This is a genomic window from Limnohabitans sp. (assembly GCF_046052765.1).
Taxonomy (GTDB): Bacteria; Pseudomonadota; Gammaproteobacteria; order Burkholderiales; family Burkholderiaceae_C; genus Limnohabitans.
Window position 1 is genome coordinate 1 of record NZ_JAVLFQ010000022.1, and the last position, 44,473, is coordinate 44,473.

The following is a 44,473-nucleotide window of genomic DNA, read 5'->3' on the forward strand; positions in this document are numbered from 1 at the left end:
CCATAGCGACGTGGTACCACTCCTTCCCATCCCGAACAGGACAGTGAAACGCGTCAGCGCCGATGATAGTGCGGATCCCCGTGTGAAAGTAGGACATTGTCAGGCTATTACAGCCTCAGAAAGCCCGATTCGAAAGAATCGGGCTTTTTGTTTTTTGGGAAACTTACTTCGCTAGGAATTAAAAATAATATGGTTGTTCTTGACCAAAGCTTTTTTAAATAAAAGTTGATCAATAACTTCTATTACCCAATGGACAAACTCTGCATCAAAATATTTTTCATGAATAGAGGTTAGCAAATGAGAATCAGAACACCAGTTTAAAAGGTAACTGTACTCACATTGTTGCAATTCCATCATTTTGAATTTAATCAGGACTTTTGCAGCGTAAAGCGCATGTAGTTTCGGAGTTTTATGAAATTGTTCCAAACGTTTTCTGGAAAAATCTAGCGCCTTTTGGGTGTCGACAAACAAAGGGCCGTGGCCAGGTAAAACCATGGCAGGATTGAGAGACTCAATCAAATCATAAGTAGCAGCTACGTTATCAAAACCAATGCCGCCCACAAACTCTGGAAAGATAACTGATGTTCCTTCTTCCCAAAGTGCATCTGCTGAAATCAATATTCGATTGTCTGGCTGAAAAAAAATCAAAGAATCATTGTCGTGGCCAGGCGATGAATATACCAACCATTCCAAACCGCATATGGTCAAAGAATCCCCAGATTGGATTCCATGTGTAGGACTAAATTGGTTGCAAGTTTGACCTGTGATAGAAAAAGTCAGTTCTGATTCATCCCAAGTGTTGGCGATATAAAACTGTGATTCTGGAACATGTACCTGAAGATCGGGAAAATGAGATTGCAAAAGCGCATTGCCTCCACAATGGTCGCTGTGCAAATGCGTATTGATTAAAACATCCAGGCATTGACCATTAAGGTGTTGATTAAGAATCAATAAAAGCTGATTTGCATGTGTAACATAGCCTGAGTCGAACAAAAATGCAGAATTCTGATCAGATATGAGTAAACTGTTGGAAGACAACCAGTCACGTTGAACAAAAATAAAACCAGATGGCAACATGATTGAATTTAAAAACAAAGCTATTAATAGCATAGTGTAAATAAAATCTAATTGTGAACCACAAACAAAAATCTATCTATGAAAAATTTATCCAGAGTAGTTGGATGAGGTTAATCGTCGAAAAATTCTTAAGCCCAGTCAACAGCAGGGATCAATTGATAGAAATTATTAAATTGGCTGGCAAAAAAGGCTTGGTAGGACATGAAAGTCAAATCATGTTTGAGGGGGTGATGAAAATCAGTCAAATGCATGTGGCAGAAATTATGATTGCAGCACCCAAGATGGATTTGATCAATATTGAAATGCCCATTGACGAAATGATGGACAAAATCATAGATATTGGCCATTCAAGATACCCTGTTTATGAAAATGATAAAGAAAATATCATTGGTATTTTGATGAGCAAAGATTTGCTGAAATGGCAGAGAGCACCAGAAATCAATTTAAAAGTATTTTTAAGAACAGCGGTCTTTGTGCCAGAAACTAAAAATTTAGTAGATTTATTGAAAGACTTTAAAAAAAATAGAAACCATATGGCGATGGTGGTGGATGAATTTGGAAGAATCTCTGGATTGGTCACATTTGAAGATGTACTGGAAGAAATTGTCGGTGAAATTGAAGATGAATTTGACACTGAAGAGGACGGCGGCGACATATTCAGTTTGGTTGACAAAACATACCGCATAGCAGGGCACACCACATTAGAAAAATTCAATCAATATTTTCAAATTGAATTATTGAGCGATGATGAAGAACAATTTGAAACTATCGGAGGACTGATTGCGCATCTGATGGGACATGTTCCAACCAAGGGAGAACATTTCGATATCAAAGGATGGCGTTTTGAAGTCATGCATTCTAAAAGCGGGGTTGTTAAGTGGTACCGTGTTAAAAAAATAGGAAATTGAGTACCGCTTCAAAACTACTGTTCGCAGACAACAGACTGAGCATTCTGTTTGGGGCCTTGCTCATGGCCACTGCAGCCAATCGTTTGTGGTCTTCTTATGCAAATGGATTCATTCAGATCCTTGGGCTGACCATACTCTATGCGGTGATCACTGACAACAAAGTAAAAAATAAATTTTTTTTAACTTGGGTATTTACGACACTCTGGTTAGTTGGATCGGTTTGGTGGTTATACATAGCTATGCATCAATTCGGCGGACTGCATCCTGTGTTAACTGTTGTGGCATTGCTTCTTTTATGTGGCGGACTGGCAAGTTACTACACAGCGACGGTATATGTATTGATTAGCACCTACAGGTATATTCCAAAAATCGGGAGAGCTTGGGTTTTTGCAGCCTGCTGGACCTTCGCAGAATTAGCCAGAGCACAGTGGTGGACAGGTTTTCCTTGGGCTGCCATTGGCTATGCGCAAGTAGATACCTCGCTCTCTTTAGCTGCACCTTGGTTGGGTGTATATGGTGTGGGATTTTTGTCGGCGGTAATCAGTGCCTTGCTATGGGAGTATCAAGGAAAAATCAAAATAATATTGATTTTTTCCTTGGCAATGGCGCTTTACCCCATTATCAATTCGACATTGACAGCAGAAGTCAAAGACACAGACATCTCCGTTACGCTTTTACAGGGAAACATTAAGCAAGACGAAAAATTCAATATTGCTAGACAGGACGCAGTAAAGTGGTATTTGACTGAATTAAAAGCCAATGAAACAAATCTTGTTGTCATGCCAGAAACAGCTATTCCCTATATAAAAGAAGAATTGCCTAAAGAATTTTGGACTGTCTTGAGAGAATCAACTGAATTAGAAAACAAAGTAGCCATCATAGGAATACCCACCAAAGATGAACTCAAAGGCTATGGAAACTCAGCCATAGGCATTGGATTTAACCAAGAATTACAGTATGACAAGTACCATTTGGTACCGTTTGGAGAATTCACGCCAAACATATTGAGATGGTTTACAAGATTAATGAACGTAGACTTTGGCGATTTCAACAAAGGGGATATCAACCAAGCCTTGTTTCATTGGAATGGACAGAGAATGGCCATGACTATTTGTTACGAAGATTTGTTTGGTGAAGATTTAGCTGTCAGGTTTAAAGAAGAAGAAAACGCACCGACACTTTTTGTCAATATAAGCAATATTGGATGGTTTGGGGATACAAGTGTGGTGGGGCAACATGTAGATATTGCACGCATGAGAAGTTTAGAATTTAAACGACCCACCCTACGTGCCACCAATTCAGGTGGCACCGCCATCATTGCGGCCAATGGAGAAATAGTCAGTCAACTCTCGCCCTATGTTCGAGGTAAATTAACAGGGCATATTCCAGCAACTCAAAAAGAAATTACCTTTTTTGCACGCTGGGCAGGTAAGTGGGGGTTGATGCCTTTATGGATACTTACATCCTGTGTGATGTTGTCGGCCCTATTGATCAAGAGATTTAATTTATTCAGTGAATCGGTAAAATGAAAACATGCTGACATTTCAACAAATGATTCTCCAATTGCAAAACTACTGGGATGCTCAAGGATGCGCCTTGTTACAGCCCTATGACATGGAGGTTGGTGCTGGTACATCACATACGGCGACATTCTTAAGAGCAATTGGTCCAGAACCTTGGAAAGCAGCATATGTTCAACCTTCTAGAAGACCCAAGGATGGCAGATATGGAGAAAATCCTAACCGATTGCAACACTATTACCAATATCAAGTAGTGCTCAAACCAGCACCAGCCAATATTCTGGATTTATATTTAGGATCATTGAAAGCGCTTGGTTTTGATTTAAATAAAAATGACATCAGGTTCGTCGAGGATGATTGGGAAAATCCAACATTGGGCGCTTGGGGATTAGGCTGGGAAGTATGGCTCAACGGTATGGAGGTCACGCAATTCACCTATTTCCAGCAAGTAGGGGGTATCAATTGCAAACCCATCACAGGCGAAATCACATATGGTTTAGAACGTCTGGCAATGTATTTACAAGGTGTTGACAATGTATATGATTTGAAGTGGACACAAGATCTCAGTTACGGCGATGTGTATTTGCAAAATGAAAAAGAACAATCCGCTTATAACTTTGAACACAGCGACGCTGAATTTCTTTTCACCGCATTTGCCTCGCATGAAAAGCAAGCACAATATTTAATGACACAAGCGCTTGCATTGCCCGCCTATGAACAGATTCTCAAAACGGCACATTCATTTAATTTATTAGATGCCCGTGGCGCTATCAGTGTGACTGAGCGGGCTGCCTATATAGGGCGCATCAGAAATTTAGCCCGCAGCGTAGCGCAAAGTTACTTTGAAAGCAGAGAACGACTTGGTTTTCCAATGGCGCCCAACGCATGGGTTCAAGATGCACTGAAAGAGAAAACTGCATCATGAACACACAAAATTTATTGGTGGAACTGTTGGTCGAAGAATTACCGCCTAAATCCTTAGATTTGCTGAGTCACAATTTTGCGGCAAAACTATGGTTGAGTTTGACGGAACAAGACCTGGTTGATGGGCAATTAAAAATAGAGGAATGTGTTCAAACATACGCGACTCCTCGAAGAATGGCGGTCTGGATTAAAGATGTTCGTGCAAACGCAAATGACAAAGTACTGCAACAAAAATTGATGCCCGCCAGTGTGGGATTGGATGCGAATGCAAATGCAACACCTGCTCTGATAAAAAAATTGCAGGCATTGGGCGTAGACACATCTGATTCCTCAAAATTGGTGGCTGGTCTCAAGCGTACGTCTGATGGAATATTGCAATACGAATACACAGCCAAAGGGGTGAGTTTGCAACACGGTTTGCAAAAAGCAGTTGAACAAGCTTTGGCTAAATTACCCATACCTAAACTCATGCAGTACCAACTTCATGAACATTGTGAAATGCCAGGTTGGAGCACAGTCAGTTTTGTACGACCAGCGCATGGTCTGGTGGCTATGCATGGTGACCAGATTATTCACATCACAGCGCTAGGATTGAACGCAACTGCTACTACCTTAGGCCATCGATTTGAAGCACTAACCACACCGGTTCACATACATACTGCCGACAGTTATGAAGAAGACCTCTTAAAAAATGGTGCTGTGGTCGCTTCTTATGAAAAAAGAAGAGCCAATATAGTCCTTCAGTTGAAGTCCGTCACGGCAAGCTTAGGCCATGATTTTCATTGCGAGATAGATCCTAGTTTGTTGGATGAAGTCACCGCCTTGGTAGAACGTCCCAATGTCATTTCTTGCCATTTTGAAGAGCAGTTCTTGAAGGTACCTCAGGAATGCTTGATTTTGACAATGAAAACCAATCAAAAATACTTTCCTGTACTGAACAGCAATGGCACATTGACCAACCACTTTATGGTGGTGAGCAATATTTCCGCCAAAGACATGTCTGCAGTCAAAACAGGTAATGAACGTGTGGTTCGACCGCGACTGGCGGATGCGAAATTCTTTTATGAGCAAGACTGCAAGAAAACGCTTGAATCTCGCATCAATGGATTAGAAAAAGTGGTCTACCATCACAAATTAGGTAACCAGTTACAAAGAATGCAGCGTGTAACCACGGTAGCACATCAACTGGCATCTATAGTGGGTGATGCGCAATTGGCTTTGAAAGCATCGACTGCAGCACGATTGTCAAAAGCAGATTTGTTGACAGACATGGTGGGTGAGTTCCCGGAATTGCAAGGCATCATGGGTGCTTACTATGCTAGAAATGATGGCGTTGCACCCGACGTCGCGCAAGCCATTGAAGACCATTACAAACCGAGGTTTGCTGGTGACCAACTGCCGATGAGCATGGTGGGTCTTGTCGTGGCAATGGCTGACAAAATGGAAACCCTCGTGGGAATGTTCGGCATTGGAAATTTGCCTACAGGCGACAAAGACCCGTTTGCATTGCGCAGACATGCATTAGGCGTGATCAGAATGCTGATAGATAAAAAAATACCCATCAGTATTCAACAACTGATAGATATTTGCGCAAGCAGTTTTGAAAAGCAAACGATTGCGGAGTTTGACAAAAGTAAGTTAGAACAATTTTTTCTTGAGCGTGTGGCGAATTTACTAGAGTCTGAAGACGTGATCCCTAGCCATGTCTCGGCAGTCATGGAATCAGTGAAGTTGAATACCTGGAGTCATGTCAGAGAACGTTTAGAAGCTGTTGCACAATTCTCTCTTTTGCCCGCCAGCGAAGCCTTGGCTGCTGCCAATAAACGCATATCCAATATTTTGAAAAAGAGTTCAGACTTTATAAATGCTGAAGTCAATCAATCTTTGTTGATTGAAAAAGCAGAACAAGATTTGTATACCCAATTAATCAACATAGCTGAAAAGGCAGATACATGTTTTAACGCCGGCGATTACAAAGCCAACTTGACTGTGCTGGCCGGTTTGCGAGATTCGGTAGATGCATTCTTCAATGAAGTCATGGTGAATGCAGAAGATCAAGCCATCAGACAAAACCGATTGAGCTTGTTGAATAAGCTGCACGCACAGATGAATCAGGTTGCGGATTTGTCAAGGCTTGCTTCTTAGGCGTTTGATGAACTCAAAATTAATTATTCTTGACAGAGATGGCACCATCAACAGAGACAGTGATGAATACATCAAGTCGCCAGACGAATGGCTGCCGCTACCCGGCGCTATTGAAGCCATGGCAAGAATGTATCAAGCCGGTTGGCATATTGTGATCGCCAGCAACCAATCTGGTCTGGGACGGGGATTGTTCGATTTGGCCACTTTAAATTTAATGCACGACAAAATGAACAAACTGCTTGCAACAGCAGGTGGGCGGGTAGATGCCATTTTTTATTGCCCGCATATTCCGCAAGACATGTGTCATTGCAGAAAGCCTCACGCTGGCTTGTTTGAACAAATCGGGGAGCGATTTGCTGTTCAGTTAGAACAGGTGCATGCAGTTGGAGATTCATTACGGGATGCTCAAGCCGCTGCCGCTGTCGGTTGTATGACACACTTGGTGTGCACTGGTAAAAGTGAACATTGGATAGAAAGTTATCCGCCTGAGTCATACCCGCCAGCCACCAAAGTGCATGTCAACTTGTCAGCCTTCGCAGATTGGTTGCTTACTCAAAATACGCATGAACATACGTTAGGTTCTAAAAGCAATTAATGTCTGCGATCAAATCAATACTTCATATGCTTTGGATGCTGGTCACTGTGGTGCCAGTTGCTGTGGTGTTATTGAGTGCAGCTGCTTTCCAATTCAATGGCCGAGTCTTGTACAAAATAGCTGTGTTTTGGTTGTCTTTGGCGATCCTAGGTGCGCGCCACATCCTGGGAATTCGGTATGTAGTGCAAGGCCGCGAACACTTGCCTACACTGGATCAGCCATGCATTTTGTTGGTCAAGCACCAATCAACCTATGAGACATTTCTCATGCCCGTCATCATGCCCAAAGACTTGGCGTATGTATTCAAGCGAGAGTTGTTATTTGTGCCTTTTTTTGGATGGGCGATTGGTCAGCTTGACATGATCCATATCGATCGGAAAATGAAATCTCAAGCTTTTCAAAAAGTCGTACAACAAGGTAAGGATTTATTAAACAAAGGCATCTGGGTCATTATGTTTCCAGAAGGTACGCGTATCCCACGTGGCCAAAAGGGAAATTACAAATCAGGTGGGGCACGCTTGGCCATTGAAACAGGCGTACCGGTCATACCTATTGCAGTGAACTCCGCTACATGCTGGCCACGAAAAGCATTTGTCAAAAAATCTGGGTTGGTGACTGTATCCATAGGACCTGCCATCTCAAGCCACGGCAGACAAGCAGATGAATTAATGGCAGAAGTTGAGCAATGGATTGAAGATGAGATGCACCAACTTGACCCCGCCGCTTATGACAAAGTCTCTCAACAGCCATGAGGTCATTCGTACAACTGGCGCTCAACTGGTTTGAACAACCGCAAGAAAGTACGTCAACTGCTGATTCAATGCATGCGCCTGTGTCAATGTCCAACGTGATGGACACGACGACGCAATTTCAACACCCTCGCGCTAACCGCCACATTCGTTTAGCCATAGGCAGCATTGGTTACAGATTGACACGCAGCAGACGTCAAACCATAGGAATGTCTGTAGGACCTGATGGACTGGATGTGCGTGCGCCGCGTTGGGTCAGTATTGCTGCGATTGACACTGCATTACTAGAAAAAGCCGACTGGATATTGCGTAAATTACAGGAAATGCAAGAGCGACACAAGGATATGCAGTCGACCATCATTGAATGGCGTGATGGATCTCGCTTACCTTTTTTGGGTGAGTCGGTGGTGTTGAAACTGGATGCAAGCCATTTGTTCAAGGATGTCGGTGCAAGGCTGGAAAAAAACGACATTTTGGAAAATGGAGAACGAGCGCATGTATTGAAAATTGCTGTTGCACAAAACGCAAACACATCGCAAATTCGCGATGCAGTTCAAGCTTGGTTAATGCAACAAGCCAAGCAGTTGTTCATAGAGAGACTAGACCATTTTGCGCCTGTATTGGGTGTGCAGTGGCGCAAGCTTTCACTCAGTAACGCAAGCACCAGATGGGGGAGTGCAGCATCGGACGGAAGTATTCGTCTGAACTGGCGCTTGGTCCATTTCAAAATGGAAACCATTGATTATGTGGTGGTACATGAACTCAGTCATTTGCGAGTGATGGATCACAGCCCCATGTTTTGGGAAACTGTGCGCAATGTGGTACCTGACTATGCCCACAGAAGAGCCGAACTCAAGGATGAAGCTATACCGAAATGGGTTTGAAAGAAATCCATCCGTTTGCATCTCGCGTTTTTTGTAGCTCGCCCTTGTACCAAAGGTAGTGCAAATGCGCCAATGCTTCTCCAAGCGCAAATGTGGTTTGATGAGGATCAAGTTCTCGTTTAAATAAAATACCCATAGCTTCAAAGGCATTCATACCTTCATCTGTGTAACGTTCGCGCAAATCATTCAGCCTGTCTTCGTGGTGTTGTAGCAATTGCTTAATGCGCTGGTGAACGCCTATGAATGGTTTACCGTGGGAGGGAAGTATCAAGCAATCATCCTGTAAGTGACTGTATTTATGCAAAGACTGCATGAATAAACCCAAAGGGTTGGCCAAAGGCTCTGTATCAAACACGCTGATATTGCTGGAGATGCGAGGTAACACCATGTCTCCGCTGATCATCACATTTAGCTCGGGGCAATGCAATGCAATATGTTCTGGGGCATGACCGTAACCGCTGATGCAATGCCATTGGTGATCGCCAATAAATAAAACTTGGCGGTCAATCAAGCGTACAAATTGAGACGGCAAAGCAGGCACCATATGATTGAATTGCAAAGTGCGTTCAGTCAATGCATTCAACACCAGTTCATCCTCAAGGCCGTGGGCTCGAAAAAAATGATGCGGTTGTTGATTTTCATGCTTTGCAGCTGTATGGATCAAGGTAAGCGCTGTGTGATAGTCCGTCGCGCTGATATACAGAGGCACTTTCCAAAGTTCACACAACCAATGCGCCAAACCCAAATGGTCAGGATGTAAATGCGTGGCAATGACACGCAACACAGGCAAGCCCATCAGTGATGTAGTGAAAACTTGTTCCCATTGCGCCCTGGCAGTCGGGTTGTCTAAGCAACAATCCACAATGCACCAACCGTCTAGGCCATCGACTTTGTCACGAATAAGCCATAAATTGATATGGTTGAGTGCAAAAGGCAATGTCATCCTCACCCAACGTATGCCTGGTGCGACAGACAAATGAAAACCTGGGTCTGGCAAGGCGTCGCCAAGCGGGTATAGCAATTCTTTTTCTTGAGGATTCATAGGCGGCCATTTTGCTTGATAATTGACGTTTACGTAAACGTTAACTAAAACAAACTGTCCACATGGCGACCCAATTCAGCATCCGTGATCTGGCCAAGGAATTTGATTTGACCACCCGTGCCATTCGTTTTTATGAAGACATGGGGCTATTGCGCCCGGAGAGATTGGGTCCGGGCGGAAGAAGTCGCGTCTACAGTGCCAGAGAGCGAGCCCGTTTGCGTTTGACTTTGCGTGCCAAGCGTCTGGGTTTGTCATTGATGGAAGCCAAAGACATTATCGACATGTACGACAGTCCCAGGGATACCGTACCCCAGTTGGAAAAATTCATCAATGTGCTGGCTGAGCATAAAAAGCAACTTGAAAATCAGATGCGCGAAATTCAGGCCAACCTGGATGAAGTCAAGCAACATGAAAAAGAAGCCAAACAATTGATGTCTAAACACAGCAAGAAAGCCAAGGTCTGAGCAATGCCAATCATTCTTGATGAATTGTTTCAAAATAACCGCGCTTGGGCCGATCGCATGAGCCGTGAGCGACCCGGGTTTTTTGAAAAGCTTGCCAAGCAACAATCCCCCAAGTATTTATGGATTGGTTGTTCTGACAGTCGGGTGCCTGCCAATGAAATCATCGGCTTGGATCCAGGTGAAGTTTTTGTCCACCGCAACGTAGCCAATTTGGTGGTCCATTCAGATTTAAATGCCTTGTCAGTGATTCAATTTGCCGTAGAGCACCTGAAGGTAGAACACATCATGGTGGTGGGGCACTATGGTTGTGGCGGTGTAGTGGCCGCAGCACGTGGCTTGCGAATCGGATTGGCTGACAACTGGCTGCGTCATGTGCAGGATGTGCATTTGCGACATCGCCAGCGTTTGAACCATTTGCCGCCCAAAGAAATGGAAGACGTATTGTGTGAGATGAATGTGATCGAACAAGTAGGAAATGTCGCGTTATCCAATGTCTTACAAGATGCCTGGTCACACGGACAAAAACTCAGTGTTCATGGTTGGGTTTATGGACTGAAAGACGGGCTTGTCAAAGACTTACAAGTGACCATGAGTAATTCGCAAGAAGTGGTCGAAGTGTTTCGCAATGGCTTTAAGCGTTATCCGCGCGCAAGCGCTTAATGTGGGTTCGGTATGTTTCCACAACGACTTGACTCAACGGTAGCCTACGGCATAGCGCAGGCCATGATGGACGGCTTTAACCGCCATTACCAGTTGTTCCGACAAGAATCTGCCAAAGCCAAACAGCGTTTTGAAAATCAGGATTGGCACGGGCAACAGCGTGCGCAAAGAGAGCGTATTGAGTTTTATGACCTGCGGGTGAAAGAATGCTCAGCCAGACTCGAGTCCGAATTTGAAGCCGCTCAACAACCACCAGACATTTGGCAGCAAGTCAAGTTGCATTACATAGGTTTACTGGTCGACCATTTCCAGCCCGAGCTTGCTGAAACTTTCTTCAATTCCGTGACCACGAAAATACTGGATCGCAGCTATTTTCAAAATGAATTTATTTTTGTGCGCCCAGCCGTCAGTACAGAGTACATCGAAAGCGATGAGCTTGATGCTTTGCCCACCTACCAAGCTTGGTATCCGAATGCAGATAACCTAGCTGACACCATTGTGCTGGTGATTAAACACTTTAATCTGACGTGTCCGTTTGCAGATATGCAAAGAGATGCAGGCGATATTTTGCGCAATGTTCGCAAGCGTCTGGCCCATTCGAAGTTGCGTGCTAATTTTCAAATTCAAGTTTTAAACAGCTTGTTTTACCGTAACAAAGCGGCATACATCGTAGGAAAGGTGATCAATGGCTTTAATGAGATTCCGTTTGCTTTGCCTATCTTGCACAACAGCAAAGGCGAATTGGTGATCGATGCAGCCTTGTTCGGTGAAGATGATTTCTTGATGCTGTTTAGTTTTGCGCGTGCGTATTTTCTGGTTGACATGGATATTCCTTCGGCTTATGTGCAGTTTTTGCGTAGCCTGATGCCACGCAAACCGCGTGCCGAGATTTACAACGCACTGGGATTGGCCAAGCAAGGCAAAACGCTGTTTTACCGTGACTTGCTTTATCACCAGCGTCACAGCACCGATAAATTCCGGATTGCTCCCGGTATCAAAGGCATGGTCATGCTGGTGTTTGATCAGCCCTCATTTCCTTTTGTCTTCAAAGTCATCAAAGATTTTTATCCGCCGCAAAAAGACACCACTCGTGAACAAATACAGGGCAAATACTTGCTCGTGAAACAACACGACCGCGTCGGTCGCATGGCAGACACACTGGAGTACAGCAATGTGGCGTTTCCGCGTGAACGGTTTGAAGATGAATTGATTGAAGAAATACAAAAATTTGCACCAAGTCAAATCGAAATCAATACCCGGCCAGATAACGGCAGACAAGAAGTGGTGATCAAGCATGCATATATTGAGCGACGCATGATTCCATTGAATATTTACCTGCAAGAGTCATTTGACGTGGGCTTACAAGATCCGCGCGCTAAGGCGCAGATGGAGCGTGCAGTGATCGAATACGGCAATGCAATCAAAGATCTGGTGGCTGCCAATATATTTCCTGGCGATATGTTGTGGAAAAACTTTGGCATCACACGCCATGGCAAAGTGGTGTTTTATGACTATGACGAAATTGAATACATTACAGATTGCAATTTCCGCAAGGTACCTCAACCGCGCAATGAAGAAGATGAAATGTCTGGTGAAATCTGGTATCACGTCGGACCGCACGATGTGTTCCCTGAAACTTTCGGCCCCTTTTTGCTCGGCAATCCAGCAGTGCGTGAAGTGTTCATGAAGCACCATGCGGATTTATTGGATGCCGGATTTTGGCAAGGTCATAAAGAAAAAATCCATCAGGGGCATGTGCACGATGTGTTCCCTTATGAAGCAGACAAACGATTTGTGGTGCAAAGAGCCGCCATGCAGTCATCCACTTGAATTTTTTTGAAGGAGTTGTCAATGTCAGATCCCGTTGTGATAGTGAGTGCCGCACGTACGCCCATGGGCAGTTTTCAGGGTGATTTTTCTTCTTTGTCAGCCCATGACTTGGGCGGTGTCGCTATCGCTGCAGCAGTCGCACGCGCGGGCATTGCACCAGATGCAGTCACCGAGGTGTTGTTCGGAAACTGTTTGATGGCTGGTCAAGGACAAGCACCGGCACGTCAGGCGGCATTCAAAGGGGGCTTGCCTAAAAGTGCGGGTGCTGTCACTTTGTCCAAGATGTGCGGCTCAGGTATGCGTGCTGCGATGTTTGCGCACGATATTTTGAGTGCAGGTTCTCAGGATGTGATGGTGGCAGGAGGTATGGAGAGCATGACAAATGCACCTTATCTGATGTTGAAAGGGCGAGGTGGCTACCGCATGGGCCATGACAAAATTTACGATCACATGATGCTGGATGGACTGGAAGATGCCTATGAAGCGGGTCGCTCGATGGGTACATTCGGTGAAGACTGTGCAGCCAAATACACATTCACTCGCGAAGCGCAAGACCATTTCGCCATGACCAGTGTGCAGCGTGCCAAGGATGCCACGGCGAACGGCTCATTCAGCAAAGAAATTGCAAGTGTCACCGTGAAAGACCGCAGCGGTGAACGCGTGGTGAGCGTGGATGAAGGCCCGGGCAAGGTCAAGCTCGACAAAGTCACCAGCCTCAAGCCTGCTTTCAAAAAAGACGGCACTATCACTGCAGCCTCTAGCTCATCCATCAATGACGGTGCTGCTGCACTGGTCATGATGCGCGAGAGCACAGCGAAAAAGCTCGGTTGCACGCCATTGGCGCGTGTGGTCAGCCATGCCACGTTTGCACAAGAACCCGAATGGTTCACCACAGCGCCGGTAGGTGCCACGCAACATGCATTGGCCAAGGCCGGATGGAAAGTCAGCGATGTTCAGTTATGGGAAGTCAACGAAGCATTTGCGGTGGTACCCATGGCGCTGATGCATGAATTGAAAGTGCCCCATGAAATAGTCAACGTCAATGGCGGTGCCTGCGCCTTAGGCCACCCCATCGGCGCCTCAGGCGCACGCATCATCGTGACTTTGTTGCATGCCTTACAAGCGCATGGTTTGAAAAAAGGCTTGGCAACCTTGTGTATTGGTGGTGGCGAAGGCACGGCCATGGCGCTTGAATTGGTCTGAGCCATGAGCGTTCTCACCTCCAACTTGTCAACCCGTTCGGCCGCATTCATCGCCAATGCCCAAGCCATGCAAGCCGCGGTGGATGATTTGCGGGTGCAGATGTCGCTGAGCGCTCAAGGGGGAGGCGAGGTCGCGCGCGCCAAACATGTGGCGCGCGGCAAATTTCCGCCGCGCGAGCGGGTAGCCATGCTGCTCGATCCCGGTTCGCCGTTTCTGGAATTCAGTCCGCTGGCAGCACACGGCATGTACAACGGGGACGCACCCGGCGCTGGCGTGATCGCAGGTATCGGCCGCATCAGTGGCGTAGATTGCGTCATCGTGTGCAACGATGCCACCGTCAAAGGAGGCACGTATTACCCCATGACGGTGAAAAAACATTTGCGTGCACAGGAAATTGCACAGCAAAACCAGTTGCCGTGTATTTATTTGGTGGATTCGGGCGGTGCCAATCTGCCTAACCAAGACGATGTATTTCCTGACCGTGACCACTTTGGGCGTATTTTTTATAACCAAGCCAATATGAGTGCGCAAGGCATTGCGCAAATCGCGGTTGTCATGGGCAGTTGCACCGCTGGCGGCGCGTATGTGCCTGCCATGAGTGACGAAACCATCATTGTTAAAAACCAGGGAACGATTTTTTTGGGCGGCCCGCCATTGGTCAAAGCTGCGATTGGTGAGATTGTCAGCGCGGAAGATTTAGGCGGTGGTGATGTTCATACACGCTTGTCCGGTGTGGCAGACCATCTCGCAGACAATGATGCGCATGCACTGGCTTTGGCGCGTCAAGCGGTGTCACGCTTGAACCGCCGCAAAACATTTGACACTGAAGTGGTTGCCGCAAGACCACCTTTGTATGACCCGCAAGAAATTTACGGCGTGATTCCAGTGGATACCCGCAAACCCTACGACGTGCGAGACATCATTGCGCGGGTGGTGGACGGCTCCGAGTTCCACGAGTTCAAAGCCCGCTTTGGCAGCACGTTGGTGTGTGGTTTTGCGCACATCGAAGGCATGCCGGTAGGTATTGTGGCCAACAACGGTGTGCTGTTTTCCGAGTCTGCACAAAAGGGTGCGCATTTCATTGAATTGTGTTGTCAGCGAAAAATTCCATTGGTGTTTTTGCAAAACATCACCGGTTTCATGGTCGGGCGCAAATACGAAAACGAGGGCATTGCCCGACACGGCGCCAAGATGGTCACCGCAGTAGCCACAGCGCAGGTACCTAAATTCACCCTCATCATTGGTGGCAGTTACGGTGCTGGTAACTACGGCATGTGCGGGCGCGCTTTCAACCCCCGCTTTTTATGGATGTGGCCGAATGCGCGTATTTGCGTCATGGGCGGTGAGCAGGCCGCCAGCGTGCTCGCTACGGTCAAGCGTGACGGCATTGAAGCCAAGGGCGGCAGTTGGAGCGCCGATGAAGAGGCCACATTCAAACAACCATTGCTGGATCAATTTGCTCACCAGTCGCATCCTTATTACGCCAGTGCGCGTTTATGGGACGACGGCGTGATTGATCCAGCCGATACCCGGCAAGTGCTGGCGCTGGCTTTGTCCGCGTCTTTGAACGCACCCATTCCCGACACCCGCTTCGGTGTCTTTCGCATGTGACTTTTTGAGATAACAGCCATGAACCATATTTACCACTTACCCGAACACCAAACCTTGCGCGACCAAATGGCGCGTTTTCTGGAGCGTGAAGTTGAACCCCATGGATTGGAGTGGGAAAAAACAGGCAAGGTGCCGCGTGAGGTGTTGCGCAAAATGGGCGAAGCTGGTTTTTTGGGATTGATGTACGACAGCGAGTATGGCGGCGCAGAGGCTGACGCATTGACCAACTTGGTGTTTGCAGAAGCGCTATCTCAATCGACCTTTGCCGGATTCATTGTCAGTGTGCTGGTGCATACCGACATGGCCAGCCCGCATCTACACCATGCAGGTACGGCGGCACAAAAAGCCAAGTACATGCCGCGCATCATCACAGGTGAAACCATCAGCGCTGTTGCCATGACCGAACCTGGCGCCGGTTCTGATTTGTCAGGCATGCGCAGCACCGCAAAGCGCGACGGAGATGCTTGGGTGCTTAACGGCACCAAGCTGTACATCACCAACGGTGTCCATGCCGATGTGTATTTTGTGGCGGCAAAGACAGGAACAGGCAAGCACCAAATGTCGATGTTCATTTTGGAAAAGGGTACACCCGGCTTCAGCGTCGGTCGTTCCTTAGATAAAACCGGGTGGTTGTGTTCTGACACCGCAGAGTTGGTGTTGGACAACGTCAGATTGGGCCCTGAAGCTTTGTTGGGCGAGCAGGACAAAGGCTTTTACGCCTTGATGAAAAACTTACAAACCGAACGCATTGCATTGGCTGCGATGGCCGTTGGGCATTGTCAACGCGCCATTGAACTCACGCTGGACTACGTGCGTCAACGTCAGGCGTTCGGCAAAAGCCTGTGGGAGATGCAGCACATTCGTCAACGCATTGCCATGTTGGATGCCAAAACCCGCTCGGCACGTCAGTTCATGTACCACTGTGCATGGTCGGTCACACAAGATCACGACATTGTTCAAGAGGTGTCCATGCTCAAAGCCTTGACTGGAGATTTGGTCAACGAAGTGGTCGGCGGTTGTTTGCAATTCTGGGGCGGAATGGGTTATATGCGCGAAGCGCCTATTGAGCGTTTGTGGCGCGATGCGCGGGTGCTGGCCATCGGTGGCGGCGCCACCGAGGTGATGCTAGAAGAAGTCGCCAAACGCTATTGATGCCATGTTCCGAAAAATACTGATTGCCAACCGTGGCGAAATCGCATGCCGAGTCGCTGCCACGGCGACCCGCATGGGGGTACGCACTGTCGCTGTTTACTCTGATGCGGATGCACTGGCGGCACATGTGCAAGCTTGTGACGAAGCTGTGCATATCGGTGGGCCTGCTGTTGCTGACAGTTATTTACAGTGGCAGCGCATTCTGGATGCGGCTGTTCAGACCGGTGCGCAAGCGGTGCATCCCGGGTATGGTTTTCTCAGTGAAAACGCCGATTTCGCCAACGCCTGTGCAAGCGCAGGTCTGGTGTTCATCGGTCCGAGTGTGGCTGCGATTGAAGCCATGGGGCTCAAGGCTGCTTCTAAACAGTTGATGGAAAAAGCAGGTGTTCCCCTGGTCCCCGGCTACCACGGGGCAGACCAAACACCTGCATTGCTTGTAGAAGAAGCCAAACGCATTGGCTATCCCGTGTTGATCAAAGCCAGTGCAGGCGGTGGCGGCAAAGGCATGCGCATCGTTCATCAAGCCGCAGACTTTCTTGAAGCTTTAGCGTCTTGTCAACGCGAAGCCAACCACAGTTTCGGCAATGAAGCGGTGTTGATTGAAAAGTATGTGCAACGACCACGCCACATAGAAATACAGGTGTTTGGTGACAGCCAAGGCAACCTGATTCATTTGCATGAACGCGATTGTTCGGTACAACGCAGGCACCAAAAGGTATTGGAGGAATCACCTGCACCTGGCTTGACCGCAGACTTGCGCGCGCGCATGGGCGCCGCCGCCGTCGCTGCAGCCAAAGCTGTCAACTATGTCGGTGCCGGTACCGTGGAATTCATCGTCGAGCAGTCTGAGCGTGACATGGATTTTTTCTTCATGGAGATGAATACCCGCTTGCAGGTTGAGCATCCTGTGACAGAGGCGGTGACAGGTTTGGATTTGGTGGAGTGGCAATTGCGGATTGCATACGGTGAGCCCTTGCCTTTGACGCAAGCGCAAGTTTCTGTGCATGGCCATGCAATTGAGGCACGCATTTGCGCAGAAACCCCTGACAACGATTTTTTACCGGCCATTGGTAGCTTGCAAGTGATGCGCAAACCGTTGTCCAGCCATTTCACCGTCGCACCGGTTCGGTTCGACAGCGGTGTACGCGCAGGCGACAGCATCAGTCCTTATTACGACTCGATGATTGCCAAACTCATCGTTCATGCGGATACACGTGAGCAGGCACTGGCCAGGCTGGATCAGGCCTTGGCTCAATTACACATCGTTGGGGTGCAAAACAATGTGGCTTTTATCCGGCGTGTGATTCGCACTGATTCATTTGCCAACGCGCAGCTGGACACCGCACTGATTGAACGTGAAAAGGCCGTACTTTTTCATCAGCAAGCTGTGCCTATCGACATTGGCATAGCGTCTGTGGTGGCGGCCATGTTGCGAGCCCAGTCACATGAGGCTGTGGCTTGGACAGACCCTTGGGCCGTGTGTAATCACTGGTTGATGCAAGGAAGCGCTGTCCGGTCATACATTTTTGAAGTGAATGAAAACAAGCATGCCATTGCGCTGACATTCCAGGTGCGGGGCAACATGCGTTTGAACATCGCAAACCATGAGGCAGATTTCAGCTGGCATGATGAAGACGGGCAATTGCAAGTGAAATGGGGCAAGCATGCGTGGCGGTGCCATGTGTACGCGCATGGTGAGGACTGGCATGTGTTTTCTGATGCCGGCGCTTGCAATGTGACACTGGTCAATCCTTTGGCCTACCAGTCGCAAGATTTGGCAGCAGGTGGCAATCTGGCCGCGCCTATGCCTGGCAAATTGTTATCGTTTGCAGTCGCTGTGGGAGATAAGGTGGTCGCTGGTCAAGCGCTGGCTGTGATGGAGGCCATGAAGATGGAACACACAGTCGCTGCGCCGTTTACAGGTACTGTTGCAGAGTTGTTGTACGCGCCCGGCGATCAAGTCTCAGAAGGCGCGCCTTTATTGTCTTTAAGCGTGGACTGAGATGTCTGAACCGCTCACCCCGTGGAGAAACTTGCAATTGCGCTGGCAGCAAGTGCAGCAAACCCCTGCCGGTCAGTCATTGGTATCGCCATGTATGTCTGTATGCATCATGAAAGACCATGCGGATGAATGCCATGGCTGTTTACGTGGCATTGATGAAATTGCCCGCTGGGGTATGAGTACACCGCAGCAGCAACTGGTTGTTTGGCAACGTCTGGGTCTGGCGATAGACAAGCATTTCAAAGAGGGCTGACATGCACCAACTCACTTTTTATTTCGACGTCATCAGTCCTTATGCCTATCTCGCATTTGACCAATTGCCACGCACCCTCTTGGGCTTGAGTTATCAAGTCAATTACCAACCGGTTGTATTTGGCGCCGTGTTGCAACACCACGGGCAACTGGGGCCGGCTGAAATCATGGGTAAGCGCGAATGGACCTACAGACAGGCCTTGTGGTTAGCCAGACAGCAAGGCTTGGCGCTGCGAATTCCGCAAACACATCCGTTCAATTCGCTAGGTTTATTAAGACTTGCCACCGCGTGTGATGCGGCGGGACAACCCAACCGTTATGTGTGTGAGACGTTGTTTAAACATGTATGGAGTAGCGGAGGGGAAGCTTCTGATAAAGACCGCCTCAACGGGTTGACCGCGTTGCTCCAACCGACCCGCTCGCCCGAGACCCAAGAAGTGAAAGATCAGTTACGTGCGGCCACTGCCCAAGCCATTGCCAAAGGTGTGTTCGGTGTACCTACGATTGGAGTGCAAGATGAATTGTTTTGGGGCCAAGATGCACTGCCAATGTTGCGACAATTTTTAGACGGTGAGGTTTGGTTTCAAAGCAATGACTGGCAGGATGCGGCCAAGCACCCTTCTGGTATTCAGCGCAAACGCTGATTAATTCATATAGTGAAACAAGAGCAAAGGGTTTGCCCTAGGGTTGTCAGCCCATGTTCAGTTTAGTGTCAGTCGCTGGCAAGTCGTGGCAACCAAAATACAGACAGACCCCGATTCAGCGGGCAACCCTTAAGGAGACACCATGTCCATCGTGCATGAAGACCGACCCATGTCGTCGGAAGAAAAGAAAGTTATTTTTGCCTCTTCCCTCGGTACAGTGTTCGAGTGGTATGACTTTTACTTGTACGGGTCATTGGCAGCCATCATTGCCAAGCAGTTTTTCAGTGGATTAGACCAAGGCTCAGCCTTTATCTTTGCGCTGTTAGCGTTTGCTGCAGGCTTTATTGTTCGACCTTTTGGTGCGATTTTCTTTGGCCGCTTGGGTGACATGATCGGTCGCAAATACACCTTCTTGGTCACCATCTTGATCATGGGCTTGTCGACGTTCATCGTCGGTATTTTGCCGGGCTATGCCAGCATTGGTGTTGCGGCCCCAGTGATTTTGATCGCCTTGCGTTTGCTTCAAGGCTTGGCGCTCGGTGGCGAGTACGGCGGTGCTGCCACCTATGTGGCAGAGCACGCCCCGCACGGCAAGCGCGGTGCTTACACCTCTTGGATTCAAACCACGGCGACGCTGGGATTGTTCCTTTCTCTGTTGGTGATTTTGGGTACGCGTACAGCCATCGGAGAAGATGCGTTTGAAGCCTGGGGCTGGCGCATTCCTTTTCTGGTCTCCATTGCGCTGCTGGCAGTGTCGGTTTACATCCGCTTGTCCATGAACGAGTCTCCGGCTTTCACCAAAATGAAAGCTGAAGGCAAAACCTCCAAGGCACCATTGTCCGAATCATTCGGTCAATGGAAAAACTTGAAGATCGTGATTTTGGCGCTGATTGGCTTGACAGCAGGTCAAGCGGTGGTCTGGTACACCGGTCAGTTCTACGCATTGTTCTTCCTGACCCAGTCTCTCAAAGTTGACGGCCCCACGGCCAACCTGTTTGTGGCAGCCTCGCTGATCATCGGTACGCCGTTTTTTATTGTGTTTGGCGCCTTGTCGGATAAAATCGGTCGCAAACCCATCATCATGCTCGGTTGTTTGCTGGCGGTGCTCAGCTATTTCTTTGCGTTCGAGCAATTGACCAAAGCTGCAAACCCGGATTTGCATGCAGCACAGCAAACCAACAAAGTGGTGGTGGTGGCAGACCCAGCTGAATGTTCATTCCAATTCAACCCCACAGGTACGGTCAAGTTCACCTCTTCTTGTGACATTGCCAAACAAAAACTCGCCAGTAACTCGGTCAGCTATTCCAATGAAATCGCGGCGCCCGGCACACCCGCCATCATCAAGGTCGGTGAAACCGTCATCTCTACGGTGGTAACGCCAGAAGATGTCGCTGCAGCCAAAGAAACTGCCGAAAAGAAATTGGAAGCCCTTAAGGCTGCAGACCCGGTCGATCCCAAGGCAGTGAAAAAAGCCGAAGACGCTTTAAAGAATCTGTCAGATGAAAAGAAAAGCCGGGACGCGGTCATCACTGCCAACCTGAGCGCCACTTTGAAGAACGCCGGCTACCCAGTCAAGGCCGATCCAAACAAAATCAATCAACCTGTCGTCATTCTCATTCTGACGTATTTGGTGTTGCTGGTGACCATGGTTTATGGACCTATTGCAGCCATGTTGGTTGAGATGTTCCCAACCCGCATTCGTTACACCTCTATGTCTTTGCCCTATCACATCGGTAACGGCTGGTTTGGCGGTTTGCTGCCTACCACTGCGTTTGCCATCGTGGCGCAAACCGGCAATATGTATAACGGTTTGTGGTATCCCATCATCATTGCTGGTGCGACCTTCATCATCGGCAGCTTGTTCATCAAAGAAACCAAAGATGTGGATATTTATGCCGATGATTGATGCATAGGTGTGTTTATATTGCAAGCCCTCCCGCCGTGGAGGGCTTTTTTTTACCTACAATCGCCCACCTCTTGGGAGAATCGATATCGATATCCTGCTGCAACAAATCATCAACGGACTGGTACTGGGCAGCATGTATGCCTTGGTAGCGCTTGGCTACACCATGGTTTACGGCATTATCAATTTGATTAACTTCGCGCATGGTGAAGTGCTGATGGTCGGGGCCTTGACCAGTTGGACTGTGATCGGCGTGTTGCAGGAATACGCCCCCGGTTTGCCTGGTTGGCTGATGTTGTTGATTTCGCTGGTATGCGCCTGCGTGGTTGCAGCTGCGCTGAACTTTGCGATTGAAAAAATTGCGTATCGACCCTTGCGCGGCGCACCCAAACTGGCACCGTTGATCACCGCTATCGGCATGTCTATTTTGTTGCAAACATTGGCCATGGTGATTTGGAAGCCAAACTACAAATCCTTTCCTACATTGCTGCCCAGTGACCCGATTGCCATCGGTGGCGCTGTGATCACGCCCACACAAATATTGATTCTGGCCGTGACTGCCATGGCCTTGGCTGTATTGATGTGGCTGGTCAACGGTACGCGATTGGGTCGTGCCATGCGTGCGACAGCAGAGAACCCGCGCGTCGCCACCTTGATGGGTGTGAAACCTGACATGGTGATCTCAGCCACCTTTGTCATTGGTGCGGTGCTGGCGGCACTCGCCGGTGTGATGTGGGCCTCCAACTACGGAACGGTACAACATGGCATGGGTTTTCTCCCTGGTCTCAAAGCATTCACGGCAGCTGTTTTTGGCGGCATTGGCAACCTGGCCGGTGCGGTGGTCGGCGGGATTTTGCTCGGGCTGATCGAAGCCATTGCCTCGGGTTATATCGGTGACCTGACTGGCGGTGTACTTGGCAGCCACTATGCCGATATTTTTGCTTTTGTGGTGTTGATCATCATGCTGACCTTGCGGCCTTCGGGCTTGTTGGGTGAACGGGTAGCGGACAGGGCTTGACATGGCAAATACCTCCGCGACTCCCCTCATTCGATATGCTCTGTGGGCCGTGTTGCTGCTGCTGTTGCCCTTGGGCTTGCAAACCATAGGCAACGGCTGGGTGCGCATTGCTGACATGGCCTTGTTGTATGTGATGCTGGCCTTGGGTTTGAACATTGTGGTGGGCTATGCTGGCTTGCTTGATCTGGGCTTTGTGGCATTTTTTGCGGTAGGTGCCTATATGTTCGGGCTGCTGGCGTCGCCGCATTTGACCGACACTTTTCCGTTGATGGCCGCTATGTTTCCCGCCGGCTTACACACCCCTTTGTGGGCAGTGATACCTTTGGGCGCGGGTCTGGCTGGTTTGTTCGGTGTGCTACTGGGCGCGCCCACCTTGAAACTTCGCGGTGACTATTTGGCGATAGTCACGCTGGGATTTGGTGAAATCATCCGCGTCTTCATGAACAACTTGGACAACCCGGTCAACATCACCAACGGACCTAAAGGTTTGGGGCAGATCGATGCCATGACGGTCATGGGGCATCCGCTGTCGCGCAAACTTGACTTGGGTTTCATCGAATTGCCTGGCGTCACGCAGTATTACTATTTGTTTTTGTTGGTGGTGCTGGTCAGTGCACTCATTTGTTACCGACTTGAGCGTTCGCGCATCGGACGCGCTTGGATGGCTATCCGAGAAGATGAAATCGCAGCCAAAGCCATGGGTTTGAACACCCGTGACCTCAAGCTCATGGCGTTCGGCATGGGCGCGGCTTTTGGCGGTGTTGCTGGTGTTTTGTTTTCTTCGTTTCAAGGCTTTGTATCGCCCGAATCGTTCAGCTTGATGGAGTCGGTCATGATTGTCGCCATGGTGGTGCTAGGCGGACTCGGTCATTTGCCGGGGGTCATATTGGGCGCGGTGTTGTTGTCAGCCTTGCCTGAAGTGTTGCGTTACGTGGCCAGTCCCTTGCAGGAATTGACTGGTGGGCGTTTGGACGCGGCTATCTTGCGTCAACTACTGATTGCGCTGGCCATGATTCTCATCATGTTGTGGCGACCGCGCGGCTTGTGGCCGGCGCCTGAACACGGTAAGGCGATGCCTGCGGATAAGAGGTCAGCATGACAACGCCGGTCTTGAACGTACAAGGCATCTCCAAGCGTTTCGGCGGCTTGCAGGCGCTGAGTGAGGTGGGAATGACCATTCAAGCCGGTCAAGTCTATGGCTTGATCGGTCCCAACGGCGCTGGCAAAACCACGTTCTTCAACGTCATCACTGGTTTGTACTCACCAGACAGCGGCAGTTTTGAACTGGCAGGCAAGCCTTACCAACCCAAGGCTGTTCACGAAGTCGCCAAAGCTGGGATTGCCCGCACATTTCAAAACATACGCTTGTTTGCTGAAATGACGGCGCTGGAAAACGTCATGGTGGGGCGGCATGTGCGCACCGGTTCGGGTTTGCTGGGTGCGATTTTTCGCAGCAAAGCTTTTAGGGCTGAAGAAGCGGCGATCGAACAACGTGCACAAGAGTTGCTGGCTTATGTGGGTATTGGCGAACTGTCCGACTACAAGGCGCGCACCCTCAGTTATGGCGATCAACGTCGGCTGGAAATTGCCCGTGCATTGGCTACGGACCCGCAGTTGATCGCTTTAGACGAACCAGCGGCCGGCATGAATGCCACGGAAAAAGTGCAACTGCGTGAATTGATAGACCGCATACGTCATGACGGACGCACCATTTTGCTGATCGAGCACGATGTCAAATTGGTCATGGGCTTGTGCGATGCGGTGACAGTATTGGACTATGGCAAACAAATTGCACAAGGCACACCGGCGCAGGTACAAGCCGACCCCAAGGTCATTGAAGCCTACCTCGGCACAGGAGAGCATTGAATGAGCGCCTTGCTGCAGGTCACAGATTTACGCGTTGCTTATGGCGGGATTCAAGCGGTCAAAGGCATCAGTTTTGAAATCCATGAAGGCGAACTGGTGTCGCTGATCGGCTCCAACGGCGCAGGCAAGACCACGACCATGAAAGCCATCACCGGCACACTTCCCCCATCAGCCGGGCGAATTGAATACTTGGGCCGCGATATCCTGGGTCAAGGCAGTTGGGATTTGGTTCGACAAGGCTTGGTCATGGTGCCAGAGGGTCGGGGCGTATTCACCCGCATGAGCATTCTTGAAAATCTGCAAATGGGTGCTTATTTGCGCGACGATACCGCTGGTATTCAAACCGACATTGAGCGCGTTTTCGCTTTATTTCCTCGCTTGAAAGAGCGCCGGACGCAATTGGCTGGTACTTTGTCCGGCGGCGAACAGCAAATGCTGGCCATGGGACGTGCCTTGCTCAGTCGGCCCCGCTTGTTGCTGCTGGACGAGCCTTCCATGGGTTTGTCTCCCCTCATGGTGGACAAAATTTTTGAAGTCATTGCCGAGGTTGCCAGCTTGGGCGTGACCTTGTTGCTGGTGGAACAAAACGCCAGCCGTGCCTTGAAAATGGCGCAACGTGCTTACGTCATGGAATCCGGTGAAATCAGCGCACAAGGCGAAGCCAAAGCCCTGCTGCATGACCCTAAAGTACGCGCCGCCTACCTCGGTGAATAATGGCGGGATGAGCCAAGGTTTTATTCGCATTCGTGGTGCCCGTCAGCACAATCTCAAAAACATAGACATCGATATCCGTACCAACGAGTTAACGGTGTTCACCGGCCCCAGCGGTTCGGGCAAATCCAGCTTGGTGTTCGATACCTTGTACGCCGAAGGACAAAGGCGTTATGTGGAAACTTTCAGCGCGTATGCGCGTCAGTTTTTGGACCGCATGGACCGCCCCGCAGTGGACAAGGTCGAGGGTGTGCCGCCCGCGATTGCCATCGATCAGACCAACCCGGTGCGCAGTTCGCGCTCGACGGTCGGCACCATGACCGAGTTGAATGACCATTTGAAATTGTTGTTTGCCCGCGCCGGTCAGTTGTTTGACAAACAAACGGCACAAGCAGTAGCGCACGACAGCGCTGACAGTATTTACAAAAAGCTCATGGACTTGAGCGACGCAGACCCGCGCTGGGTCATCACTTTTCCTGTCGAGTTGCCTGTCAACACCAGTGCCGATGAATTGCAGGCCTGGTTAAGTGCCAGTGGCTTTACACGCATTCATGCACAACGCGAAGTGAGCTACGTGGCTGATGCCGCACTACCCTTAAGAAAAAAAACGGCTGCAGCGAAAAAAACAGCGGCGGCTAAGAAAACCGTCAAACCTAAGCCCCAGCCCGACGGAAATCGACAAGTGCTGGACGTGGTGGCAGACCGTTTTCGCATGCAAAGCGTGGAGCAAGTGCGTGCCATGGAGGCGATAGAACTTGCATTGCAGCGTGGCAATGGGCGCATGACCGCTTACCGCATAACGGCCGATACAGACGCAGACAGCAGCGGCGAAGCATTTCGCTTTTCAACCGGCTTGCATTGTCCGGACAGCGATTTGCGCTACAGCGAACCCACACCATCGATGTTTTCATTCAACTCACCGGCTGGTGCTTGTCCGGTGTGTAAAGGTTTTGGTCGGGTGATTGGCGTGGACTATGGTTTGGTGATCCCGAACGACAAGTTGACACTGCGTATGGGTGCTATCAAACCCATGCAAACGCCTGCTTGGCAGGAGTGCCAAGACGATCTCATGCGACACGCGGAATCCGCGGGTATTCCAAGAGATACGGCATGGTACAAATTAACCGCCGAACAACATGACTGGGTGATCAACGGATCACCCCACTGGAGCGGCAAATGGAACCAGCAGTGGTATGGCGTGAAGCGTTTCTTTGAGTACCTGGAAACCAAGTCTTACAAAATGCATATCCGTGTGCTGTTGTCTAAGTACCGCTCCTACACCTTGTGCGGCGAATGCCATGGTGCGCGCTTGCAAACCGATAGCTTGTTGTGGCGTATCGGCAGTTTGGCTGGGGCTGAGCTGGCCATGCCAGCCGCCAAACGTTTTTTACCGACGGGCGTGCAATGGACGCGTAGCCAAGTGGAGTCTCTGCCCGGTTTGTGTTTGTACGACATGATGCTGTTGCCCATCGAAAGGTTACGGCAATTTTTTGATCACATGGCCAGCGATGCTTCGCTGACCGCCCATGCACAGGCTGAACAACAGGCATTGCATTTGTTGTTGGATGAAATTCGCACACGGTTGAAATATTTGTGCGATGTGGGCATCGGTTATTTGAGTCTTGACAGGCAAAGCCGAACACTCAGTGGTGGCGAGGTTCAGCGCATTAACCTGACCACGGCATTGGGCACATCGCTGGTCAATACCTTGTTTGTGTTGGATGAGCCCAGCATTGGTTTGCATCCGCGCGATATGCACCGCATTACCCAAGCCATGCTGCGCTTGCGGGATGCGGGAAATACGCTGGTGGTGGTCGAGCATGACCCGGCAGTGATGTTCGCAGCCGACCGTATCGTTGACATGGGGCCGGGGCCAGGGGAACGCGGCGGACAAGTGGTGTTTGACGGTACACCCGCACAGCTGAAAAACGCAGATACGCTGACCGGCGCTTACCTGGGCGCGCGCAAACAAGTAGGCATTGGCTTGAAGCGCATGGTCAGCGATGCCACGCCTCGGCTGATTCTCGAAGGTGCACGCGAACACAATTTGCAAAACCTGAACATAGAGTTTCCCTTGCAACGCTGGGTCACTGTCACCGGTGTCAGCGGTTCGGGCAAATCCACATTGATCCAAGACATACTCGCCCCTGCATTACTGCGGCATTTCGGCAAAAGCACCGAAGGCGCGGGTGCGCACGACCGCTTGCTCGGCGCGGATCATGTGAGCGATGTGGTGTTTGTTGACCAGTCACCCATAGGAAAGACCGCGCGTTCCAATCCTGTCAGTTATGTTGGCGCTTGGGACGCGATACGTGAAATCTTTGCCAACACGGCGATGTCACGCCAACGCAGTTACACCGCATCCAAATTCAGTTTTAACGGCGGCGATGGCCGCTGTCCGACCTGTGGTGGCTCAGGCTTTGAACATGTGGAAATGCAATTTTTGAGCGATGTGTATTTGCGTTGCCCGGATTGCGACGGACAGCGCTACCGGCCGGAAATTCTCGAAGTCAAGATTGAACGTAAACCAGCAGGCTCGGACCAGTTGCAGTATTTGAATGTCGCCGATGTGCTGCAACTGACCGTCAGCGAAGCCGCGCTGTTGTTTGCCGGCGACCGCGACGTGGTTCGCGCTTTGCAGCCTATTGTCGATGTCGGTCTGGAGTATGTGCGCCTAGGCCAACCGGTACCCACGCTCAGTGGCGGTGAAGCGCAGCGATTGAAATTGGCAGGTTTTCTGGCCGAGGCGGCCAAGAATGCATCTTCAAGCCGTCAGCCTGCAGCCCGCAAAGGCGTGATTTTTTTGTTTGATGAACCTACCACCGGTTTGCATTTTGATGACATTGCCAAGTTGATGCGTGCGTTACGCCGTTTGCTGGATGCCGGTCATTCGTTGATCGTTATCGAACACAATTTGGATGTGATTCGGGCCAGTGATTGGTTGATTGACCTCGGACCTGAAGGTGGCGAGGCCGGTGGTTTGTTGGTGGCAGAGGGCACGCCAGAGCAATTGCGCGAGCATCCGAGTTCACACACTGGCGAGGCCTTGCGTCAGTATGTAAAGGCTATGGGCCAGTTGCTTGTTTCCTCCGTTTTGGGTGAGGATGCGATTGGTGCTTCAGGTTCTGGTGTGGACGCGCTAGACGACAGGCCGGACTCCTCAGACGGCAAGCCTTTATCGTCGCCCGGCCTGTCCCCCGTCGCATCAAAGAAAGCGTATGAGGAGCGCGGCGTCAACCCAGTCGCATCAAAGAAAGCACTTGAAGTAGCCGAGCCCTCAGCCAAATACCTGGGCCAAGTCCTCAACAACAACATACGCATCATCAACGCCAAAGAACACAATCTGCAAAATCTGAGCGTTGACATTCCACGCGGCCAGTTCAATGTGGTCACCGGCGTCAGTGGTTCGGGCAAGTCCACGTTGGCGTTTGACATATTGTTCAATGAAGGTCAGCGTCGCTATCTGGAGAGTTTGAATGCTTACGCACGCAGCATTGTGCAACCCGCAGGCAGGCCTGAAGTCGATGCGGTGTATGGGATTCCGCCCACAGTAGCGATTGAACAAAGGCTCTCGCGTGGTGGACGCAAAAGTACTGTGGGCACCACCACCGAAGTCTGGCATTTTTTGCGATTGCTGTATGTCAAGTTAGGCACGCAGCATTGCATACACGACGATGTCCCGCTTCAACCGCAAACCCCGGACCGCTTGGCAGCTTTGCTGATGAAGCAGTTTCGCGGCCAGCACATTGGCTTGCTCAGTCCCTTGGTGATGAACCGCAAAGGTGTATACACCGAACTCGCCGATTGGGCGCGACCACGCGGGTTTACGCATTTGCGGGTTGATGGTCAATTCTTGCCGACCACTGGGTTTCCACGATTGGATCGCTTCAAAGAACACACGATCGAATTACCGGTGGCCAGCCTCACGGTAGAGCCTTCACGCGAGGCTGAACTCAGGCAGGCCATGCTGACTGCGTTGGAACATGGCAAGGGTGTGCTGCATGTATTGAGTGAACTCGACGGACTACAACAAGCCATGGAGCAGGGTGACATCACTGCGCACATCGGTCGCTTGCAGGCATTCTCCACACGGCGAGCCTGCCCGGTGTGTGATACCTCGTATGCTGAACTTGACCCTCGCTTGTTTTCTTACAACAGTAAACACGGTTGGTGCTCAGAATGTGTGGGAACCGGTACCGCTTTGACCCGAGAGCAACGTGCGGCGCTGGACGATTCGGTACAAGATCCGCAGGAACGTGGACGTGAAAAAAGTTTTGCAGAGCCCGAGATAGAAGATGTGGCTGATCAAACCTGCTCAGCGTGCCACGGCACCCGCTTGAACCCAACGGCGCGTGCCGTCAAGTTTGCCGGTGTATCCATCACTGAATTGGCACGCATGAGTGTGGTTCGCATTCGCGCTTGGGCCGACGGACTCACACTGACCGGTCGTGAAGCGGATATTGCACGCGACTTGTTACCCGAGATCCAAAGCCGTTTAGAGTTTTTAGAAAGCGTCGGTTTAGGGTATTTGACTTTGGACCGGGGTGCGCCCACGCTCAGCGGCGGCGAGGCACAACGTATTCGCCTGGCAGCGCAGTTAGGCAGCCATTTGCAAGGTGTGTGTTATGTGTTGGATGAACCAACCATAGGCTTGCATGCGCGTGACAACCGTATCTTGCTCGACGCCTTGAAAGTGTTGAGTGACAAAGGCAATACGCTGGTGGTTGTGGAACACGACGAAGACACCATTCGCCGTGCCGACCACATCATTGACATTGGCCCCAGTGCGGGTAAACGCGGCGGCCATCTGGTGGCGCAAGGCTCAGTGGCCGATGTGATGGCGTCGCCCGATTCGCAAACCGGACGTTATTTGAAACACGCCATGCACCATCCCATGCAATTGCGCCGTTTGGTCAAGCCCAAAAAAGACATGCTCAGGGTCACCGGCGCTTTTTTACATAACTTGAACAACATCACTGTCGATGTGCCCTTGCAGCGTCTGGTTGCAGTGACAGGCGTGAGCGGTTCAGGCAAATCCACCATTGCCCGCGATGTGTTGTTAACCAATGTGCATGCGGTGGTGGGGCAACGCTCTACCCAGGCAGGGCGCAAAGCGAACGATGCTGGCAAACATCCGGTTTGGATCGGTTGTGCCACTGTCAGCGGGTATGAAAGCATAGACCGCGTACTAGAAGTAGACCAAACACCGATAGGCAAAACACCGCGCAGTTGTCCGGCCACCTACATCGGATTTTGGGACACGATTCGCAAGTTGTTTGCCGAGACACTGGAGGCGCGCGCGCGCGGTTACGGTCCCGGTCGTTTTAGTTTCAATACCGGCGAAGGCCGTTGCCCAGGATGTGAAGGCCAGGGCATGCGGACCATTGAAATGAGCTTTTTGCCCGATGTCAAAGTGTTGTGTGAAGTTTGCAAGGGTGCGCGCTTCAACCCTGAAACGTTGGCGGTGCGCTGGCGCGGCAAAAGCATAGGCGATGTATTGCAAATGGAAGTCGATGAGGCGGTGGAGTTTTTTGCAGCCATGACTCACATCAGCCACCCATTGCAATTACTCAAAGATGTGGGACTGGGCTACCTGACATTGGGTCAACCCTCACCCACCTTAAGCGGTGGAGAAGCGCAGCGCATCAAACTGGTGACCGAGTTGTCTAAAGTACGTGACGACATCACACGCCGCGGCCAGCAGGCGCCGCATACCTTGTATGTGTTGGACGAGCCAACCGTGGGTTTGCACATGGCTGACGTGGACAAATTGATTCGTGTGCTGCATCGGTTGGTGGATGGCGGTCACAGCGTGGTGGTGATTGAGCATGATCTGGACGTGATTGCCGAAGCAGATTGGGTGATTGACTTGGGCCCTGAAGGCGGTGACGGTGGCGGGCGGGTGGTTGCTGCCGACACGCCGGAGGCGCTGGTGAAACTCGGCACACACACCGGCAAGGCGCTGCAGCCTGTGTTGGCACGGCAATCAATGCCAGCCTAAGCCAACCTGAATGGGCTGACTACAATCTGCGCTGCTGATTATGAATTTAAATACACAACGCCGAATCGACGCCTGGGTCGGTCCCTTCTTATGTGCCTTGGTGTCGCTGTGGGACAAGTACTTTGGTCGGGAGATCAAAGATTCTCACCCTATTCAACAAGTGCTGGTCATCATGTTGTCAGAGATGGGCAGCATGGTGCTGGCTGGCCCTATGTTTGCGCAGATAAGAAAAAACCATCCTGACGCGCAGATTCACATACTGCAACTCAAGCGCAACCAATCAGTGGCACGCTTGCTCGGCTTGGTGCCAGAGGCACATTTGCACGGTATTGACGACAGCAGCTTGTTCGGTCTGTTGGGCGACTTGGTACGTGTGCTTTGGCGATTGCGTGGCATGAAACTGGATGCGGTGATTGATTGCGAATTGTTTTCACGCATCAGTGCGCTTCTGGCTTATGGCTGTGGGGCACGTTTGCGTGCTGGGTTCACGCCGCATACCCAGGAAGGTTTGTACCGTGGCTCGTTTTTCAATGCTGCTATTCCCTATAACCCTTACCGTCATATCTCTTTGCAATTTATGGCGCTGGTGGACTCGTTGCAATCTCACTGCACGCCGCGCACCAAAGCCATACCTTTGACCTTCAAGCCCCAGGACTCTGGTTTAGAAGTGCATTTCACGCATGGAAATATGGCCGATTTCACGCGAGACCTGCACCGAGATTACCCGTTGTTCATGCAAGCCGAGAAAAGAATTTTGTTTTATGCCGGCGGTGGTTTATTGCCTATCCGCGCTTGGCCTGCCGCACATTACGCTGTGCTTGCCAAAGGGTTGTGTGAACAAGGATATGCCGTGGGCATCATCGGATTGCCTGAAGATCTGGTGCTGGCCAAGTCCATTCAAGCGCAATGCGATCACAGCCATTGCCTGAATTTTGTGGGTTACACCCAAAACTTGGAAGCCTTGACCCGTTTGTTTTTTCACTGTGACCTGTTGGTCACGAATGACGGCGGCCCTGGCCATTTCGCCAGCTTGACACCGATTCGCACGCTGATGTTTTTCGGCCCCGAAACCAGTGCACTGTATGGACCCTTGACATCGCGCGCAATCGCTTTAGAGAGTCATGCGGCATGTTCACCTTGTTTGACTGCTTATAACCACCGGGCTACCCCATGCGATGGAGATAACCAATGCTTGCAGCGTATCGAGCCTGCGCAAGTGCTGTCGCTGGCGTTGACACAACTTGACATGTGCGAGCCCAGAGACCCTGCCTATGCCTGAGTTGCATTCAAACAACTTGCCTTTTCGCTTGCCTGCGAAGCTGGCTTTCATGCAGCCGTTGCTGACCCGTTTGTTCCGCTGGCGCTATATCCGCTTTGCCACGGTCGGTGCTTCAGGCACAGTCGTCAATGTGGTTGTTTTATTCATATGTCAAGAATGGGTGTTACCGCTTGCAGTGGCTGATACTTCACTGAGATTGTCATTGGCTTTGGTGCTGGCAATTGCTGTATCAACGGTAAATAATTTCGCCTGGAACAGTTTATGGACATGGTCTGACCGTTTGGTCGATGAGCCTGGCGCGAATTTGGCAGTGGATCGCAGCACGGGCAAGCGCTTTGTGAAATATGCGCTCTCGTGCTGGCTGGGTATGTTTATTCAATACGGGCTGACCTTGTTGCTGTCTGGTCATATGTATTACTTGTTAGCCAATATCATGTCCATACTGATGGCCAGTGTCATCAACTATATAAACAATGACCGGTGGACGTTTCGTCAAAAGCAATCGAAATAACCGTCATGGGCAACGCAAACACAGCCAGACTGACGCCTAGCACCAAGACATTGTGGTTGATGGTACTGGCAGTTGCACTGATGTATGTTTGGGGCATAGACAGTATTTACATGCCTAGCAATGGCGATGAAATGGTTTATACGCACATTGCCCGATTGACGGCAACCAGTGGACATTGGTTACCGTTGGTGTCCGACTTGAATGACATGCGCAACACCAAACCACCGATGCTGTTCTGGCAGAGCATGTGGGTCAGCGACTGGGGTCAATATTGGCAACTGTGGCTTTTGCGTTTGCCTAGTTTGGTGTATCTCATGCTTGTATGTACGGGCATGGGTATGTTGTTACACCGGTGGCTGGGTGAATGGCAAACACCAGCTTGGGCGGTGTTGTGCTTGCTTTTGTTTTGGGGCACGTTCCGCTATGGTCGCCCCTACCTGACCACTGCACCTGAGATGTTCTGGTTCAGCTTGGCGCCGGGCTTTGTTTTATGGACCGCGGCAAAAGACAGCCCTCGAGCAGCCATCAACAACACATGGCAAGAATGGCTAGGGTGGACATTACTGGGCTTGCTCACCGGCATAGGGCTTGCCTATAAGTCATTTGCTTTGATTGCACCTGTTGCTATCGGTGTGTGGTTGATGCGAATGGCCATGCAACCCCGTTGGTCTTATCGCGCTGCTGTGGTTTCTGCCGCACAGATTGCCTGGATGGGTTTGCTGGCGGTCGGCTTATTTGCATGTTGGTTGTTGATTGACCCGCAACCGCAGGAAGTCTGGCGCGAATTTGTGCAAAAAGAAAATGCAGGCAAGATGAACAATCAAGCTGGCTATTGGGCGCAGTTGTTCAGTTGGAAAGGTTCCAGCGACTATCTCACCGCACCTTTACAAAACACCGGCTTGTTGTTTCCCTGGGTGTTGGCTTTGCTTGGACTGGCTTGGCGTCAGCGAAGAAATGTTTTCACTCAATGGCGTGGGCAACTGAGCTTTTCTTTGGTTGTATGGATAGTTGTTTGGTGCGTCGTGTTTCTGTTGCCCAGTCAGCGCTCAAGCCGTTACTTGTTGCCTGTGATGCCTGCGTTGGCCATGCTCATGGCCTTGCATGTGAAGCATGTTTCTCTCTTGGTCGCGCGATTCACAGGTTTTCTGTCCCTTGCCATGCTCAGTGTGCTTTTGTGGCTTGCCATGCATGCCAGTGCAATCGGTTTATTGCCACCCACTCTTACAATTCTGGTGGTGCTTTGCAGCCTGACCGTCAGCATGCTTTGGCTTCGCATGTGGCGGGTGAAAGCATCTGGTGTTTTTTCTTCATTGCAGTGCGCGGCTTTGGCCATGTTAGGTTTGAATGCCTTGCTGCAAGGTATGTCTGGTGAGCGTATCGCCTTTCAAGGTGACAGACCAGATCGTCCCCAAGCTGATACCGTTTGGGTGAATGAGGGGTTTAACGGGGAGTTTGAACGTTTGCAATTTTTATTGCCCGGTAACAACAAGTTCAAACCCGATCAACACAGAATCGATGCGTTAACTACGGGCAGTGACAACACGCCAGGTACATGGTTCATCGTGGCCAGACTTGAGGGTTCAGAGGCACTGCCGTGTGAAGTCATGAAGTCGTGTGAACGTGTGGCCATGCGTTGGGACATTGAACAACGCTTAAAGCCGGGTCAGGTTAACCTTGACAATATCAACCGTCCGCGCGAATGGTTATGGCGTCAGGAGTGGTTGATGCGGGTCCGTTGAAACCAGACTGACTGTAGCCATCGGATGTGAGCAAACAGCCACAAGCCCGGGTCTAACCACGCATCCCAGGCATTGCCCGAAGGTGCGTGTGTATACACAAACAAGCCGGTAGCAACCAATACACAGGTGGCTACCTTTCTGTGCCATTCAGCCAAAGTCAATACATAAGCACTGGCCATCCATAAACCCATCAAGACCCAAGCCAACCATACCAACGCTGGCTCAAAACCTATGCTGTAAATGTCCCATGGCAGGAAACCAAACGTATCCATTAACAGCATCCATCCAACTGTGATCGGCAGTAACCACATCCAGCCCGATGCTTGCACTGCAAGCGTACTGTAGAAAAGCCGTCTTGACGGGCCCCGCAAGTCTTCCCATGCGGCAGCTACACAAAGACACAAGGACATCAGGCTTGGCGATTGGAATGCCAAGCCCAGGCTTGACAAAGGGGTGCTCCAACACAGCAACACCAAGAACCCAAATAAACTGGAAACCAACCAGCGCCACTGCTTGTCATACAAAGGAATAAATTTCACACTTAACCAACTCAATACAGCCAACCAACTCGCTGTGTGGAACACCTGTTGCATTTGCAGTTGTGGCAATACGGTTGCGGTTTGAGCCAGCCAGTCCCAGATGTTCATGGTTTGGCCTTCACTGCTGATTCGCTGCGCCAGCGTTGCCAAGCAATACCTTGTCGCAAATGGGTGTAGCTGATCCATAAACGATCATCGACCCAACTCAGTGATGGGTAGGAGTATTCGCTGCCCGTCGAACCGTCGGCCAATGTTTGTGGCGCAGTCCAAGCCAAACCATCCTCGCTGTTGTGCATCACAAGCAGACTGCGTGCGCGTTCTAAGGGATTGCGTGCCATGACCACACCATAGGAGGGAAGCAGTAACGCAGCAACCGCTGAGTTTTGGTTGCTCATGCTCAATTCATCATGCGAGGACCAATGAACACCGGCATCGGTACTGCTGATCAGACTGACTTTTTCATAAGGAGGCAAGCTACGCATATAAGCCAGCCAATGTGTGGCGTTCATTGCCACAACCGCTGGCTGCAATACATGGTTGATGTGTACCAATCGTTGTATGCCTTGAAATTCCCCGTTTGCACTGAACCAGGCAAATACTGGGAAATGCTTGCCCAACTCAAAATGCAATGGCAGCACCATTCCGCCATCGGCCAAGGGCAGTGGCGCGTGCCTCACCAAATGACTCAGGTTCCACAACCAACTGAGTGGCAATTGACCGATGACCTCGAAATGGGGCTGCGATGGACTGATGTGGTCAGATGGCTGACGCAGATGCACCACCCTGGATGCGGCCCATCCGCCCAGTCCCGTACCGACGACAAACAAATGCAGACGTTGCTGCTGATCAAGCCAGGCGACGGGGTTGCCGAAATGCAAAATCCCTTTTCCCAATGCATCGCCAGCGGATACGCGATCAACCACCCAAACAGGTTCTGTCCATGCTTGTTGTTGACGCGACCACAGCGACATGGCAATTCGCACATCTGGCTGCGCTTCTTTACTGCCTGCAAACCAAAATACGGCCAGACTGAAGCGAGGATCGTTTGGCAATGCCACCAAGTTGCTGGCGTGAGCAGCAGGTACAAGCGGCGGTTGTGGAACCAAACCTTGTGCTTCAAGGGTCCAAACATGATCACTGTGGCTCGGTATGGTGGAGATTGCAGCACTGGCTGGACGCCCGCCGTGGCTGGTTGAAACGGGGTAGAGCAGCAATTTAACTGCCACCATCACCCAGCAAAAAAACCACAGCAAAGGCTTTAAGTCAGAAGGCAGCCAAAACTTGTGCATCCAAGTGTCCTTAACCTGCCGAGCCCAGTGACAGACCGGCGTGTTCGCGCAAGGGGTGGAAATGAATCTGCGGAAAGCGTTCTTGGGCCAGTCGCACATCGTAAGGAGATGTACAAAGGTAAGCCAATGTGTGGGCTGCGTCCAACGCCATGCGTTGCGGGTAAGCGTTGCTGAACTCGCGCAATTGAGCAGGTGTGTCGGCAGTGATCCAACGTGCGCCCGTGTATTGACAGGATTCAAGTCGCACATCGCAGTCGTATTCGGCTTTCAATCGGTGTTGCACCACTTCAAACTGCAATTGACCGATGGCGCCAAGCAACATCGGGCCACCAATCTCGGGTTTGAAGACTTGAATTGCGCCTTCTTCACCGAGTTGCTCAAGACCGGTTTGCAGTTGTTTGGTGCGCAGTGGATTTTTCAGTAATACCGTCATGAACAATTCCGGCGCGAAAAAAGGCAGGCCGGTGAATTGCAAACTGCTGCCGTCGGTGATGGTGTCACCCAGTTGCACGCCACCATGGGTGGTGAAACCGATGATGTCACCTGCATAGGCTTCTTCCACCGCCTCACGCCGTTGACTGAGGAATGTCACCACAGAAGTCGGTCGCAATTCCTTGGCGCTGCGTTGCACTTTGAGTTTCATGCCAGGCGAATATTTGCCCGAGGCCACGCGTACAAATGCGATACGGTCACGGTGATTGGCGTCCATATTGGCTTGAACTTTGAAAACCACGCCAGAAAAACCACTGTCCTCGGGCTGAACGGTTTTCTCTACCATTTGCTTATTGACCAGTAGCGAGCTGTGCCGCGCTTGGGGAAACGGTGCCAGATCAACCAATGCATCGAGCACTTCCATCACGCCAAAGTTATTGACGCCAGAGCCAAAAAAGACCGGCGTTTGTTTGCCGTTCAAAAAAGCTTCGCGGTCAAATGTTGGTGAGGCACCGGTGGCCAGTTCCATGCTGTCCATGGCTGATGACCATTCCATGCCAAAGCGATGTGACAAGTCCGCTTGTTCGGTCAGCGCAATCGTCTCAAAATCTTGCGGTAATCTTTCACTGCCAGACTCGAACACGGTCATGGCATGCGTGCGCAAATTGATGATGCCGCCGAAACTTTTGCCTTGGCCGACTGGCCATGTCATGGGTACGCAGGGCATACCGAGTTCTCGCTCGACTTCGTCCAAAATATCCAAGGGGTCACGCACCTCCCGGTCCATTTTGTTGACAAAGGTAATGATGGGCGTGTCACGCTGACGGCAGACTTCAATCAATCGACGGGTTTGCGCTTCTACACCGTTGGCCGCGTCAATCACCATCAAGGCCGAGTCCACCGCAGTCAACACACGGTAGGTGTCTTCAGAAAAATCTTTGTGACCTGGCGTGTCCAACAAATTGATGACGTGCTCGCGGTACAGCATTTGCATGACCGACGAAGCCACCGAAATGCCGCGTTGTTTTTCAATCTCCATCCAGTCGGAGGTGGCGTGGCGCGAGGCCTTGCGTGCTTTAACAGAGCCCGCAATTTGAATCGCGCCGGAGAATAAGAGCAGTTTCTCGGTGAGCGTAGTTTTACCCGCGTCGGGGTGGGAAATGATGGCAAAAGTGCGGCGTCGGCGCACTTCCTCTAAGGCTGTGGTCATGGTGTTTGTGGGGGAATAAGTCGGGATCATAGCCCGATGGCATGCAAGTATCAGAGCTCACCTTGTTGATGGTCTACCGTGTAATAACGCACGGTGCGCAGCAACATGTTGCGATCAAATGGTTTTGGCAGAACATGATTGATGCCCACTTCACGGCACCTGTCCATGGCATCTTGTGCCAAATTCGCGGTCAAGGCAACCACCGGCACCTTCGAAAAAGGCAGGTCTGCATGTTGTCTGATCTGTTGAACCACCTGTGCGCCGTCTATGTCTGGCATGACCAGATCTATCAACACCAGATCGTAGATGTGTGATTGCATCAGGTCCAAGGCTTGCTGTCCATTTTCAGCTTGTTCGATGGATGCATTGGGGAAGCTTCGCAACAAGGTGGTGATCACCAACAAACGGTTGACATTGTTGTCATCGACCACCAGGAGCTTCAATAGACTGCTGTCTTGGCTGATTGAAGTATTGAAATTGGCGGTGGCTTGCACTGGCTCTTGGGCCAAAGTCAGCGGCATCTCCAAAGTGAAAGTCGAGCCTTGGCCAGGAGCGCTGACAAGGTGCAACTTACCTTGGTAACTTTTGACCAAACTCATGGTGATGGCCAGACCCAGTCCGTTGCCACGCATCGGTTCGCTCAGACGCATGGCCGTTTGCACATCATGCACTTGAGTGAAAGGCAGGTAAATTTTTTCTTGTTGTTCAGCAGTCATGCCTATGCCTGAATCCTGCACACTCACCACCAGATGCGTGCCTGTATCGTTGCTGAAGGTATGTGCTTTCATATGCACATACCCTTGTGGTGTGAATTTGATGGCATTGCCCAGTAAATTGATCAAAATTTGTGACAGGCGGTTTTGATCTATGCTGACCCACAGGGGTAAATCTTGAGCCAAAGTCAATCGATATTCCAGCTGCATTTCATGTGCTTGGTGATTCAAGGTATGAAAGGTTTGCTGCAAAACCTGTCGCAAATTGACTGTTTGAGGATGCAAAGCAAGTTGGCCAAGACGGATTTGAGAAAAATCCAATAAATCATTGATGACAGTCAGTAAGTGGGCTGCCGCATGTTGCGCACTGGTGATAAAGCCCATGGATTCCACTGGCAATTGCTTGGTGTCTTGAAGTAAGCCTAAATATCCGATCACAGCGTTCAGTGGTGTGCGCATGTCATGGCTGACCATGGCCAAAAATTTGTCTTTGTGAGAATCTGCGAGTTTCAGAGCCTGTGATGTGCCAGCCAGTCGTTTATTGGCGCGGTTCATTTGGTGATTGGATTGCGCATTGGCCGAGTCGTAGACAAACACCAAAATCACTTGGGTGATTTCCATCACCATGATGCACATCAAACTGATGGCCAACTCCTGCCAAGCAAAGAAGTGCATGTTTGGCAAAAGCCCGTTGATCTGGACAAAAAACATGGCCAGCAAGCTGAAAAAACTCGCTACCACCCAAAAAATGGCCCACTGACGGTTCATGCAAAAAACGGCCAACAAAGGAACCAATCCCATGAAAATCACATAGACAGATTTCAAGCCATCCGTCATTGCCGCATTGAACAAAATCAGTGCGATCAAGCTAACTTGGAAAAAAGCATGCGCCCACAGCATGCCCAATCCCTTGAGCCAGAACCACAAATTAACCAACAGCACAAAGGCTGCCAACAAACAAGACCATCCGGCCACCGGATTGCCAACGAGCGCCATAAAAATGGCAATAGGGATTAAAAAAATAACGGCTGCCGCTGAATTGATTAAAAAATAGAAATTTTGAGAACTCCGCAATGTAAGCGGCAGTTTTCTCAGTACCCAAAGGTAAAAAAGATAATTTTTATTGAGCGTCATCCTAGGCGATTCAATATTTAGGGTTACCCCAAGTTTAGTCTGTGTTGAATCATTTTTGAAATACAATTCACGCACCGAGGAGCGCTGCAGCAACATTCAAGTTGTGAGGCTCGGAACCCTTTCCAACTGCGCTCACCCACTGACAATGTGAGGTGAGCACCTCGGTTCATCCTGTGCTTCTTTGCGTGTCCGTGGCCCTGAACTTTTTTTGGAGCCTCCACATGAACGCATCTCTCAAACCCACCCAAACCACCGATTTCCATGTCGCTGACATGAGCTTGGCCGACTGGGGCCGCAAGGAAATCAAAATAGCCGAAACTGAAATGCCTGGTTTGATGGCCATTCGTCAAGAATTTGCCACAGCCCAGCCATTGAAAGGCGCACGTATAACCGGCTCTTTGCACATGACCATACAAACGGCTGTGCTGGTCGAAACTCTGCAAGCCTTGGGCGCTCAAGTACGTTGGGCTTCATGCAATATTTTCTCTACCCAAGACCACGCTGCCGCCGCGCTGGTTGCCAATGGCACACCAGTGTTCGCTTACAAGGGCGAAACCCTGGACGATTACTGGGACTACACCCACCGTATTTTTGAATTTGCTGCCAAGGGCGCTGACGGCGAAGGCCCCAACATGATCTTGGACGACGGTGGCGACGCCACCTTGCTCATGCATTTAGGCAAGCGCTCAGAGAAAGATGCATCGCTTTTGAACAACCCTGGCAGCGAAGAAGAAGTGTGTTTGTTCAACGCCATCAAAGCCAAGTTGGCGGTCGACCCGACTTGGTACAGCCGTAAATCAGCCCACATCATTGGTGTCACTGAAGAAACCACCACCGGCGTCTTGCGTTTGAACGAAATGGCTGCCAAGGGCACGTTGATGTTCCGTGCGATCAATGTGAACGACTCTGTTACCAAGAGCAAGTTTGACAACTTGTATGGCTGCCGCGAATCGTTGGTCGATTCCATCAAGCGAGCCACCGACGTGATGATCGCTGGCAAAGTGGCTTGTGTGGCTGGTTATGGTGACGTGGGCAAGGGTTCTGCCCAGGCCTTGCGCGCCTTGAGCGCCCAAGTGTGGGTAACTGAAATTGACCCGATCAACGCTTTGCAAGCTGCGATGGAAGGCTACAAAGTGGTGACTATGGAGTACGCTGCCGACAAAGCCGATATTTTTGTGTCTGCCACCGGCAATAAAAACGTGATTCGCTATGAGCACATGGCTGCCATGAAAGACGAGGCCATTGTTTGCAATATCGGTCACTTCGACAACGAAATCGATGTGGTTTCTCTTGAAAAACTGCAGTGGGACGAGATCAAGCCTCAGGTCGACCATGTCATCTTCCCTGACGGAAAGAAAATCACCTTGTTGGCCAAAGGTCGCTTGGTGAATTTGGGTTGTGCCACCGGTCACCCCAGCTTTGTTATGTCATCGAGCTTTGCCAACCAAACCATTGCGCAAATCGAGTTGTTCACACGCCAAGACCACTACGAAAACGGCAAGGTGTATGTGCTGCCTAAGCACTTGGATGAAAAAGTCGCGCGTTTGCATTTGAAGAAAGTCGGCGCCATGCTGACCGAGCTAACAGACGAGCAAGCATCCTACATCGGCGTCAGCAAAAGCGGCCCCTACAAAGCCGACACCTACCGCTATTGATCAGATGCGCGCCGACCAGTTGCTGGTCGAGCGCGGTCTGGCTGCATCGCGCTCGCAAGCCCAGCGTTTGATCGCCGCCGGTGTGCAATGGCGGATGCCTTTGCATCACTGGCAGCGCATCGAAAAAAACGGTGCCTTACTGCCTTTGGATTGCGAATTGCAATTATTGGATGGGGCTGAGCTAGAGTTTGTGTCGCGCGGCGGCTTAAAGCTGGCTGGTGCATTGCAAACCACCAAGTTGTCAGTTCAAGGTTTGCATTGTCTCGATGTTGGTCAGTCAACTGGCGGCTTCACTGATTGTTTACTGCAACATGGCGCAGCCAAAGTAGTTGGGGTAGATGTCGGACATGGGCAATTGCATGCTTCATTGAGAGATGATGCGCGTGTGGTGTGCATTGAAAAAATCAACGCACGAATGCTTTCTAAGCCCGACTCGCCTTTGCAGCCGTACACACCGCCCAGCGGGTTTGATTTTGTGGTGGCAGATCTGAGTTTCATTTCACTCACACTGGTGTTGCCTGAGTTGACGGCAGTGATGAAGCCACAAGCGCAGGCGTTGTTGTTGGTGAAACCGCAGTTTGAACTGCAACCGGCAGACATAGGCAAAGGCGGTCTGGTGAAAGATGCTGCTTTGTATGCCCAGGTACAGCAACGGTTGGAATTGGCCTGTAACGAACTTGGACTGTCGGTGTCGAATTGGTTAGACAGCCCGTTGACGGGTGGTGACGGTAACCGGGAATTTTTCATTCATGTCAGCAGGAAATTTGTATGAGCTCATCACGTCCTATACCTATCAGTTTTGAATTTTTTCCGCCCAAAACGCCAGAAGGAACGGTCAAACTATTGAATGTGCGGCAAGATCTTTATGCGCTTAAACCGCAATTTTTTAGCGTGACTTATGGTGCGGGCGGTTCCACCCAAGACGGCACCTTGCAACAAGTACAAAGTATTTTGCAAGATGGCTTTGACGCTGCGCCGCATTTTTCATGTATTGGAACCACGCGAGACACAGTCCGTCAGCAACTGGCGGCATTCAAAAAAGCAGGCATACGGCGCATGGTGGCCTTGCGCGGTGATTTGCCAAGCGGTCACGGCACCTTCGGTGAATTCAGATATGCCAGTGAATTGGTCGAATGCATACGCCAGGAGTCGGGTGAGCATTTCCATATTGAAGTCGGTTGTTATCCGGAAGTGCACCCGCAGGCCAAATCGCCGCACGCAGATGTGCAAGCTTATGTGACCAAAGTCAAAGCAGGTGCAAATTCAGCCATTACCCAATATTTTTTCAACAGCGATGCTTACTTTCGCTTTGTCGATGAGGCCTATAAACTAGGCGCGGATATTCCGGTTGTGCCTGGCATCATGCCCATCACCAGCTCGTCCCAGTTGATGCGTTTTTCAGATGCTTGCGGTGCGGAAATACCTCGCTGGATACGCTTGCGACTGCAAGCCTTTGGCGACGACACCGCATCGATCAAGGCGTTCGGACTGGATGTGGTCAGCGATTTGTGCGAGCAATTACGCAATGGTGGCGCACCTGGATTGCATTTCTACACCATGAACCAATCGGCACCTACTACGGCTATTTGCAGCAACCTTGGTTTGATTTAGCCTTGTGCCAAACTGAAACCCGCCAAGTGGTCTTGTCCCATCAGTTGCACCATTTGTGGCAACGCTTGTTGCAGTTGGTCATGCAAGGTAAATGGCGGGTTGATGATGACCACCCCGCTGTCTACCAAACCCACGGGCTTGGCTTTTTCCCCTGCCGTGGCTTCAGTACGTGCCCCGGTGCGAATGCGCAATGTAGCGTGCAGCCAAGGCTTGTCGGCTTGTCTTGCGAGGTTGGTCAAATGGCGGGGTAAGCTGTGCGCCTGCGGCCTGGGAATGATGGGGTACCAAATCACATAGGTGCCAGTGGCAAAACGTTTCATGCCAATGGATACAGCCACCACGACGCGTTCATAGTCCAGTTTGATTTCATAACTGGGATCAATGAAGACCAAGCCACGCCGCGTTGAAGGTGGCAAGTATTTAGGTAAACCTGCGAAACCATCCTCGTGCATCACCATGACCTGGCGACCCGCTTTCAAAGACTCCACATGGGTTTGAAGTGCGCGTATGTCAGTAGGGTGCAATTCAAACAACTTGAGTTTGTCTTGTTCTCGCAACAAATGATGCGCGATCAGAGGTGAACCCGGGTAGTTGAGCAGGCCACCTTGAGGGTTGAAATGTTCAAGCACCCGCCTGTAGTCCATCAGCAATTCGGCCATGGGGCCGGCAAGTTTGGATTTATGGCGCAACAAGGCTAACAGACCTTCGTTGGCCTCACCGCTTTGGTTGGCGTCATGGCTATCAAGTCGGTAAATACCTGCACCAGCATGGGTATCTATGGCGGTGTAGCCGACTTCTTTGAGTGCTAAATGCTTCATCACTGCAACCAGCACCGTGTGTTTGAGCACATCGGCATGGTTGCCTGCGTGAAAGGCGTGGCGGTAACTGAACATGACGCCATGGTAACGCGTGCTGGCAATTTTTCGAAAGAGGCTATAAATTGGCATAGAATAGAAGGCTTCGCAGCGACCAAGGTTCCGCGGCGAATATGTCAATCCCACCTAAGAGGTTCTCAATAGAAGAACACCGACCGTGGAAAAGAACCCCACAACCCACTCCAGGAATTTCCCATGTCAACATTCAGCGCAAAACCCGCTGACGTGACGCATGAGTGGTTTGTGATTGACGCCACCGACAAGGTGCTCGGACGGATTGCCAGCGAAGCAGCCCTCCGTTTACGCGGCAAGCACAAAGCCATTT

36 protein-coding genes, 1 rRNA gene and 1 riboswitch are annotated in these 44,473 nt (G+C 50.5%); of the genes, 30 read left to right on the plus strand and 7 right to left on the minus strand.

What is annotated here, in order from left to right:
* A 5S ribosomal RNA gene (rrf, locus tag AC9UG7_RS01830) occupies positions 1–105 on the plus strand; the annotation flags it as partial.
* 66 nt (positions 106–171) lie between these two features.
* On the opposite strand, the gene AC9UG7_RS01835 is transcribed toward rrf, so the two are convergent.
* A complete protein-coding gene (locus AC9UG7_RS01835; protein WP_509583514.1) occupies positions 172–1,077 on the minus strand; it encodes an MBL fold metallo-hydrolase in 906 nt (301 codons plus the stop codon).
* 53 nt (positions 1,078–1,130) lie between these two features.
* Between AC9UG7_RS01835 and AC9UG7_RS01840 the strand changes: the two genes are divergently transcribed.
* From AC9UG7_RS01840 to AC9UG7_RS01870, 7 genes are all read left to right on the plus strand, one after another.
* Complete coding sequence (locus AC9UG7_RS01840) at positions 1,131–1,985, plus strand: CorC family transporter (RefSeq protein ID WP_509583516.1); 855 nt, start codon at positions 1,131–1,133, stop codon at positions 1,983–1,985.
* A 62-nt stretch (positions 1,986–2,047) separates the two neighbouring features.
* Positions 2,048–3,514 carry an apolipoprotein N-acyltransferase gene (lnt, locus tag AC9UG7_RS01845; RefSeq protein WP_509583518.1) on the plus strand — a complete coding sequence of 489 codons (1,467 nt, stop codon included), beginning with the start codon at positions 2,048–2,050 and terminating at the stop codon, positions 3,512–3,514.
* Between the two features lie 4 nt (positions 3,515–3,518).
* Positions 3,519–4,430, plus strand: a complete 912-nt coding sequence (gene glyQ, locus AC9UG7_RS01850) for a glycine--tRNA ligase subunit alpha (RefSeq protein ID WP_509583520.1) — start codon at positions 3,519–3,521, stop codon at positions 4,428–4,430.
* Positions 4,427–6,574, plus strand: coding sequence for a glycine--tRNA ligase subunit beta (gene glyS, locus AC9UG7_RS01855; protein WP_509583522.1), 2,148 nt, complete (start codon positions 4,427–4,429; stop codon positions 6,572–6,574). Before glyQ ends, glyS begins: the two co-directional genes overlap by 4 nt.
* Before the next feature lie 7 nt (positions 6,575–6,581).
* Positions 6,582–7,169 (plus strand): D-glycero-beta-D-manno-heptose 1,7-bisphosphate 7-phosphatase, encoded by a 588-nt coding sequence (gmhB, locus tag AC9UG7_RS01860; protein ID WP_509583524.1) that lies wholly within the window; start codon positions 6,582–6,584, stop codon positions 7,167–7,169.
* The gene (locus tag AC9UG7_RS01865; RefSeq protein WP_509583526.1) at positions 7,169–7,921 is read left to right on the plus strand and encodes a lysophospholipid acyltransferase family protein; all 753 of its coding nucleotides are present in this window, start codon (positions 7,169–7,171) and stop codon (positions 7,919–7,921) included. The genes gmhB and AC9UG7_RS01865 overlap by 1 nt, the downstream gene beginning before the upstream one ends.
* Positions 7,918–8,802: a M48 family metallopeptidase gene (locus tag AC9UG7_RS01870; RefSeq protein ID WP_509583527.1), complete on the plus strand. Its 885-nt coding sequence runs from the start codon at positions 7,918–7,920 to the stop codon at positions 8,800–8,802. Before AC9UG7_RS01865 ends, AC9UG7_RS01870 begins: the two co-directional genes overlap by 4 nt.
* On the opposite strand, the gene AC9UG7_RS01875 is transcribed toward AC9UG7_RS01870, so the two are convergent.
* Positions 8,783–9,844, minus strand: a complete 1,062-nt coding sequence (locus tag AC9UG7_RS01875) for an MBL fold metallo-hydrolase (RefSeq protein ID WP_509583529.1) — start codon at positions 9,842–9,844, stop codon at positions 8,783–8,785. The genes AC9UG7_RS01870 and AC9UG7_RS01875 overlap by 20 nt on opposite strands.
* A gap of 62 nt (positions 9,845–9,906) precedes the next feature.
* Between AC9UG7_RS01875 and AC9UG7_RS01880 the strand changes: the two genes are divergently transcribed.
* The 18 genes from AC9UG7_RS01880 (at position 9,907) to AC9UG7_RS01965 (ending at position 34,690) form a co-directional block, all read left to right on the plus strand.
* Positions 9,907–10,308, plus strand: a complete 402-nt coding sequence (locus AC9UG7_RS01880) for a MerR family transcriptional regulator (RefSeq protein ID WP_509583531.1) — start codon at positions 9,907–9,909, stop codon at positions 10,306–10,308.
* Positions 10,309–10,311: 3 nt separating this feature from the next.
* Positions 10,312–10,968: a carbonate dehydratase gene (gene can, locus AC9UG7_RS01885; RefSeq protein ID WP_509583533.1), complete on the plus strand. Its 657-nt coding sequence runs from the start codon at positions 10,312–10,314 to the stop codon at positions 10,966–10,968.
* Positions 10,969–10,980: 12 nt separating this feature from the next.
* Positions 10,981–12,798, plus strand: coding sequence for a bifunctional isocitrate dehydrogenase kinase/phosphatase (aceK, locus tag AC9UG7_RS01890; protein ID WP_509583535.1), 1,818 nt, complete (start codon positions 10,981–10,983; stop codon positions 12,796–12,798).
* A 21-nt stretch (positions 12,799–12,819) separates the two neighbouring features.
* The gene (locus AC9UG7_RS01895; protein WP_509583537.1) at positions 12,820–14,001 is read left to right on the plus strand and encodes an acetyl-CoA C-acyltransferase; all 1,182 of its coding nucleotides are present in this window, start codon (positions 12,820–12,822) and stop codon (positions 13,999–14,001) included.
* 3 nt (positions 14,002–14,004) lie between these two features.
* On the plus strand, positions 14,005–15,612 hold the full coding sequence (locus AC9UG7_RS01900) for a carboxyl transferase domain-containing protein (RefSeq protein ID WP_509583539.1): 1,608 nt from the start codon (positions 14,005–14,007) through the stop codon (positions 15,610–15,612).
* Between the two features lie 18 nt (positions 15,613–15,630).
* On the plus strand, positions 15,631–16,764 hold the full coding sequence (locus AC9UG7_RS01905; protein ID WP_509583541.1) for an acyl-CoA dehydrogenase family protein: 1,134 nt from the start codon (positions 15,631–15,633) through the stop codon (positions 16,762–16,764).
* A gap of 4 nt (positions 16,765–16,768) precedes the next feature.
* Positions 16,769–18,766: an acetyl/propionyl/methylcrotonyl-CoA carboxylase subunit alpha gene (locus AC9UG7_RS01910; protein WP_509583543.1), complete on the plus strand. Its 1,998-nt coding sequence runs from the start codon at positions 16,769–16,771 to the stop codon at positions 18,764–18,766.
* 1 nt (position 18,767) lies between these two features.
* Entirely contained in the window at positions 18,768–19,019 is a 252-nt protein-coding gene (locus AC9UG7_RS01915; RefSeq protein ID WP_509583545.1) for a DUF1289 domain-containing protein, read from the plus strand.
* Between the two features lies 1 nt (position 19,020).
* The gene (locus tag AC9UG7_RS01920) at positions 19,021–19,662 is read left to right on the plus strand and encodes a 2-hydroxychromene-2-carboxylate isomerase (RefSeq protein ID WP_509583547.1); all 642 of its coding nucleotides are present in this window, start codon (positions 19,021–19,023) and stop codon (positions 19,660–19,662) included.
* Between the two features lie 142 nt (positions 19,663–19,804).
* Positions 19,805–21,568: an MFS transporter gene (locus tag AC9UG7_RS01925; protein ID WP_509583549.1), complete on the plus strand. Its 1,764-nt coding sequence runs from the start codon at positions 19,805–19,807 to the stop codon at positions 21,566–21,568.
* Positions 21,569–21,653: 85 nt separating this feature from the next.
* Complete coding sequence (locus AC9UG7_RS01930) at positions 21,654–22,583, plus strand: branched-chain amino acid ABC transporter permease (RefSeq protein ID WP_509583577.1); 930 nt, start codon at positions 21,654–21,656, stop codon at positions 22,581–22,583.
* A 1-nt stretch (position 22,584) separates the two neighbouring features.
* Entirely contained in the window at positions 22,585–23,682 is a 1,098-nt protein-coding gene (locus tag AC9UG7_RS01935) for an ABC transporter permease subunit (RefSeq protein ID WP_509583551.1), read from the plus strand.
* Positions 23,679–24,449 (plus strand): ABC transporter ATP-binding protein, encoded by a 771-nt coding sequence (locus tag AC9UG7_RS01940; RefSeq protein WP_509583553.1) that lies wholly within the window; start codon positions 23,679–23,681, stop codon positions 24,447–24,449. Before AC9UG7_RS01935 ends, AC9UG7_RS01940 begins: the two co-directional genes overlap by 4 nt.
* Positions 24,450–25,163, plus strand: coding sequence for an ABC transporter ATP-binding protein (locus AC9UG7_RS01945; RefSeq protein ID WP_509583555.1), 714 nt, complete (start codon positions 24,450–24,452; stop codon positions 25,161–25,163).
* Positions 25,164–25,170: 7 nt separating this feature from the next.
* Positions 25,171–31,161 carry an excinuclease ABC subunit UvrA gene (uvrA, locus tag AC9UG7_RS01950; protein ID WP_509583579.1) on the plus strand — a complete coding sequence of 1,997 codons (5,991 nt, stop codon included), beginning with the start codon at positions 25,171–25,173 and terminating at the stop codon, positions 31,159–31,161.
* 40 nt (positions 31,162–31,201) lie between these two features.
* Entirely contained in the window at positions 31,202–32,440 is a 1,239-nt protein-coding gene (locus tag AC9UG7_RS01955) for a glycosyltransferase family 9 protein (RefSeq protein WP_509583557.1), read from the plus strand.
* Entirely contained in the window at positions 32,433–32,951 is a 519-nt protein-coding gene (locus AC9UG7_RS01960) for a GtrA family protein (RefSeq protein ID WP_509583559.1), read from the plus strand. Before AC9UG7_RS01955 ends, AC9UG7_RS01960 begins: the two co-directional genes overlap by 8 nt.
* 5 nt (positions 32,952–32,956) lie before the next feature.
* Positions 32,957–34,690 (plus strand): ArnT family glycosyltransferase, encoded by a 1,734-nt coding sequence (locus AC9UG7_RS01965; protein ID WP_509583561.1) that lies wholly within the window; start codon positions 32,957–32,959, stop codon positions 34,688–34,690.
* Here the strand turns inward: AC9UG7_RS01965 and AC9UG7_RS01970 are convergent.
* The 4 genes from AC9UG7_RS01970 to AC9UG7_RS01985 are packed head-to-tail and all read right to left on the minus strand — an operon-like array spanning position 34,663 to position 39,869.
* Positions 34,663–35,337, minus strand: a complete 675-nt coding sequence (locus AC9UG7_RS01970; protein WP_509583563.1) for a hypothetical protein — start codon at positions 35,335–35,337, stop codon at positions 34,663–34,665. The genes AC9UG7_RS01965 and AC9UG7_RS01970 overlap by 28 nt on opposite strands.
* Positions 35,334–36,518, minus strand: coding sequence for an exo-alpha-sialidase (locus AC9UG7_RS01975; protein WP_509583565.1), 1,185 nt, complete (start codon positions 36,516–36,518; stop codon positions 35,334–35,336). Before AC9UG7_RS01975 ends, AC9UG7_RS01970 begins: the two co-directional genes overlap by 4 nt.
* Before the next feature lie 10 nt (positions 36,519–36,528).
* Positions 36,529–38,160, minus strand: a complete 1,632-nt coding sequence (locus AC9UG7_RS01980; protein WP_509583567.1) for a peptide chain release factor 3 — start codon at positions 38,158–38,160, stop codon at positions 36,529–36,531.
* 50 nt (positions 38,161–38,210) lie between these two features.
* Complete coding sequence (locus tag AC9UG7_RS01985; protein WP_509583569.1) at positions 38,211–39,869, minus strand: ATP-binding protein; 1,659 nt, start codon at positions 39,867–39,869, stop codon at positions 38,211–38,213.
* A 208-nt stretch (positions 39,870–40,077) separates the two neighbouring features.
* Positions 40,078–40,148: riboswitch (S-adenosyl-L-homocysteine riboswitch) on the plus strand.
* A gap of 80 nt (positions 40,149–40,228) precedes the next feature.
* On the opposite strand from AC9UG7_RS01985, the gene ahcY reads away from it, so the two are divergent.
* Genes ahcY through metF form a run of 3 tightly spaced genes read left to right on the plus strand, consistent with a single transcriptional unit; the run spans position 40,229 to position 43,273 of the window.
* Positions 40,229–41,662: an adenosylhomocysteinase gene (gene ahcY, locus AC9UG7_RS01990; protein ID WP_509583571.1), complete on the plus strand. Its 1,434-nt coding sequence runs from the start codon at positions 40,229–40,231 to the stop codon at positions 41,660–41,662.
* A 4-nt stretch (positions 41,663–41,666) separates the two neighbouring features.
* On the plus strand, positions 41,667–42,434 hold the full coding sequence (locus AC9UG7_RS01995) for a TlyA family RNA methyltransferase (protein WP_509583573.1): 768 nt from the start codon (positions 41,667–41,669) through the stop codon (positions 42,432–42,434).
* Positions 42,431–43,273, plus strand: coding sequence for a methylenetetrahydrofolate reductase [NAD(P)H] (gene metF / locus AC9UG7_RS02000; protein ID WP_509583575.1), 843 nt, complete (start codon positions 42,431–42,433; stop codon positions 43,271–43,273). Before AC9UG7_RS01995 ends, metF begins: the two co-directional genes overlap by 4 nt.
* On the opposite strand, the gene AC9UG7_RS02005 is transcribed toward metF, so the two are convergent.
* Entirely contained in the window at positions 43,270–44,166 is an 897-nt protein-coding gene (locus AC9UG7_RS02005; protein WP_509583581.1) for a 23S rRNA (adenine(2030)-N(6))-methyltransferase RlmJ, read from the minus strand. The genes metF and AC9UG7_RS02005 overlap by 4 nt on opposite strands.
* Before the next feature lie 177 nt (positions 44,167–44,343).
* Between AC9UG7_RS02005 and AC9UG7_RS02010 the strand changes: the two genes are divergently transcribed.
* A partial coding sequence (locus AC9UG7_RS02010; protein ID WP_509583583.1) for an uL13 family ribosomal protein occupies positions 44,344–44,473 on the plus strand: 130 nt, incomplete at its 3' end.

Excerpts from the sequence above, each read along its gene's own strand:
- uvrA (WP_509583579.1), top strand. The coding sequence starts at position 25,171 with ATGAGCCAAGGTTTTATTCGCATTCGTGGTGCCCGTCAGCACAATCTC.
- AC9UG7_RS01835 (WP_509583514.1), bottom strand. The coding sequence starts at position 1,077 with ATGTTGCCATCTGGTTTTATTTTTGTTCAACGTGACTGGTTGTCTTCC.
- AC9UG7_RS01945 (WP_509583555.1), top strand. The coding sequence starts at position 24,450 with ATGAGCGCCTTGCTGCAGGTCACAGATTTACGCGTTGCTTATGGCGGG.
- ahcY (WP_509583571.1), top strand. The coding sequence starts at position 40,229 with ATGAACGCATCTCTCAAACCCACCCAAACCACCGATTTCCATGTCGCT.
- can (WP_509583533.1), top strand. The coding sequence starts at position 10,312 with ATGCCAATCATTCTTGATGAATTGTTTCAAAATAACCGCGCTTGGGCC.
- AC9UG7_RS01960 (WP_509583559.1), top strand. The coding sequence starts at position 32,433 with ATGCCTGAGTTGCATTCAAACAACTTGCCTTTTCGCTTGCCTGCGAAG.
- AC9UG7_RS01975 (WP_509583565.1), bottom strand. The coding sequence starts at position 36,518 with ATGCACAAGTTTTGGCTGCCTTCTGACTTAAAGCCTTTGCTGTGGTTT.
- AC9UG7_RS01895 (WP_509583537.1), top strand. The coding sequence starts at position 12,820 with ATGTCAGATCCCGTTGTGATAGTGAGTGCCGCACGTACGCCCATGGGC.
- AC9UG7_RS01970 (WP_509583563.1), bottom strand. The coding sequence starts at position 35,337 with ATGAACATCTGGGACTGGCTGGCTCAAACCGCAACCGTATTGCCACAA.
- AC9UG7_RS01925 (WP_509583549.1), top strand. The coding sequence starts at position 19,805 with ATGTCCATCGTGCATGAAGACCGACCCATGTCGTCGGAAGAAAAGAAA.
- AC9UG7_RS01910 (WP_509583543.1), top strand. The coding sequence starts at position 16,769 with ATGTTCCGAAAAATACTGATTGCCAACCGTGGCGAAATCGCATGCCGA.
- AC9UG7_RS01920 (WP_509583547.1), top strand. The coding sequence starts at position 19,021 with ATGCACCAACTCACTTTTTATTTCGACGTCATCAGTCCTTATGCCTAT.
- lnt (WP_509583518.1), top strand. The coding sequence starts at position 2,048 with ATGGCCACTGCAGCCAATCGTTTGTGGTCTTCTTATGCAAATGGATTC.
- AC9UG7_RS01985 (WP_509583569.1), bottom strand. The coding sequence starts at position 39,869 with ATGGCGCTCGTTGGCAATCCGGTGGCCGGATGGTCTTGTTTGTTGGCA.
- AC9UG7_RS01870 (WP_509583527.1), top strand. The coding sequence starts at position 7,918 with ATGAGGTCATTCGTACAACTGGCGCTCAACTGGTTTGAACAACCGCAA.
- AC9UG7_RS01865 (WP_509583526.1), top strand. The coding sequence starts at position 7,169 with ATGTCTGCGATCAAATCAATACTTCATATGCTTTGGATGCTGGTCACT.
- AC9UG7_RS01980 (WP_509583567.1), bottom strand. The coding sequence starts at position 38,160 with ATGACCACAGCCTTAGAGGAAGTGCGCCGACGCCGCACTTTTGCCATC.
- AC9UG7_RS01965 (WP_509583561.1), top strand. The coding sequence starts at position 32,957 with ATGGGCAACGCAAACACAGCCAGACTGACGCCTAGCACCAAGACATTG.
- glyS (WP_509583522.1), top strand. The coding sequence starts at position 4,427 with ATGAACACACAAAATTTATTGGTGGAACTGTTGGTCGAAGAATTACCG.
- AC9UG7_RS01955 (WP_509583557.1), top strand. The coding sequence starts at position 31,202 with ATGAATTTAAATACACAACGCCGAATCGACGCCTGGGTCGGTCCCTTC.
- glyQ (WP_509583520.1), top strand. The coding sequence starts at position 3,519 with ATGCTGACATTTCAACAAATGATTCTCCAATTGCAAAACTACTGGGAT.
- AC9UG7_RS01880 (WP_509583531.1), top strand. The coding sequence starts at position 9,907 with ATGGCGACCCAATTCAGCATCCGTGATCTGGCCAAGGAATTTGATTTG.
- AC9UG7_RS01935 (WP_509583551.1), top strand. The coding sequence starts at position 22,585 with ATGGCAAATACCTCCGCGACTCCCCTCATTCGATATGCTCTGTGGGCC.
- AC9UG7_RS01905 (WP_509583541.1), top strand. The coding sequence starts at position 15,631 with ATGAACCATATTTACCACTTACCCGAACACCAAACCTTGCGCGACCAA.
- AC9UG7_RS01995 (WP_509583573.1), top strand. The coding sequence starts at position 41,667 with ATGCGCGCCGACCAGTTGCTGGTCGAGCGCGGTCTGGCTGCATCGCGC.
- AC9UG7_RS01900 (WP_509583539.1), top strand. The coding sequence starts at position 14,005 with ATGAGCGTTCTCACCTCCAACTTGTCAACCCGTTCGGCCGCATTCATC.
- AC9UG7_RS02005 (WP_509583581.1), bottom strand. The coding sequence starts at position 44,166 with ATGTTCAGTTACCGCCACGCCTTTCACGCAGGCAACCATGCCGATGTG.
- gmhB (WP_509583524.1), top strand. The coding sequence starts at position 6,582 with ATGAACTCAAAATTAATTATTCTTGACAGAGATGGCACCATCAACAGA.
- aceK (WP_509583535.1), top strand. The coding sequence starts at position 10,981 with ATGTTTCCACAACGACTTGACTCAACGGTAGCCTACGGCATAGCGCAG.
- metF (WP_509583575.1), top strand. The coding sequence starts at position 42,431 with ATGAGCTCATCACGTCCTATACCTATCAGTTTTGAATTTTTTCCGCCC.
- AC9UG7_RS01915 (WP_509583545.1), top strand. The coding sequence starts at position 18,768 with ATGTCTGAACCGCTCACCCCGTGGAGAAACTTGCAATTGCGCTGGCAG.
- AC9UG7_RS01875 (WP_509583529.1), bottom strand. The coding sequence starts at position 9,844 with ATGAATCCTCAAGAAAAAGAATTGCTATACCCGCTTGGCGACGCCTTG.
- AC9UG7_RS01940 (WP_509583553.1), top strand. The coding sequence starts at position 23,679 with ATGACAACGCCGGTCTTGAACGTACAAGGCATCTCCAAGCGTTTCGGC.